Below are 57,671 nucleotides of genomic sequence, written 5' to 3' on the forward strand. Positions count from 1 at the left end.
TCGTCGAGGTATACCTGTCGGGGACCCGCCGTGAATCCGTCCCTGGAGGCTTCTCGTCGGCTCCCTGCCTCCGAGAGTCCCCGACAGGTATACCTCGCCGAGACCCTCAGTGCCAATAGGCGTTTTGTGTTGCGAGCGTGACGGGGTGGAGGGTAGGCCGGTTGGAGACTCTCTGAGGCATGGATGCCGATGAGAAGCCTCCAGGGGCCGCTCTTTGGCTCCTGCCACCGCGGCATTCGTGCATCCATGCACATCATGGATTCACGGCGGGTCTCCAACCGGCCTACCCTCCACCCTCCCCAAAACTCTATGCGAAGCTACAAAACCGTACTCAAAATCAATACAACAATCAGGCCAACCACCCCGAGGATGGTTTCCAGAACCGTCCAGGAAGCCAGAGTCTGGCGCTCGGTCAGCCCCATAAACTGCTTCACCAGCCAGAACCCCGAATCGTTGACGTGGGACAGCACCGTGGCGCCGCAGGCAATGGCAATGACGATGCAGGCCGTTACGCCGTCAGAGTAACCACCGGCGCTGACCAGGGGCGCCACCAGCCCGGCGCTGGTGACCATGGCCACGGTGGCGGAGCCCTGGGAGACGCGGATGACGGTCGCGACCAGGAAGGCGAACAGGACGACCGGGAGGTTTGAGGCGGTCATGGCCTCGACCAGTGCATCGCCCACGCCGGCGGCGATGAGGACTTTGCCGAATACGCCGCCGGCGCCTGTCAGCAGGATGATCATGCCCACCGGCTCCATGGAGCGGGTCGCCACTCGTTGGATTTCGTCTCGGCTGAAGCCCAGGCGGGTGCCCAGGAAGTAGAAGGAGAGCAGGGCGGCGACCAGCAGGGCGGTGAAGGGGTGGCCGACAAAGGCCATAATCTGGGCCGCATCGTGGCTTTCGCCGAGCCAGGTTTTGGTGGCGGTGTTGAGCAGGATCATCGCCAGGGGCACCAGGATAATGCTCAATACCAGGGTGAAGCCTGGCTGTGGGCGATCGTTCTGGTGGTGGCTGTCCATCTGGACCTGAGCGGTGTCTGGTAACTCGGCGTGGATGCGGTTGCCGATAAAGCGCCCGAAGACGATGCCGCCGAGAATCGCGGCGGGAATGCCCGCCAGCAGGCCCACCAGAATGACCCAGCCGAGGTCAGCGCCCAGCAGCGAGGCGACCGCCACGGGGCCGGGGGTCGGGGGGATGAACGAGTGGGCCACGGCAATACCCGCCACCAGTGGCATGCCGTAAAACAGCAAGGATTTGCCCGTGCGCTTGGCCAGGCTGTAGACCAGTGGAATAAAGAGGATCAGCGCCACCTCGAAAAAGACCGGAATGGCGACAATCAGGCCGAGGGTCATCAGGGCCCAAGGGGCTTTGTCTTCGCCGGCTTTGCGGGTGAGGGTGTTGGCAATCTGCTGGGCGCCGCCGGAAACCTGCAGGATTTCCCCGATCATGGTGCCCAGCCCGATCACGATGGCGATATAGCCCAGGGTGCCGCCCATGCCCTGCTGGATGACGTCCGCCACTTCGGGCAGGGGCACGCCGCCGGCGATGGCAACCCCCATGCTCACCAGCAGGAGGGCGACAAAGGCCTGCAGACGCAGGGCCATGATCAGAAACAGTAGAACACCGATGCTGACAACGGTGACCGAGAGCAAGTAGGTGGCTGACATGTTGTTATTATCTCCTGTCGTTTGTGGGCGCCGTTTTAGTCGGAGCGGGCCTTGAGGGATTCTATGTAATCAATGGCCTGGTCCAGCACGCCGGGTACCGGTGGGTGAATGTTCAGGGGGGTGACATCGGGCTCTTTCTGCAGGTCCGGGCGCTCCAGGGCCTCGAACTGGCTGTCCAGCAGCTCCGGGGGCATGAAATGCCCCTGACGGGCGCTGATCCGGTCGGCGATAGTGTCCGCATCGCCGTCCAGAAACAGGAAGTGGGTATCGAGACCGCAGTGCCGGAAGGGTTCACGATGGCTGCGCTTCAGGCCGGAGAAGGCAAGGACAAAGGTGGCATCGCTGTCGGCATGCTCTTTCAGGTAGTCGCACATCCGGGCAATCCACGGCGCGCGCATTTCATCGGTCAGGGGTTTGCCCGCCGCCATGTGCGCTTTGGCCGCGTCACTGTGAAAGTCGTCCGCATCCAGGTAGGTAAAGCCGAAGTGTTCCGACAGCGCTGAGGCCATCGTGGATTTGCCCGCCCCGGAGACGCCCATCATGATCAGCAGAGTTGCCAAGGTGTGTCACCCTCATTCCCAAAAAATACGGATTATAACGCGGGAGGAGGTTAGCGCACTTATTATGTTAGCGCAAACATTTGGGCTGTGATAATCTGCCGGTTTTTGGAAGAGGGAGTTGGACAGTGAGCACCCGGGCGAGAAAAAAGCACTCCCAGGCCGTCACCCTGGCGGATGTGGCGCAATACGCCGGCGTCAGCGGTATCACTGTATCGAGGGTCATTAACCATCCTAATAAAGTGTCGCAGGCAACGCGGCAGGCCGTGCAGGAGGCAATCGATATGCTGGGTTACATTCCCAATCAATCCGCCAGTTCTCTGGCATCAGCGCGCTCACGCGTGATCGGCGTGGCGATTCCGTCGCTGTCGAATATTGTATTCACCGATGTATTGCGCGGCATCTACGATGTCGCGGGCACCTCGGGCTACAAAGTGCTGATGGTGGACACCCACTACTCGGCGCTGGAGGAGGAGCGCATGGTACGCACCCTGCTCAGTCAGTCGCCCGAGGCCATGATTCTCACCGGTGGTGAGCAGACCCAGGCCTGTGAGCGCCTGCTGCTGAAGGCCAAGATCCCGGTGGTCCAGATCATGGACCTGCTGGATGAGCCAATGGATATGAACGTCGGGGTATCGCACTTTGAGGCCGGTGCCGCCGTGGCGGAGCAACTGCTGTCGGCGGGGTACGGTCAGTTGGGCTTTATCGGTGCCCGTATGGACAAGCGGGTTCGGGAGCGTCTGGCGGGCTTCAAGTCGGTGCTGGAAAGCCGGGGGCGGTTCTGGCGGAACTTCGTCCAGGTGACCGATCGGCCCTCATCCATCGAGTTGGGGGGCGAGCTGTTTCGGGCGCTCATGGGGCAAGCCGGCGGCGTAGTGGACGCGGTGTTCTGCTGCAACGACGACCTGGCCCTGGGGGCGTTATTCGAAAGTCAGCGTATGGGCCTGGATGTGCCGGGTGATATTGGCCTGTGCGGCTTCAACGACTTCGAAGTGTCGGCATTTACCAACCCGTCATTGAGCAGCGTGGCCGTGCCCCGATACCAGATGGGGGTGACGGCGGCGGAGATGATCATTACCGCCTTGAACGGCGGTGAGGTCGGGCAGAAGAGGCGCGACCTCGGTTTTGAAGTCGCGCTCCGACAGTCTACCGATCATCTCTAAGAGCGCATCAGGCGCTTTTGCGCAGACCGGTTGACGAGTTCTGGACGATGCTCAGGTATTTCAGCCAGGCCTGTTCCACGGGATTCTTCGGGGCGGCCTGTTTGGCGATGACCTTGAGCAGGTGGCGGTCCTCATCAGTGGGGTCGGTCACCTCGCCTCGGCACAGGGCGTGGATCAGCGCGCCGTGTTTGCGGATCAGGCGGGCCTGGATGCCGGATAACTGGCTGGAGTGGTCAAAACCGGCGGGAAAGTGCTCCCGGTCCTGAAAGGGCTGCTTGAGGTAGTGCTCGCGCGGCAACATGGTTGCTCTCCTTTACCGTAACGTGGGTGGAATTGACACCTCGATCACGTTATACGATGTTTCTGGCAGAAATATGTCAGCGCGGAGTGAATTTTTCAGCAGCCACCTGAGGCCGGATTCCCAGGCACAAAAAAACCGGCACGAGGCCGGTTTTTTCTGGCGCCGCGGTCAGGCCGTGGCGCGGGTCACAGTCGGGTCAGGCTCAGGAAGCCATCGCCTTGATGTGGCCGTTCAGGCGGCTCTTATGACGAGCGGCCTTGTTCTTGTGCATCAGGCCCTTGTCAGCCATGCGGTCGATGACCGGAACAGCGGCGGTGTAAGCGGTTTTGGCCGCTTCCTGGTCGCCGGATTCGATGGCCTTGACCACGTTCTTGATGTAGGTGCGCGTCATGGAGCGCAGGCTGGCGTTGTGCTTGCGAGCCTTTTCGTTCTGGCGAGCGCGCTTCTTGGATTGAGGTGTATTTGCCACCGTGGAGCTCCTGTTACGTATTCAGACTGAAATTCGGTCGTCCGGCAGCCATTCGCACAAGCCGGAATCAAGGACGCGACATTATGCCCATTTGGAGCCGTATGTCAACTGTCCCGGTGCCAATGGCGCGTATCCTTGCGGTAGGGCAGGCGCACATGCAGGGCGGCCTTGGCCACAATATGCGCGCTCACCGGCGCGGTGATAAACAAAAACAGCGCAATCAGCAGCTCGTGCAGGCTCAGGCCGTCGCCGCGAGTGCTGAAAAACACCATGGAGGCGACGATCATGCTGCCCACGCCCAGCGTCGTGGCCTTGGTGGGGCCGTGCAGGCGCATGAAAAAGTCCGGCAGGCGCGCCAGCCCAAAGGAGCCGATCAGCGCAAAGGAGGCGCCAACCAACAACAGAATGGACACCAGCCATTCGATCCAGCTTGTCTCGCTCATGGTCTTGCTCCTATTCAATGATGTCGCCGCGCAACAGGTACTTGGACAGGGCAACGGTGCCCACAAAGGCCATGACGGCAATCAGTAGCGCCGCCTCGAAATACAGCATGGACTCCTTCGAGAGCCCAAACAGCACCAGCAGAGCGATGGAATTGATATACATGGTGTCCAGCGCGAGGATCCGGTCCGGCAGCGACGGGCCCACCGCCAGGCGCCACAGGTTCAGCACCAGGGCCAGGCTCATCATCACCAGGCTGATCTGGATTACGATGTCGAGCATTCGAAAATCTCCTTAAGCGGCGCTTCATAACGCTGTTTGATGGTCGCCACAGCTTCGGCCGGATCATTCACGTGCAGCGTGTGGATGATCAACCGCTTGCCATCGGCACTCAAATCGGCGGACACGGTACCCGGAGTCAGGGAGATGGTGCTTGCCAGAATGGTGATTGCGAAGTCCTGTTCCAGGTCCAGCTCCAGAGTCATGAAGGCCGGCTTGAGGGACTTGGGTGAACCCAGGATCAGGCGCGCTACGGTCCAGTTGGCGATCACAATATCCCAGAGCACCACCACCACAAACTTGAACGCCACACCCGGGCGGCTCAAGGTCATTTCCTGGGGCCAGAAGGACTGGGTGACAAAGGGGATGAACCAGGCGAGCAGGCCCCCCAGAACCAGATGGCCGCCGCTCACGTCATTGGCCAGAAGAAACCACAGAAACAGCATGAACAGGCTGAGTACCGGGTGCGGTAAAAGCCGCCGGCGCCGTCGTCGGGTATTGGTCAGGGTGCTCATGGGTTCCCCCCTACAGTGGTGTGGCGCAGCACGCTGTCAATGTACTGGCCCGGGTTCAATAGCTGCTCGGCCATGGCGTCGGTGTAGGCGATGATCGGCTCGCCCCACAGTGCCAGTGCCGGTGTCGTTGCCAGCAGGCCGAGCGCGGCGGCCAGCGGCAGCAGCGAGGCTTTCTGGGTGTTGGCCACCACCTCCGTGGTGCGCCAGAAAAAAGTACTGCCACTGCGACTCAGGGCGGTAATGGAGGCAAGCCCGCCCAGCAGCACCAGCCCCCAAAGCCAAATGGCGGCGTAGCCGGTACCGGCCGATTGCAACAGCAGTACCTTGCCGACAAAGCCACTCAACGGCGGCATGCCGGCCACACTCAGGGCGGCCACAAAAAACATCAGTCCCAGGGTCGTGCTTTGGGGCAGGGTGGGGCCGGTACGGATGGCGTCGCTGCCGTCCTGACGCTGGCGGCGGATCAGGTCGACAATCAGATACAGTGCGCCGCACACCCAGGTGGAGTGGGCCAGATAGTAAAAGGTCGCACTCAGGGCTTCAGCGGTGTTCAGGGCCAGGCCGGCGAGCAGGGTACCCACCGAGATGATCACCAGGTAGGACACCTGCATACGCAGATTGCGGGCGGCCAGTACACCGATAACCCCCAGTGCCAGGGTGACCAGAGCCAGTGGCCACAGCCAGGGCTGAATCAGGTTGGCCAGTTCGCCGGCGTGATCGCCAAAGATCAATGTGTAGACCCGGGCGATGGAATAGACCCCGATTTTGGTCATGATGGCGAACATGGCCGCGACCGGAGCGCTGGCCGCGCTATAGGCCCGGGGCAGCCAGAAGTACAGCGGCACCATTGCGGCTTTTAGACCAAACACCACCATAAACAGCAGGCCGGCCGCCGCCACAATCGGCGCGTCCTGGGCGGGCAGGTTGGCCACCTTGGCGGCCATGTCCGCCATGTTCAGGGTGCCGGTAATGCCGTACAGGGTGGCCACGGCAATCAGAAACAGGCTGGAACCCGCCAGGTTCAACACCACATAGTGCAGCCCGGCCCTTGCCCGCTCCGGGCCTCCGCCCTGCACCAGCAGCGCGTATGAGGCGAGCAGCAATACCTCAAAACAGACAAACAGGTTGAACAGGTCGCCGGTGAGAAAGGCGCCGTTGACCCCGAGCAGCAACAGGTGCAGCAGGCCGTTCAGGTTGTAGGCCGGGTGGTCCATGGTGCTCGCCGCGTACCAGATGGCAAAGAACGCCAGCACACTGGTCACCAGCACCATGAAGGCACTGAGCCGATCCAGAACCAGAACGATGCCAAACGGCGGCGCCCAGTCCCCCATGGCATAGACCTGAATGACACCACTGCTGGCGGTGTAGAACAGCAGCAGGGAAACGATGACCAACAGACCGGCGCTGATCAGGCTGACCGTGCGGGTCAGCACAAAGCCCTTGCCGGCCAGTAACAGCAGGATCACCCCGGTGATCAGTGGCAACAGCACCGGCAGTGCAATCAGGTGACTCATGCCCGGTCCTCCTGCGCCGCATCGCTCGGCGTACCGTCGACATGGTCATTGCCAAGCTCGGCCCGTGCCCGCAGGGCGAGCACCAGGACAAAGGCGGTCATGGCAAAGCTGATCACGATGGCGGTCAGTACCAGGGCCTGAGGCAGTGGGTCGGCGTAGTGATCGCTGGTGCCGATCACCGGCGGCGCGCCAGCGGTCAGGCGGCCCATGACGAAAATGAACAGGTTGACCGCATAGGTGAACAGAGTCAGCCCGACAATGACCGGAAAAGTCCGGCCGCGCAGCATCAGGTACACGCCGCAGGCGGTCATCACCGCGATCATGATTGAAATCAACAGCTCCATTAAATCTTCTCCCCTTGTTCATTGGTGGCCGGGGCTTCGTGGGTGGTCTGCGCCAGCTTGCCCAGGTGCGCCAGAATCAGCATGGTGGCACCCACGACCGTGACATAGACGCCGACATCGAAGGCCATGGCGGAGGCGAGCTCAAAGTCGCCCACAAATGGCCAGTGCACATGCGTGAAGGTCGAGGTCAGGAAGGGGTAGCCGAACAACCAGCTTGCCAGCCCGGTGAGCGTGGCAATCAACACGCCGGTGGCGGCCACTTTCCGGTAATTCCAGCGCAGGCGCTGCTGCATCCACTCGGTACCGGTGGAAATATATTGAAGGATCAGCGCCACACTGGTGACCAACCCGGCAATGAACCCGCCGCCGGGCATATTGTGACCGCGCAGGAAAATGTACAGGGACACCATGATGGCGAGCGGAAGCAGGATGCGGGTCATCACCGACAGAATCGGCGGATGCGGCTCGCGGGCCCAGCGACGACCGTCGCCATCGGCCTGGGGCAGTGGCAGTTTCAGGCCGTGCAGCATCGCGTAGATACCAACGGCCGCCAGGGCTAGCACGGTGATCTCCCCGAGGGTATCGAAACCGCGGAAATCCACCAGAATCACGTTGACTACGTTGGTGCCACCGCCACCGCTAACGCTGTTTTCCAGGAAGTAGTTGGAAATGGGGGTGAACGGCCGGGTCAGCACCGCCCAGCACAGGGCGCCAATGCCCGCCCCGGCGCTGCCGGCAATGGCAATATCCCGAACCACGCGTCTGGGTGGTGACTCGTTGGGTGTCATCTGGGGCAGGAAGTAGAGCGCGAGCATCAGCAGAACGATGGTGACCACTTCAACCGACAGCTGGGTCAGCGCCAGGTCCGGGGCGGAAAACCGGATGAAGGTCAGCGATACGATCAGGCCCACCACGCTCAGCATCAGCAGGGCCGCAAACCGGTTGTGATGAATCAGCACCGTGCCGAACGCCGCGATCACCAGCAAGGCGGTGGCGACCAGGCTTACAGGGTCCATCGGGGTCAGCGAAGCGGAACCGGTCCACTCGGCCAGAGACCAGAGCCCCGCGGCGCCCACGACCAGGGCTGAACCGAAGAACAGCGCCAGATAGCGCTGGAGCGAGCCGTTCTCAAGCCGGTCGGTAACCCACTGGGCGGCCAGGACGCTGCGTTGTACCCGATGCTCGAACACCAGCTTCTCGTCCTTGCGGAACTTGCGCTCGTAAAACGCAAACAGCCCTTTGCGCTGGGTGTAGAGGAGAATACCGCCGGCCAGGGCGATGGCGCTCATCAACAACGGCAGGTTGAACCCGTGCCAGAGCGCAATGTGGTACTCCGGCATCTCGTGCCCGAGAACCGCCGTGGCAGCCGCGTGGATAAAGGGCTCAATGGTGTAGTGGGGCAAAATACCCACCACCAGACAGAGCACCACCAGAATCTCCACCGGCACTTTCATGTAGCGGGGCGGCTCGTGGGGCGGATACTTGGGCAGATCCTGAGGCTCGCCATTGAAAAAGACATCGTGAATAAAGCGCCATGAGTAGGCCACTGAAAACAGCGCCCCTAGGGTGGCCAGCATCGGCATGATCCACCAGAACTGACCGAGATACTCCAGGTGCAGGCTCTCGGCAAAGAACATCTCCTTGCTCAGGAAGCCGTTCAGGAGCGGTACGCCGGCCATGGCGGCGGACGCGACCATGGCCAGTAGCGCGGTATGCGGCATGTACTTCCACAGGCCGTTGATCTTGCGCATATCCCGGGTGCCGGTCTCGTGGTCGATGATCCCGGCCGCCATGAACAGCGACGCCTTGAAGGTGGCGTGGTTGATGATGTGAAACACCGCCGCCGCTGCCGCCAGCTCGGTGCTGAAACCGAACAGCAGGGTAATCAGGCCCAGGTGGCTGATGGTGGAGTAGGCCAGCAGGCCTTTCAGGTCGTGTTTGAACAGGGCCGTATAGGCAGCGTACACCAGCGTGGCAAGGCCCACGAAGCTGACGATAAAGAACCACAGCTCGGTGCCCGCCAGTGCCGGGTACATCCGGGCAAGCAGAAACACCCCAGCCTTGACCATGGTGGCCGAGTGCAGATAAGCCGACACGGGGGTGGGGGCGGACATGGCGTGAGGCAGCCAGAAATGGAACGGGAACTGGGCGGACTTGGTAAAGGCGCCCAGCAGCACCAGAATCAGGGTGATTGGGTAGAGCGCGTGGGCGCGGATCTGATCCCCGGCGGCGAGAATCTCGGTCAGATTAAAGCTGCCGACAATATGTCCCAGCAGCAGTGCGCCCGCGAGCAGGCAGAGGCCGCCCGCCCCGGTAATCGCCAGCGCCATCCGCGCCCCTTTACGGGCCTCGGACTGGTGGGACCAATAGCCGATCAGAAGGAACGAGCTCAGGCTGGTGAGCTCCCAGAACACCAACATCAGAAGGATGTTGTCCGACAGCACAATGCCGAGCATCGCCAGCATGAATATCTGCAGCAGGGCGTAGAGCTTGCCCAGAGAGTCCCGTGAAGACAGGTAGTAACGGGCGTACAGCATGACCAGCAGGCCGATCCCGGTGATCAGCAAGGCGAACATCAGCCCCAGGCCGTCCAGGCGGAGGCTCAGATCCAGCCCCAACCCGGGCAGCCACGCCTGATGGAAACGAAAGGTCTCGCCGGCCAGCACCGCTGGCGTCAGGTAAAGCAGCAGCCCCAGGGAGATCAAAGGCGCTAACGCCGCCGACCAGGCGCACAGGTTGCGCCCGAAGCGCTCCGTGGCGAGGGGGACCAGCGCGCCCAGGAGCGGCAGGAATACAATCAAAAACAGTGTCATAAGGTCTCTCACACCTTGTGGGTATTATTCATCTCCGCCCGGACAAGTATAACCGGGGATACCTTGAGATTCGTTGTGGGTAACAACAGACGGGGTTACAGCGACGCGGGTGGGTCGGTAAAGAAGGGGTGGCGTTTTAAAGTGAAGCCTTGGGGCTCATGGTGGTGCGGCATCGCGGTCATTCCCGTGTCTTAGGTCGTTGTGGACGTCGTACCAGAAACCGGCAAATGCTTTTATACACTGTAAAGGGGGCCGAGTACCAGTATTGCAGAAGCCTCTTAACCTATGTTAACCCTCGGTGGATGACCCGCAAACGGTCCGACGTATCGGAGCGTTTGCGGGTCATCCACCGATCACTGACCCGCAAACGCCAGATAACCCCGATGCAACTCTTCCACCCGCTTCTCTAAATCGACCAGACTCCCGGTGTTATCCAACAAGTCATCCGCCCGCTTTAGCCGCTCGGCTCGCGACATCTGACTGGCCATGATCCGCTGGATCTGCTCCGGGTCCGCACCGTCCCGGGCACTGGCCCGTGCGAGCTGGAGGGACTCCGGCACATCCACCACCAGAATCCGGTCGACCAGCTTATCCTGCCCGGTCTCAAACAGCAGGGGAGACACCAGTAGGGCGTAGGGACCTCGCGCCGCGGCCAGCCGCGAACGCAACTCCCGGTTGATCAGAGGGTGCAGCAAGGCTTCAAGCCAGGTTTTCGCGTCGGGATCGGTAAAGATGATGGCGCGCAGGGTCGGGCGGTCCAGGGTGCCGTCAGGCGTCAAAATATCCGGGCCAAAGTGTTCGGCAATGGCCTTCAGGGCGGGCTGGCCGGGTTCGACCACCACCCGCGCCATATCGTCCGCATCCACGGCCTCAATGCCTGTCGCCTGGAAGGCCCGCATGACGGAAGACTTGCCGCTGCCGATGCCTCCGGTAACGCCGATAACCCGCTCCGCCATGATTCAGGGAGCCGCGAACTGAAGGTACTGTTGGAGCAGGCTGTCGCCCCAGATAAAGGCAATCCAGCCCGCAATGGCCAGGTAGGGGCCGAAGGGAATGGGAATGTTCTTGTCCCGGCCCAGAATCAGCATCATGCCGATACCGATCACCGCGCCCACCAGGGACGACAGCAGCACCACCAGGGGCAGCATCTGCCAGCCCAGCCAGGCGCCCAGCGCGCCGAGCAGTTTGAAATCGCCGTAGCCCATGCCTTCCTTGCCGGTCAGCAGCTTGAACAGCCAGTAAATCGACCAGAGCGACAGGTAGCCCGCCACCGCGCCCCAGAGGGCGTCCTCCAGTGGCACAAAGCCCCCCAGATGATTGACGATCAGCCCGAGCCAGAGCAGCGGCAGCGTGATGGCATCGGGTAGCAGTTGGGTATCGATGTCGATCATCGTGAGCGCAATCAGCGACCAGGTGAACACCAGTGCCGCCAGGCCGACGCCGGTCACGCCAAACTGGTGAATCACAAACAGGCTCGACAGGCCCGTCACCAGCTCGATGATCGGATAGCGGGCGGAAATCCGGCCTTTACAGGCCGAGCATTTGCCCCGCAGCACCAGATAGCTGATCACCGGCACGTTCTCCCAGGGCTTGATCCCGTGCCCGCAGTGGGGGCAGGTGGAATTGGGGGTGATCAGGTTGAACGTTTTCTGCGGTTCCGGTGGTGACTGCTCCAGCAGCTCGCAGCACTGCGACCGCCACTCCGACTGGAGCATTTTCGGCAGGCGATAGATCACCACATTGAGGAAGCTGCCAACCAGCAGACCTAAAACAGTGGCGCTGATGAGCGCCACTGAGGGGTATAACTCTAATACTTCGTGAATAGATGCCATGAATTAAACGACCTGACCGATTTGGAAGATCGGCATGTACATGGCAATCATAAGGCCACCGACCAGTACGCCAAGTACGGCCATAATCATGGGTTCAAGCAGTGATGTCAGGCTGTCCACCTGGTTGTCGACGGCTTCTTCATAATACACCGCGACTTTCTCGAGCATTTCGTCCAGAGCACCTGATTCCTCGCCGATAGAGGCCATTTGAATCAGTAAGGTTGGGAACATTTTCTGCGCTCGAATTGCTGTGTTTAACTGAATGCCTGTTGATACATCTTCGCGTATTTTAATAATGGCGTCCCGGTAAATTCGGTTGCCTGCTGCACCTGCCACCGATGTCAGTGCGTCGATAAGTGGAACGCCTGCAGCGAAAGTCGTGGAGAGTGTGCGTGCAAATCGTGCCATAATTGAAAGGTACAGAATATTCCCTACCACAGGTACTTTAAGAATATATCTGTCGATAGCATAGCCTACACTTTCAAATCTTTTCTTTGCTTCCTTGAATAAAAATACAAACGCAGCCGCTCCCAGTATAATTTTGAACCAGTGGTTTTGAGCCAACTCTGATAAGTTCAAAACAAAAAGAGTAAATGCAGGGAGGTCTGCACCAAAACTACTAAATGTCTCGGCGAACTGCGGAACCACTTTGACCAGCAGAATACCTGTAACGATGATGGCGACAACTATTACGGCTATCGGGTAAGTCAAAGCTTTTTTGATTTTGGCTTTCAACGCCTCCGTCTTTTCCTTATAAGTGGCGATGCGATCCAGCATGGTTTCAAGGGCGCCAGATTGCTCTCCAGCCTCGACAAGGTTGCAAAACAAGTCATCAAAATACTTTGGATGTTTGCGCAGGGCTTGAGCGAAACCTCCTCCGGCGGCTACATCCTCCCGAATTTCCATCACCAGCTTTCGAACATTAGGGTTGTCCAAACCATCCGCTACAATTTCGAACGATTGAACCAATGGCACCCCGGCCTTCATCATAGTGGCCATTTGTCGGGAAAAGACGGCAATATCGCTGGGCTGTATTCGCTTTCCTCCGCCACTGAATAAAGGCTTCGGTTTTTTCTTGACCTGATTTGCTCGAATACCCTGCTTCAGGAGCTGAGCTTTGACGATTGCCGGGCTTAAGCCTTCTACCTCTCCTTCTATTTTAGAACCCCTTTTGTCAACCCCCTTGTAAACGTATGTTGAAGAAGTCGACGTTCGGGGTTTGGGCTTGTTTTTTGATGTGGCTGGTTTAGCTTGGGCGGTGGTGGCCATAAGCGTTAATCCTTGGTGACTCGGTTGGCTTCTTCAAGGCTGGTCACCCCTTGCGCCGCTTTGCGCAGGGCTGAAATCCGCAGGTTATTAAAGCCCGCTTCGCGGGCCGCTTTGGCAATTTGCAGGGAGTTGCCTCCCTCCATTATAAGACTGGCAATGGTCGGCGTGATGCGAACCACTTCATAGACCCCGACACGACCTTTATAACCATTGGTGCACTGTGCGCAGCCCACCGGGTGGTAAAGTTCCAGTTCGCTGCGGGGAATCCCGATCTCGTCGAAACCCTCTTCACTCAGCACGGCATCCGGGATATCCGTTGCGGGCTTCTTGCAGCTTTTGCACAATCGACGGGCCAGGCGCTGAGCGATAATCAGGCTCACACTGGTGGCCACGTTAAAGGCCGGCACGCCCATATTGAGCAGGCGGGTCAGCGTTTCCGGGGCGCTGTTGGTGTGCAGGGTGGACAGCACCAGGTGGCCAGTCTGGGCCGCCTTGATGGCGATTTCCGCCGTCTCCAGGTCCCGGATTTCCCCCACCATCACCACGTCCGGGTCCTGACGCAGGAAGGAGCGCAGGGATTCGGCAAAAGTCAGCCCTACCCGGGTGTTGACCTGAACCTGGTTGATCCCCTCCAGGTTGATTTCCACCGGGTCTTCGGCGGTGGAGATGTTGCGTTCGCTGGTATTGAGAATATTCAGGCCAGTGTAGAGGGATACCGTTTTCCCGGACCCCGTGGGACCTGTGACCAGAATCATACCCTGAGGCTGGGCCAAGGCATCCATATAGAGTTGCTTCTGGTAATCCTCGTAACCGAGCGCATCAATGCCCATTTTGGCGGAGCTGGGATCGAGAATCCGCAGCACGACCTTCTCCCCAAACAGGGTAGGCAAGGTATTCACCCGGAAGTCGATCGCCCGGCTCTTGGAAATCTTCATCTTGATCCGACCGTCCTGGGGTACCCGGCGTTCGGAAATATCCATCTGGGACATTACCTTCAGGCGTGCCGCCAGGCGGGTCGCCAGGTTGATTGGAGGCTTGGCCACCTCCTGCAGGATGCCGTCTGTGCGAAAACGCACTCGATACGCTTTTTCATAGGGTTCAAAATGGATATCCGAGGCGCCACCCTTGATGGCGTCCAACAGAATCTTGTTGATAAAGCGGACAATCGGAGCCTCATCCTCTTCTTTGCCCCCGTCATCCTTCGGGGCCTCGGGTTCTCCGCCCTCGGTTTCCAGGCTATCCAGAGCGTCGTCGTCCAGTCCGCCCAAGGTGTCACTAATCGACTCTTCTTGAGCGTTGATGTAACGGTCAATAGCGGACGCCAGCTTGTCAGCCTCAACCAGAATCGGGTCTGTGTTCAGGCCGGTATTGAACTTAATTTCGTCCAGCGCATGAAGGTTGGTTGGGTCGGCCACTGCCAGAAACAGCCGATTGCCCCGCTTCATCAAGGGCAGGGTATGGTGCTTCTGGATCAGTTTCTGGTCCACAAGCTTCGCGGGTATTGATATAGCTGAGAGACTATCGAGGTCAAATACCGGGGTGCCGAATTCGTCGGCGGCGACCCGGGCGATAGTGGAAGCATCGAGAATCTGATGAGTGACCACATGCTGCACAAAGGGCACGCGATCGCGTGCCGCCTGGGCCTGAGCCTGGCTCGCCAGTTCGGAATCCAGCAGGCCATCGTGGACCAACCGGCGTGCCAGGCCGCTGAGAGCGGGTGCAGAGGTATTCATAAATGCCTGATTTCCAAGAGCTTTTATTCTGTTCGCTGACCATGTGCCACGGCGGATGAAAGCCGACCTGTGGCGTGAAAGTCAAAGCAGAGTCTTAACTGTATACGATAAGTCCATGGGATATCTACAATTCTAGCGCAGGAATCGTTCTTGGTGCTTTTAAGCCCAATTCCCCGTCCCTCTATAAACTGTGATGCGGTTCACAATATTGAAAATTGAGGGGTGGCTATGCCTGATTCTTTGGCTGGAAAAGACGTCGTCCGGTTGGTGAGGGTGACAAAAAATGTCATTGGCAGGCAGGGTGCGTCCAAGGTTGTCGCATAAATCATTATTATGAAGGGGGTCGGGTTGATTATGGAGTGACCATGGCTCAGGTGGTGGGTTTGGGCGGTTTTGGCACAGCTTATGCAGTCTCTCCTCTGTCTGTAACTATATCCACCAACGGAGTCTCAAACCATGAAACAGATGCAAAAAGGTTTTACTTTGATTGAACTGATGATCGTTGTAGCGATTATCGGTATTTTGGCTGCGGTAGCTCTGCCTGCTTACCAAGACTACACGATTCGAGCCAAAGTTTCTGAGGGGTTAACGTTGTCCTCCGCGTTGAAGACTGCTATTTCAGAAACTTTCCAAAGTCGTGGTCCGGGAACTATGCTTTGTAACGATGCGGCGACTTGTGCCGCTCTTGGCGCCTCTCCGATGACCGCTGCACAGTTGGCACAAAACCAGAATGTTACTTCCATCGAAAGTGATGCTACAGGGATCATTACAATTACCTATGATCCTTCTGTGGTTCCTGCTGGGGCCGAAACTATCTTGATCTCTCCACAAGATAGTGCTGGCGCAGCTCTAGATCTGCAGGCAGCCGGTGCTGGAACGCAAATTACTTGGGATTGCTCTGGTGGTACGGTAGAGGCGAAGTATCGTCCCGCCAACTGCCGTTAATTCAAGCGTTACACGGCTCGTTTCCAGCAAGACCTTCGTTTCGGCGGAGGTTTTGCTTTAAAATATGAAGCTGTTAACGTTAATTGACTTAAAATTATTAAAATCTTGCTATTCCTATTTTATTGAATGATGGCTGTCAGAGCCTTGTTGGTGTCCAACACCAATGCTGGGTGGTTGCTTAGCTGTTCCTTTGCCCCCTTATCTCTACGCTTTTTCATTATCGTTTATAGTCTCGCATACTGGGTACACGCTATGCTCCCGGAAACGGATGATCTTCGGGTGTGATGCAGGATTCTCTCGTGTGAAATCTTTCCCGATGCCAGTAGCTGTTTGCTTGGTGTGATAGGCTGCGGGTCAGATCAAACCTAGTCTGGCGTCGTGGAACCTCATCCCGTTAGCTGGCAGGCTGCCTTCTTAGACTGAAGTGGTCGCATGCCCGAATAACACAGGGCACTCCGATATTGACGGGAGCTTGGCGGAACATATTACCAATGCCCATCGCTTTCGCGAGCTTTATTTAGCGGCCAACCCAGACTCCTAGGACGATGTTCCTGAAATCGATTTTGATGAACGTGCTGTGATTGCCGTATTGGCTGGCCGACAGTCAAATGGTGGTTATTCGGTATATGTCAGTGAAGTCGACGCACGGGACGGCGGTCTTGATGTGGGCTATACGCTGGTGTCTCCGTCCTCGGATTGCGCGGTTACCACCCAAATGACGTATCCTTACTGCTTTGTGTCTCTGCCGAAAGTCCAGGATCAGGTTCATCTTTCCGGCCAAAGCGTATCGGCCTGCGGGCTGGAATTGGAATAGAACGCCAATACGGTACCGTTGCGATTATCGATCGATAAGAACGGAATTGTTGGCGTGCAATACTCTTGTCGATACCGGTTCAGCGGCGCTATATTGCAACCTACACGTCGAGATGCTCGGCACTAAGTTGTTTTCGACGCCAGATCCTTTGGGTTTTTGTGATCTGGCTCTCAAAGCGAAGGCGTGTCAGGTTGGCACAGGGATTTTCAGGGACACCGTAGCTGCTTCATCCAAGTTTCGCTCTTGCGTAATCTTCCTGCTTTAAATCCCCTGCCTTCAATCTTTAAGTGCCGGTAGCCAATACGAACATGGCGATCTTGTTGAGGGCGGTACATTTGAAAGTTCTGATTGTGGTTTTAGTCGGTATTGTGTTTTTTACGTTTGTTGCAAGTGGAGTTGCTATGACATCGCTAATCAGGGGAGAGAAAACCGAGATCGTTGTATTTTCGCCTATGGCAGGGCGCCTTTTGTTTGAAGGTCGGCCTGTTTCGGGGGCTGAACTGAAACTATGGGTTAAATGGAAGGATAAAAAAGGTGAAACCTATCATTATAAGACCGATGAAGACGGTATTTTTTTCATTCCCCAGTTAAACGATACGTATAGGGATAGCCCGCTTGCTCAGCTCGTAATCACCCAGGAGATAACCGTGGAATATCGCGGTGAGAGCTATTTAATATGGACGTTGAGTAAAAGCAAAGGGGAACTGAACGTCGAATTCGGGGGAGAGCCTAAAAATCTGGTCTGCGAGCTAACTGAAGATCTTCGTCCTATTCGTACCGATGATGCACTTTTGGGGGCCCGCTGTACTTGGGAGGTTTGATTTAAAAGGAGTTTTTATGAGTACATTGAGTCCAACGGTTGCGGCGGAACTAGCGACTGATATCTACCGGGTACAAACAGACAATCAGGTGCCTATCTTTCTGTCCCATCCCGCTTTTTCCAGAACGAAGTCTAAACCCTCAACCGCTTTTCGGCACCTAAAAGCCGAGCTGGGTGGCCGGCTGATCCTGAACCGAAAGAATGGTTTTGGAATATGCTCAATGGGCGGAGATTATCATGAGGGCGAAGTGTTTCTGGTGTTCAGAGGTACTACGTCGGCCAATGATCGAGCCGACTTTCTGACCGATGCGAGAATTGGCATCACCAACAACGAAGCTGGTTTACCTGTTCACTGTGGGTTCCATCATTGTTTTGCCAGTATGCTGCCTGCACTCAAAGCGTTTTTCGCCTCCTTGGGAGGCAATATCAAAGTGGTCCACTGTGTGGGCCATAGTCTGGGAGGCGCGGTGGCCTCTCTGGCAGCGGATTGGGTTGCCAGACACCTCAAGTATGCGACGCGGCTCTATACGTTCGGGGCGCCACGGGTTGGTACTGACTGGTTTGTGAAAAGTACCACCTCCGCTGTTCAGGGGGTGAATATGCATCGGATTTATCACAAGACGGATCCGGTGGCCATGGTGCCTTTATATCCGTTTATGCATGCCCCTTATAACTTACCAGGTCACTATATACACTCTCATGAGCCTCTGTTGTCAGGCGACGCTCATCGAATGGATCGCTATGTGAAGTCTGTGAAGGGGAAGTCCTGGGAGTCGATCAAGGGAAACCCCGAGCCACCTTATACGCTTGAGAGTGCTATTGAGTCCTGGTTGGAGTCTAAAACGCCGGTAAACAGTTCATCACCAACATTCTGGAGGTGGGTCGACTCGGCGCTGATCTATGTCATCAAGAAGGTCGCCATGGCGATGTTGGTGACGTTTCAGGGGGGCGTTTATCGGGTTTTTCACGGTGGCGGACAAGATGGCTTACCTGTTGGCGAAGGGCATCAAGATGGCGGAGCATGTCGGTTACTGGGTGGAACGCCTGATGCGAAAGATCATGCAGGCGTTGGGGATGCGCGCCCCAGAGAGCAGGGAATCGCTGACCGAGGGGTTGATTCGCCACGTACTGCGACGGTTGATGGCTCAGTCAAATAAAGATGCTCGAAACGCGATTCAGAAGTCAGATGGTTGATGCAAAGGGGGTAACGCTTCAGCGCGGCATTAGCCAATATCTTCTTTCCGCGTGAGGAAATCCACAATGATCTGGTGGCGACTCTCAACGAGCAATGTTTCAATGATGTGAAAGTCGATATTCAGGTAATCGTGCACAATGCGATTTCTAAGTCCAACGATCGCGTTCCAGCTTGTCAGATCGTTTTTGGAAATAACCTTTGCCTCCGATAAGGCCCGGAACGCATCATAGGCGGATACGGGAACTTGATGCCCCTTGGTTTTCAGGAGGTGTTTGGCCTTGCCTATCGCATTTTCCGTAAGCACCTGGATGGCATGCAGCACTCCATTCTGTTCCAGCTCTGTCAAAGTCTCTCCTGAACGGATACGCTGAACGGCCTGGTTTAGTAGGCGTCCTTGCCGCTCTGCGAGACGGGCGGTTTCCTGTAAATACAGATCAAGCTGCATAGACATCGTTCCAGTAGTGTTCTTCCAGATCGCGCCAGGTTCGGCTTAAAAAATGAAACCAGGGGAGCCGGGTTATCAGGGGGCGCCCCTCTTCGGCAACCGCCGCTCTCATGGCCAGTCCCGCCGTCGGTAGCTCCACCAGATCAATGGCTTCTGCAGGGACGGACAGCCAGTTGGCGAGATCCAGTCGTAATGTTTCCGTTTCGGTAAGTGTGTTCCAGGTATCGTTCAGGGCTTTGGGCCACTGGATGGCAAAATCCCAGTCGCTGTCGGGGTGGGCGTCTCCTCTGGCCCGGCTGCCTATAAGCGCACAAATCTCAAGCTCTGGGAAACGGTTGGCTAGGTGGGCGCTCAAGCGATCAAGGTCTTTGTTTGTCATAGCCGTTGCGGGTCTGGTTCATGAGGTTATGGTTTGATTCTACGGGGCGGAGTGGCGGGCGGCAAGTTGGGTGGGTGTTGTGGGGTTACGGCGGGTGCGCTTTGCTTACCCGCCCTACGCAGAGTTTGAGTGCCACCCATCGAAGGGTTGGGGTTCAGATTGGGCGGATGATGCGGGCGGGGTTACCAGCGGCGAAGTGGTCGGCGGGGATGTCTTTGGTGACCACGGCGCCGGCGCCGATGACGCAGCGGTTGCCGATGGTGACGCCGGGGCAGATGATGGCGCCGCCGCCGATCCAGACGTCTTCACCGATGGTGATCGGTCTGCCGGCTTCCAGCCCGGAGGCGCGCTCTTGGGCATTCATTGGGTGGGTGGCGGTGTACACCTGGGCGGCGGGGCCGAACAGGGTGCGGGCGCCGATGTGCACCTCCGCCACGTCGAGTACCACGCAGTTGAAGTTGAAAAACACCTTTTCGCCCAGGTGGATGTTGTCGCCGTAGTCGCAATAGAAGGGCGGTTGCATCCAGACGGTGTCGCCGCCGTCGGGAATCAGTTCGCGCAGTAGCTGGCGACGCTTTTTCACTTCGTTATCCCGGCTGGCATTGAGGCTTTCGAACAGCAGGCGCGCCCGGCGACGGGCGGCGCAGAGTTCGGCATCCATGGGGTCGTACAGCGCCCCCGACAACATTTTCTCCCGCTCGGTTTGGTGATCGCTCACAGCATCAGGCGCCTCGGGCAATGAAGAAGGGGTTCAGTACCGACTCTTCCTGGTTGTAGCGCAGCGGCTCGCCGCTCTCGGCGACGTTCAACTGCCCGCCGGCGCCCAGCAGTACCGCGTGGGCGGCGCCGGTGTCCCACTCGCTGGTGGGACCCAGGCGAGGGTAGAGGTCGGCTTCGCCCTCGGCAATCAGGCAGATTTTCAGGGAGCTGCCCATGCTTTTGATTTCCGGGGCGTCGAAGTCGTCCAGGAAGGCCTTGAACGCGTCGCTCTGGTGTGAGCGGCTACCCACGATGCGCCAGCCGGTGTTGTTCGCGGGTGCCTTGCTGACGGTGATCGGGGTGTCCTGTCCATTAACGGATTTCCAGGCGCCTTGCGTCGCGGTGCCCCCGTGGTAGGTGCAGCCCAGCGCCGGCGCGTCCACCACGCCCCAGGTGGGTTCGCCGTGCTCGATCAGGGCGATGTTGACGGTGAATTCGTCGTTTTTCTTCACGAACTCCTTGGTGCCGTCCAGGGGGTCCACCAACCAGTAGCGGTCCCAGGTTTTGCGTTCGTCCCAGGGGGCGTTTTCACTCTCCTCGGACAGGATGGGCAGGTCCGGTGTCAGGCGCTGTAGGGCGTCGACGATGACACGGTGGGCGGCTAGATCGGCTTCGGTGAGGGGGCTGTCGTCGTTCTTCTGATAGACCTCGAAGTCCTTCTGGTAGACGGTCATGATGGCGTCGCCGGCGGCTTGGGCGGCCTGAATGATGTCGGAATAGGGGATGGTTGGCATCTTTGGGTAAAGCTCCTTGAGAGGGTGGGTGCCGAACGTGTTTTGGGGGAGTATACCGAAAAGTAGGGTGGGGGCCGAATAGGGGTGGTTTTTGGGGGTGGGGTCACGTTGGTTTACGGCGGATGCGGGCTTCGCCCTTATCCGCCCTACGCGATCCGCCGTGGTTTGCGTAGGGCGGATAAGCGAAGCGCATCCGCCGTAACCCCAGCCCGACATTGTGGGTGATGTTTGCTAGAATGGCGGATTGATTTGGCCGGGCATTGTGACCTCTTTTTATGAATGAATATCAGCGACAGGCTTATCTGGACGCCCTGGGCATGGAACAGTACGTTCCGCGCTGGCTGATGCCGCATGCGCCGATGCCCACGGCCTGCGAGCTGCCTGTGGTCGAGCCGCAGCCAGCCGCGCCTGCGGTGGCTCGGGAACCTGCGAACGAGCGGGCGTCCGCTGAGGCACCGCGGCCGGTGGCGGATTTCCTGAACGATATGCGCGAACCGGCCAAGCCGACGCGTCGGGAAGCGCCTCCGGAACCGGAGAAAGTCGCCGCTGCGGAGCCGCCCGCCGAGCGAATCGAGCCCTTTACCCTCAGCATCTGGCGTTCGCCCTTGCCAATACTGGTGGTCGATGCCCGCCAGCCCCGCGCGGCCATGCCCACGGACCGTCTGCTGCGCAACCTGCTGCAGGCGCTGGCGCCCCACGATACGCAGCGGGTCAGCGAAGAGGTACTGCCCTGGCCGCTGGTCAACCACAAGGCGGTGCGTCTGACCAGCGAGGACGCGCGGGCCGAGCTGGGCACCTGGCTGGAAACCGAGTTGGCCAACCGGCCGGTGCGCCACCTGTTGCTGATGGGGGAGTCGGCCGCGCGCTTCCTGTTGCCGGAAGATAGGCAGTACGATGAAGCCCTCTGGCAGTCGCTGTCCCTGCCGCCGTTCGACATGCCCACGCTGGTCGCACCCAGTCTGTTGGAGATACTGCGCAACCCGGATCTGAAACGGCCGCTCTGGACGGCATTGCAGCCCTGGTTGCCAATGGACGTGACCGCGAGCTGACCGCTTTGACCACCATGACGTCGACTCCCCACCCTTCGCTCTCCATCGTGACTACTGCCACCGGTCTTGAGCTGACTTTCCGACCCTTGGCGTCCGCCGATATCGAGGCGGTCATGGCACTTGAGAAGCAGGTTCAGAGCCATCCCTGGCGACGGTCCAGTTATGACGACTGCCTGACCGGTCGTCATCACTGCTGGCTCGCCGAGCATCAGGGGCAGTTGGTGGGGTTTGTGGTGGTGGCCTGGGCCGCGGGCGATGCCGAGCTGCTCAATATTGCGGTCGCACCGAATCGACAGCGCCAGGGCGTGGGGCAGGCGCTACTGGAGCTGATGCTGGCGCAGGTCAAGCCGTTCGCCAGCATGGTGTTTCTTGAAGTGCGGGTGTCCAATCACTCGGCAATCGCGTTCTATGAGCGGGAGCAGTTTTTCGAGCTGGGGCAACGGCCGAATTATTACCCTACCGCCCGGGGGCGGGAGGATGCGTTGATTCTGGCGCGGCAGCTGTAGGGTGGCATAAGGCCGAAGGCCGTCATCCACCGTTCCCCGATGCCTGGGCGTCTCAGGTATACTGTCCCGCTTTAAATCCGCCTGCCGCCGTGGGGTTTATGTCACGACCGCTTACTGCAACGCTCACCGAAGGTTCCGTGGCCGGCCAGCTGCGGACCCTGGCCATTCCCATGGTCTGGGGGTTGCTGGCCACCATGTCGTTCAATGTGGTGGATACCTTCTACGTGGCGCAGTTGGGCAACCAGCCCCTGGCGGCGATGAGCTTTACTTTCCCGATTGTGATGATCATTACCAGCCTGGGCATCGGTCTGGGGGCGGGGTCTTCGTCGGCCATCTCCCGTGCCATCGGTGAAGGGGACGCCAGCTATGCCCGGCGCCTGGCCACCGACGCGATCAGTCTGACCTTTCTGGTATCGGCCAGCATGTGCCTGCTCGGCTGGCTGTTGATGGACCCGCTGTTCAGCCTTCTGGGCGCCACGCCCGATCTCTTGCCCCTGATTCGCGACTACATGTCCATCTGGTTTATCAGCGCGCCGTTTCTGATGGTGCCCATGGTCTGCCTGTCGGCCCTGCGTGCCCTGGGCATGAGCCACATCCAGGGTTACCTGATGAGCGCGGCGGCGCTGTTCAATGCCGCGCTGGACCCGCTGCTGATTTTCGGACTGTGGGGCTTTCCCGCATTGGAGCTCCAGGGTGCCGCCTTGGCGACGCTCGTCACTCGCATACTGACCTTTCTGGTGGCCTTTTACATTCTCGCCGTGCGGGTTCGGCTGCTGACCTACCCCTGGGTGGCCTGGCAGGCGCTGATGCGCTCCTGGAAAACCATTGTGCATGTCGGTGTTCCCGCCATGGCCACCAATGTGATTGTCCCGTTGGCGAGTGCGGTGGTGACGGTCATGGTCGCCCGCTACGGGACCGATGCGGTGGCCGGGCTGGGAGTGGCCATGCGCATCGAGCCGTTGATGTTGATCGTGTTTTACGCGCTGTCCGGTGTTATCGGTCCGTTCTTCGGGCAGAATTTCGGGGCCGGTCAACACCACCGTCTGAATGAGGCGGTAAAGGTACTCTCGTTATTCTGCCTCGGGTTTGGGCTCTTGATCGCGGTCTTTCTGTGGCTGTTTGGCGGGTTGTTGGCAAGCCTGTTCAGCGAGCATGCTGAGGTCTTGCGGGTGGCTGCTTTCTACCTGGCCGTGGTGCCCTTCAGTTACGGGGCCTACGGTATCGTGATGTCGGTGAATGCCGCTTTTAACGGCTTGGGTCGCCCTCTGCCGGCGATGGCATTGTCCGCGGGACGGGTGGTCTACGTGTTCCTGCCCCTGGCCTTTCTCGGCCAGTGGATCTGGGGACTGGAAGGCATCTTTATGGCCACGGCGCTGGCGAACTGCCTGGTCGGGCTCTGGGCCTGGGAGTGGCTGCGTCGTTACGTCCAGCAGGTTCGGGCTGAAGGTGGGCGTCGTGCGCTGGTCTCGGTGGAGGCGGGCCATGACCCCCACTGAACGCAGCCCGGAGCAGTATCTTCAGTGGGCGCGCTGGCTTCTGATTGCCGTATTGCTGGTGCCCATCGGTCAAGATGTTCTGTCCGGGACGGCGCTGACGGTGGATGGCTGGCTGGGTCTGTGGTGCTTTGCACTGGCGGTCCAGCTCGTCGCTTACTCGCCGTGGCCCCGCGCCGAACATCGGCGGCTCAGCCTCCATCTTCTATGCGATATTGTGCTCTGGAACGGGGTGGTCTGGTTGACCGGGGGCGCCACCAACCCCTTTGCCGCGCTGTTGTTGATTCCCCTGGTGCTGGCGTTTTTATTGCTGCCCTGGCGGTGGGCGGCTCTGCTGTTGATCGCGAGTATTGCGGGGCAGTTGGTGCAACTGGTGGCGGTGTCCGATACGCACCTCGGTCACGACGGCATGGGCGGACACTTTCAGGCCATGGTGGCCGGTTTTGTGATTGCGGCCCTGCTGCTGGCTTTGACCTTACTCTATTTGCGCCGGCAACTGCACCTGCGGGATCTGGATCTGCAGCGGCTGCGGGAAACCCAGTTACGCGATGAACAACTCCTGGCGGTGGGAACCGCCGCCGCCCAGTTGACCCACGAAATGGCGACACCGGTTCAGTCGATCGGTTTGCTGTTGGATGAAATGGAACTCACTCTGGCGCCCGCGGACCGTCAGGAGACGGATGCCGAACGCCAGTTGATCCGCCGGCAGTTGGAGCGTATTCAGGGATTATTGGCTGACTGGCGGCTGATTGCCGAGGATGTCCGCGCGCGGCGTCTGCAAGCGTTGCCACTGGATCAACTGCTGCAGTCGGTACGCCAATTGCTGAGTATCACCCGCCCCGGCGAGCCTGTGGCGTGGGGAGAGATGAAAGGGGTGGCAGGCTCTGGTGTGCGCGCCGATCGCACGCTGATGCCGGCCATCCTGAGCCTGCTCAACAATGCCCTGGATGCGGGCGGTTCGGTGCGGGTGAGTGGTTACTGCTCTGAGGGACTGTGGCGGCTCGACATTGATAACACCGGCCGGCCTCTGACACCGGAGCAGCGGGCGCGTCTGGGGGCCGAATGTCTGCCCAGCGATGACGGGTTTGGCGTGGGCGCGCTGGTCAGCTACGCCACGCTGGAGCGGTTTGGCGGGCGGGTGTACTGGTCCGGTGACGATCGCAGCACTCGAGCCCGGCTGGAATTGCCCATTCAGGAGTGTTCTGACGGTGACTAGGCTGCTACTGATTGACGATGATGCGCTGTTTCGCGACCTGATGACTCGCCGCCTGGGGCGCGAGGGCTTTGAGGTGAGCGCCTGCGCCGATGCGGAGGACGCGCTCGCCTGTGATCCCGAGCCCCTGGATGCGATTCTGCTCGATCTGATGTTGGGCGAGCGGTCCGGGCTGGACCTGATTGCGGAACTCAAACAGCGCTTTCAGCCCCGTGAATTGGTGGTGCTCACCGGTTACGCCAGCATCGCCACCACTGTGGAAGCGATGAAGCGCGGTGCCACCAACTACCTGGCCAAGCCGGTGGACCTGGCCCAGCTCCTCAAGGTGCTGAGAGGCACCGACGTGGCACAAACCGAGCCGCTTTCAGGCCGTCACGTCACCCCCGCCGAGCTGGAATGGGAGCATCTGCAACGGGTACTGCTGGAGCACGATGGCAACATTTCCTCCACCGCCCGGGCCCTGGGCATGCACCGGCGCACTCTGCAGCGCAAGTTGAAAAAGCACTCTCCGTTCTGAGTAGGCACCGTAGTCAGGTCCGAAATGAGCGCTTATTATGTACTCGGGCGTTTTTGAAGTTCCGGAGGTTTAAAAATAATATTTTTAAGGCATTCAAAGTACCGCTCAAAGGAAAAATATAAACAATCTCATTGCTTTTGTTTAAAAATTACGGTATTTTGGTACCATGAATACCGTTAGAGGTTCAAAATTAAACACGCTGTTGAGTACGCAGCCGAAAGGCACCGTGCTGTTATCTGCCTGGTTGACCGAACAGGGCTATAGCCCGGAGCTGCAAAAGCAGTACCGCAAAAGCCAGTGGTTTAACTCCATAGGCACCGGGGCATTGGCGCGCTGTGGAGATCAAGTGGATTACCTGGGCGGAGTTTACGCCCTGCAATCTCAGCTTAAACTGTCTGTTCACCCGGCAGGGAAGACGGCGCTCGCCATGCAGGGGAAATCGCAGTACCTCGAACTTCTGACTAAAAAAGCACTTCTCTTTGGCGGGCCAAACGAAAGTCTGCCTCTTTGGTTTAGAAAGCATGATTGGGGGGTGAGCGTTGACTGCAAATGGAGTGCATTTATGCCGCCGGAGCTAGGGCTGGTGGACCATGAGCACAAGAGTTTCACGGTCAAAATATCATCTCCGGCCCGAGCTGTGATGGAATGCCTATATATGGCACCTAAATCACAACCGCTTGTTGAAGTCTATGAGCTGATGGAAGGGCTTAATAATTTGCGCCCGGCGAGCGTTCAAAAATTGCTGGAAGGTTGCAATTCGATCAAGGTGAAACGCCTGTTCCTCTATATGGCTGAAAAGGCTGGTCATGACTGGTTGAGCTATCTCGACTTGAACAAAATGGACTTGGGGTCGGGTAAACGCGCAATTGTGCCTGATGGTGTTTATATTCCAAAGTACCAAATTACTGTGCCAAGGGAGTTGGCAGCATATATATGAATCAAACTTATAGAAAACAGGTTGGATTATTACTGAGCGTGCTTCCAGAGGTGGCTAAAGAGACGTGCTTTGCCATGCATGGAGGTACAGCGATAAACCTGTTTGTGCGTGATATGCCGAGGCTGTCGGTTGATATTGACTTGACCTATGTGGAAATCAGCCCTCGCGAGCATGCGCTTGCCTCGATCAATAAAGCGCTTATGCGTATCAAGGGTAGAATAGAGAGGCTTCTCCCCAGGGTGAGGGTTCATCACAGCTCTGATGCGTGCAAGCTACAACTTGATGAAGGCGGGATGCTCATCAAAATAGAGGTCAACATGGTTGGCCGGGGGCTGCTGGGTGCACCGGAAGAACGACCATTATGCAATGCGGCACAAGAGACATTTGATGCTTTTTGTGTAATGAGCCTGGTGCCGCGACCTCAGCTTTACGGTGGGAAGTTATGCGCTGCACTCGACCGCCAGCATCCCAGGGATCTTTTTGATATCAAGTTGTTGTTGGAAAATGAAGGGCTTAACGACGAAATTAGACCAGGCCTGGTGTATGGGTTGGTCTGTTCTAACCGTCCCACTCATGAAATGCTTGATCCTAACCTGCTGGATCAGCGTGCAACGTTTGAAAACCAGTTCGAGGGAATGAGCGCGCTAGCATTCACCTATGAAAATTATGAGCAGGTCAGACAAGGCCTAATTAAGAGGGTCAGGGAGGCGCTCGGTGAGAAAGACAGGATTTTCTTAAGTAGTTTTAATCGGTTGGAACCTGAGTGGTCAATTTATAACTTTCAAGATTTTCCATCAGTGAAATGGAAGCTTTTCAATCTGGAGCGATTTAAGCAAACCAGGCCAGGCGCGTATGCAAAACAACTGCGTCTTTTGGAAAAGATATTGGATCGTTGATTTCGAGCGACCCTGATCTCAGATAGAATGGCGGGCTCTCTCATCCCTTGAAAAGGGATGCTGGGTACAAATTTAGGTACAAATTAGGATTTAAAGTGGTATGGCTGATAGCAATTTTTTGAATGAAATCAACAAGCGAAGGACTTTTGCTATCATTTCCCACCCGGACGCCGGTAAAACCACCATCACTGAAAAGCTGTTGCTGTTCGGAAGTGCGATTCAGCAGGCCGGCTCCGTGAAAGGTAAGCGAGGGCCCCATGCCAAGTCGGACTGGATGACCATGGAGCAGGAGCGCGGCATTTCCGTGACCTCCTCGGTGATGCAGTTCCCCTACAAGGAGCGCATCGTCAACCTGCTCGATACCCCGGGGCACGAAGACTTCTCGGAAGACACCTACCGCACCCTCACCGCCGTGGACTCGGTGCTGATGGTGCTGGACGGGGCCAAGGGTGTGGAAGACCGGACCATCAAACTGATGGATGTCTGCCGGTTGCGCGATACCCCGATTCTGTCTTTCGTGAACAAGCTGGACCGGGAAGCCCGGGACCCGGTTGACCTGCTGGATGAAATCGAGTCGGTTCTGAACATCACCGCCGCTCCGGTCAACTGGCCGCTGGGTATGGGGGTTGATTTCAAGGGCGTTTATAACCTGTACACGGACACTATTCACGTGTACGAGAAAGGTCAGGGACACACCATTCCCGCTGACACTCAGATTCAGGGGCTGGACAGCGCCGAAGCCAGTGAGCTGCTGGGTGATGATGCCGAGGATATTCGCGAGCAGATCGAGTTTGTGCGCGGCGCGACCTCGCCCTTTGATGTCGAGGAGTACCTGGCCGGGCGTATGACGCCGGTGTTTTTCGGTACCGCCCTGGGCAACTTTGGTGTTCGCGAAATGCTGGATCACTTTGTGGACTGGGCGCCCAAGCCCATGCCACGCATGACCCATTATCGGGAAGTACAGCCCAACGAAGAAAAACTGTCGGGCTTTGTGTTCAAGATTCAGGCGAACATGGACCCGAAACACCGGGACCGTATTGCGTTTATGCGCATCTGCTCGGGCACCTACCGCCAGGGCATGAAGATGCGTCATGTGCGCCTGGGTAAGGATGTGAAGATTGCCGATGCGGTGACCTTCATGGCTGGCGACCGCAGTGCGGTGGATGAGGCCATTGCCGGTGATATCATCGGGCTTCACAACCACGGTACGATTCAGATTGGCGATACCTTCACGGAGGGTGAACCGCTGAAGTTTACCGGCATCCCGCACTTTGCCCCGGAACTGTTCCGCCGCATCCGCCTGAAAGATCCGCTCAAAACCAAGCAGTTGCAGAAAGGTCTGCAGCAGTTGGCGGAAGAGGGGTCTACCCAGGTGTTTTTCCCGCTGAATAACAACGATATCGTGGTCGGTGCGGTTGGGGTGTTGCAGTTCGAGGTGGTGGCTTACCGGTTGAAAGACGAGTACAAGGTCGAGGCCATCTACGAGCCGGTCAATGTGGCCACCGCGCGTTGGGCGGAGTGTGAGGATCCGAAAAAGCTTGAGGAGTTCAAGCGCAAGTGTGCGGACAACCTCGCCCTGGATGGGGGGGGTTACCTCACCTATCTGGCGCCAACCCGGGTCAACCTGTCCCTGACCGAGGAGCGCTACCCCGAGGTAAACCTGCGGGCGACACGGGAGCACTGATCAACGGGTCATGTTCTGAATACGAAAACGGCGCCTGTAGGCGCCGTTTTCGTATCGGTGCGAAGGTCTCGCTCTGTTACTCCGGGACCACGAAGGTAAAGGGTACCGAGAACTCGTACACGTCTCCGCGAATGACCTCGGGCACGTCCGGGAAGGGTGCTGCTTCCCGGATGGCCCGCTCGGCCTCCCGGTTGAGCAGGGAGTGTTCCGACTCTTCCAGCATATTCATGCTCTGGATGGCGCCCGCCCGATCGATCACCACTGCCACGCGAATCTCCCCTTCCTGTCCGCGCTGAAGGGCGCGTCGAGGGTAGCTNGTGTTTTGCAGGATGCTGCGCATCAGGTTGGAGAAATACAGCTGTTGCGCCCGCAGAGACTCGGCGGTCAGTAGCGGCTCGTCATCCTCTTCCTCTTCTTCGGCGACTACCGCCGGTTCGGGTTCAGGTTCAGGTTCGGGCGCCGGTTCAGGCTGTGGCTCNGGTTCTGGCNCTGGTTCGGGCTCCGGTTCTGGCTCCAGGGACGCCTTCGGCATGTCCAGAGCAGTCACCAGCGGGGCGGTNGCAGCGACCGGTGGCGCGCTGGACTCCGGTTCGGGCGACGGTTCGGGTTCGGGTTCCGGTTCCGGCTGGTTCCACTGGGCCACGGTTTCTATCCGTGCGGCTGAAGGCTCGATGGCTTCAAAGCGCGAACGCAGGTCACCGGGGATCTCGCTCGGAGAGAGCAGGTTGTCCCGGAAGGTCGATGACAGGGGGACATTGCCCACCCAGGCGCGGGCCAGCAGGTTGAAGAAGGGCTCATCCTCAATCACGCCGAGCTCGACGCCATTCAAACCCACCGCAACACCGGTGCCGGGGTTGAGCTCAATGGTGACCACATCGTTCTGGCGCAAACGCCCCCGGAACAGATTGGAGAAGGCCACCATGTTGTCGGCCTGCGCTGTGAGGGCGCTGCCGCTGTTGTTGATGGAGACCCCTTCAATCCACATCCGGCTGAAACGCCGGGACGGGATGCCATTGTCGGCCGTAATACGCAGCTCCATGCGCTTGGCGCCGGGGCTGTTGAGCGCCGTGTCAGCGCTATCAGTTCTGGACTCAAGATAGAGCGCACCAATGAACATTTCATTGCCCAGTTCCTGATGAGACGCCAGGCCGTTCAGGCTTGACGCCGCCATTGCCGNGGGGGCGAGGTACAAGGCAAACGAGAGCAAGACAGACATTACTGAGGCTTTGAACATAAGCGAATCCCAATTCACATCATTATTATGTGCGTCCCGTAATTCCGCACTTCGTCGGGCATCAGCCNGCTATCATACAATAAAATGTTGATTNGATGGGCAGTGTGGGTCGGACGAATTTGGGCGAAAATGGGGCAGGTCTATTCCTTTGNGTCATAACCGTGCAGATTTCTCAACNCGGAGCAGNGCCGGTTGTCAGACGTCAATGGACAAGGCTATGATGCGGAGCAACCCCTGTGGGCGGTGGAGCCGGCCCGGGGGAATAATAAACAATATACTGACCGCTCCGGGGCAGAGAACTTGGCANCTATGGAAATAAAACCCCTCAACAAATTTCCCCGAGATACCGTTGAACGTTGGTTGCTCACNATTCCTTTTTACAAAACCGTCAAACAGCAGGACAACTGGCAGTTCGAAATTCTGCTGGATCGGGCCCATATCGCNTACTACGAACCCGGTGANCAGGTACTGCAGCGNGGNGAGCGGGACCAGTGGCTGTATTTTCTGCTGANAGGGCANNTGGACGTNTACCCNAANGAGCAGGTGGAAGGNCCNTCCATCAATCAGATTACNCCGGGCGAAGTGNTCGGCGACCTGGCCATGCTGATTGGNCATGANCGNACGGCGACCCTCATNGCCTCACCGGGNTGCCGGCAAGTGGTTGTANTGGCCTCGGACTTCAGNGAGTTTGCCAACCTGGAGTCCAANCGGCCGATCACNNTGGCCACCAANNTNGCCTANTACCGGAATACCGTGCACAGCCTGCGCTGGAAGCTNGAGGTGTACCGCGCCCAGAATCCGCAGCACAGCTTTGCTAATCGCCATCGACAGATCCGNTTGTACACTGGCCCCAAAGACACCCNCGAGGAGCTCTCGGCCCTNCACGCCCAGGCGCAATCGCTGGCGCGCCTGTTGCTGGAGTGGAATGGTGAATTTGGNGCAGCGCGTCGTTAGNTGGCCNGTAAATTTGCTATCATGAGGTTTNTTNCGCGCCCGGCGGCCAANGGCCGGGNCCGATTGTANTCTGTTCAGGGCCNCTATGANCTTTGACGATTTGAAACTTCGGCCGGGCTACCCGCTTCAAGTCCAGGTCGAAACCAGTACCGGGATGTCCGAGCGTTATCCGTGCCGCTTTGTGGGGGCCATGCCAGGGCGGGCGCTATTGCTGTCNGTGCCCCGTGTCAATGGTCGTTTTCTGCGCTTGCGTCCNGGGCAGAAGGTNGTGGCCCGGATGATGGTGGCGAACGGGGTCGGGGTTTTTACCTGCTCGGTGGAGAGCCAGGCCACGGATCCCTACCCACTGNTACANCTTGATTACCCCGAGGAAGTCGGCTTTAAAGGCATTCGACAATCCACCCGTGTGGAAATNGNNTTGCCGGTCGTNGTGCTCAATCAGAGNAGCCTCGAGGCCTCTGAAGTAGACGCTCGTGTGGTTGATATCAGCCTGTCGGGTGCGCGCCTGGAGTTGGATCGTATTCTGGGCGATATCGGAGATAAAGTATCCATTACCGCCCAGGTTGAAGTGGCCGGGCTCTATCGCGANCTGCGCCTCGAAGCGGTCATCCGCTCCCGGGTTGAGCGNAGTACCCAGGANCTCAAGCAGAACACCCCGGTAGTGTACGGGCTGGAATTCNTTGAGGCNGATGAAGATCGCCGCTTGCTGTTGGCCGCCTATGTGTATGCGAAAATTGCCCAGGATCAATTACCCACACCTTAGCGCCGGTCTGGCGTTGTGCCTGTGTCTGAGCGCGGCCGCTCCGGTCCAGTCGGTTGANCTGGAGCAGCTGTGGCTGCCCAAATCCTATCTACGACATCTTCCCCGNCTGTANGANGCTGCGCGCCTGGTGGAGGAATCCCCGGGNTGTGAAGAGCTGCTGGAGGGCACCAGTCATCTCGGNCGGAGCACACTCGAGCATCCCGTCTTCACCCTCAAGTGCCGCAATCCATCGGGCCAGACTTTCAGCCTGATGGTCGACGGCCCCAGCCTGATGAAAGTGGATGANACCCGNCCCGGTGGCCTNGTGTCCTTNGAGCAACTGCGGGAAGAGTATGAGCTGGCTCAGCAGCGTGANNGGGAGCGACAAGAGAAGGCCCGAGAGCTCGCCGCACTGGAAGCGCAAAAGCAACAGACCGAGCAGGAGCGCCAACAGTGGTTGCANTGGTGGGANGATGAGTTTGCCCGGCGNGAGACGTTCTGGAAGGANTGTGTCGNNGCNCTGGANCAGCGAGTGGGCGGAATGCAGGCACTGGAATGGCTGACTACCGAGCGNCCTGANCCCGAGTTGGGGCAGGAGCCAAACCTGGAAAGCCATCCGCCGCTCACCTATGTGATCGACTTCAATGCAGAGAGNTATTATGGCGAGGCGCTGTTTTATCGGGCGGCTTGTCGCCAGGACGACCAAGGGGAACTGGAGCTGGATATCANGGCGCGAAGGGACTAGATAAAAATGGTCAGACACAAAAAAGGGTCCCTGAGGACCCTTTTTTGTGGAACCGCCANNAGCGNTTAGGCGCTNGGGGTTGCCTTGGCNGGACGGCCGCGNCGGGCGCCNGCCTTTTTCGCCGCTGCTTTTTTAGCGGTGGTTTTTTTGGCCGCNGTTTTGCGGGTGCCGGTTTTCTTGGTGGCGGCCTTCTTGGCAGTGCTCTTACGCGCAGCGGTTTTCTTGGTNGCTGGCTTTTTGGTCGCCGCTTTTTTCTTGGCGGTGGTCTTTTTGGTGGCTGCCTTNGCTTTGGCNGCGGCCTTTTTGGCTTTTGCCTTGGCCTTGGCGGCNGCTTTCTTGGCCGCTACTTTCTGNCGTGCTGCCAGTTTCTTGGCGGCGGCGCGGGCGCGGGCGGCTTCTTTTTTGGCTTTCGCNTTGGCTTTGGCGGCCGCTTTCTTGGCNGCGGCTTTGGCGCGAGCGGCTTCTTTACGAGCGGCGGCCTGCTGAACCTTGGCCATGGCGGCTTCGGCNTTNGCTACGGCTTTGTCGTGCTCATTGGCCAGTTTGTTGGCGGCCTTGATTTCNGCCAGGGTCTGCTTGGCGGCTGCCAGATCAGCNTTGACCGTATCGTGAGCGGCCTTCGCCGTGTTCACTGCGGCCTTGGCGGCTTCTGCCTGCTTGGCNGCGGCGGGGGTTTTCTTCTTGCGCGCNGTGGCCAGNTTGGCNCGGGCTGACTTNACTTTGGTNGCCGCTTTGGTGGCTTCCTTGGTCAGTGCNGTTACGGTTTTCTGGGCATCGGTTTCCTGTTGAGTGCGGGCTTTGCTCAGTTGNGCTTTGACCTGAGCGAGCTCTTTTTCCAGTTGCGCAACAGCGTCAACGGACGNTTTTTTGCGTGCAGCCATGGTTTGCTTCCCTTATTGTTTTGGAAGAAAAAATGAAGGATGAATAAAAAAGCAAAATACAAACAGGTGATAAGTTAAAACTTTGTGGTGAAAATTCAAGTTTTTTATTGCGAAATCAGGAAAATAAACCGCTTTTTCGTAAAAAAAACCCGTTTTCGGGTTTTTNGAACAGNCGATTGAANTGTTNACCGGTTGGTTTTGAGTTTNNCGGAAAGCTNNCCNCTGATTCGTCAGTGNACTGCGGGCGTTATCCTTGAGTGCGNTTTCTGTATATAATCACAGGTATGATTCAAGGTCGGGACACGCTTTGTGCGTAAAATTATTCACTGTGATGCGGACTGCTTTTTTGCCGCAATCGAGATGCGGGACGATCCGAGTCTCCGTCATCGNCCGATTGCGGTGGGGGGCAGCTCGGATCGGCGCGGCGTNATCTCCACCTGTAATTATGAGGCGCGNCGNTACGGNGTTCGCTCNGCAATGGCNTCGGCTTACGCCAAGCGTTTGTGTCCGGACNTGNTGATTGTGCCGCATCGGATGGATGCCTATCGGGAAGCGTCCCTGCAAATGCGTCATGTGTTCTANGATTTTTCCGAACGAGTGGAACCTTTGTCGCTGGATGAGGCCTATCTGGATGTNACCGACAGNGAACACTGTCAGGGTAGCGCCACCCGGATTGCCGAGGCGATTCGCGAGCGGGTTCATGACGCGCTGGGTATCACCATNTCGGCNGGCGTTGCACCCAATAAATTTCTGGCCAAAGTGGCCAGNGATTGGCGCAANCCCGACGGNTTGTACGTGGTNCCNCCNANNCAGGTAGANGAGTTNGTNCGGGCNNTGCCCGTTGAGCGCGTNCCGGGNGTCGGCCGGGCCACGGCCCAGAAGCTGNCGCAGATGGGTGTGGCNACCTGTGGNGACCTGCAGGCTTTTGATGTGTTNGAGCTCAGTGAGCGCTTCGGGGCCTTCGGCGTNCGTCTGCACCACCTGTGCCACGGGCGTGANGAGCGGGCGGTGACGGTCAGNCGNCGTCGCAANTCCCTCAGTGTGGAGCACACCTTTGCCCAGGACCTGCCNGANCTCGAGCATTGCCTCGGGCAGTTGCCNGGGCTGCTGCAGTCNCTGGCCCTNNGGTTGCGCCGGGTNGATGGCGATTATCGGGTGGTCAAGCGGTTCGTGAAGCTGAAGTTNGAGGANTTCACCTCCACAACCCTTGAGNGGGCCGGTACCGATGTCAANCAGGNNGCNTACCGGGCGNTGTGNGAGGAAGCGTTTGTGCGCGGNGATCGNCCGGTCAGGCTGCTCGGCGTNGGNGTGCGGTTTGTGGATTTNCGGGAAGATCAGGCTTTTTACCAGCTTGATTTATTCTCTTAGCCGCATTTTTAGGGTGTTTTCACACCCATCAAGGTGTAAGAAGGACTGTTGGCGGGCGCTGGTATGGCCACAATGGCAAGAAAGCGATGGTCATACAGCAGTAAAAGCTGTTAGTATTCGGGTCTGTTTCTGAGGGGCTCTAGGGCGCCCAGTGATTTCAGACACCCAGTGATTTCAGATAAGAACGGGAGTAAGTGCGGTGAGAAGAAAGAAGAGCCGTAGCGGTGATGATAGTAACGATATCGATTTGACCCCCATGTTGGACGTGGTGTTCATTATGTTGATCTTCTTTATTGTGACGGCGTCGTTCGTCAAAGAGATCGGCCTCGACACCAATGTTCCCGAAGAGAATGACCAGCCGCCGCCGGAAGATGCGGATCCCAACATCGTGGTCGATATCCGTCAGGATAACCAGGTGTGGATGGAAAACCGTCGCGTGGACACTCGGGCAATTCGTTCCAACATTGAGCGGATGCGGGCGGAACTTCCGGAGGCCACCGTGATCATTCGGACCCACGATCGTGCCGACGCGTCCGTTTATGTCTCAGTAGCGGATGCAGCTCGGGCCGCCAATGCGCCCAGTATTGTTCTTGTGCCCATGCCGGAAGAAATGCGCGCTCGATAAGATCGCCTGTTCTTCGGACATAAAAAAACCACCGACAAAATCGGTGGTTTTTTTATGTCCGCCTGATGGCCCTGAGGGTGTTCGACCAAAACTGCCTGGCGGATCAGGCGCCCTCAGTGGGGCGCCTTCTGCTCAGTCTTCGACTCTTTAGCTGGCGAGTTGCTTGCGCACCGAGGCCAGTTTGACGCAGACCACAAACACCTTCATCGCCCCTTTCACTTCCTCGACGCTGGGCACTGAGGGCGCAATACGGATATTGCGGTCCTCGGGGTCTTGGCCGTAAGGGAAGGTGGCGCCCGCGGGCGTCAGCTTGACTCCGGCCTCGGCCGCCAGACGAACGGTGTCCTGAGCACAGCCGGGACGAGTGTCAAACGACACAAAATAGCCACCTTGAGGTTCCTGCCAGTTGCCCAGATCGCTCTCTGCGAAGGCTTCGTTCAGCGCATCCAGTACCGCCGCAAAGCGGGGCTTGAGCAGTTCGGCATGACCCTGCATGTGCTTCATCAGGGCGTCCCGGTTGGGCAGGAAGCGGCTGTGACGAATCTGGTTGACCTTGTCCGGACCGATGGTGCAGGTTCCCAGAAACTGCTTGAACCCTTTCAGGTTGGCGGGGCTGGCGTTGACGAACGCGACCCCGGCACCGGCGTGGGTGATCTTTGAAGTCGAAGCGAACTGAATGACCGAGTCTTCGGTACCGTGCTGGGCGCAGGCTTTCATCACACAGGCCAGTTCCGGTGGGTTGTCGACCAGGTCGTGAACGGCGTAGGCGTTGTCCCAGAATACCCGGAAGTTCGGGCCCGCGATTTTACCCAGTGCGGCAATACGCTCAACGGTTTCATCGCTGTACACCACACCGGTCGGGTTGGAGTATTTGGGGACACACCACATGCCCTTGATGCGCGGATCGTCTTTGACCAGCGCCTCTACTTTGTCCATATCCGGACCGGCGTCGGTCATGGGCACGGCAATCATGTCAATGCCGAGCTGCTCACAGACCGTATGGTGACGGTCGTAGCCGGGAACCGGGCAAAGGAATTTCACGTTGCCCTCGTTTTTCCAGGCGCTATCCGCGCCGGTCAGGCCGAACTGGTGAGCGGTCAGCATGACCTGGAACATCAGGGTCAGGCTGCTGTTGCCACCGACCAGCACATCGTCGGGATCGACGCCCATCAGGTTGGCGCCCAGTTGTTTGGCTTCGGGCAGGCCGTCCAGGCCACCGTAGTTGCGTGTGTCGGTGCCGTCGGCGGCTTTGTAGTCACCTTTGAGAATGCCATCCAGCGCATCGGACAGGCTCAGCTGCTCCGGAGAGGGCTTGCCTCGGGTCAGATCCAGGTTGAGTTTCTGGTTGACGATGCGTTGATACTCGTCGGCCAGTTCGGTTTCCCACTGGCGCAGTTGTTCCTGTGTCGCTTGATCCAGTTGCAAGGTGTCTACCTCAATGGTTGGTGGGCGAAAGGGNCATTATAACCCTTGGTGGGTGAAGATTTAACCGGGCATGGTCGTTAACCGCGGACGACCGCTGAAGCTCATGCCTCGAGCGGTGGGGTCGGGCAGTCCANNGCGTCCGCCACGGCGCGGTAGAGCTCCGCNTCCCGNGGNGTGACCCNCTGGTCCTGNAGNAGGCATTCGCGCAGCGCNTTGAGTAATTCGGGCTTTTCCANCGGGCGCAGTTGGCGCAATCTGTCCAGGGCGCTGTCGAGGCCNNTGAAGCCGATGTCCTCGGTGGGCATCAGTGTGCTCTCCAGGCCCAGCCGGGAGGCGCCGGCCCGGTAAGCCTGGGCCGGTTGGGTGCGACCGGCCCAGGCNGCGACCGACAGCAGCAGTCGGGCTTCAGCCTGGCAGTACGCCAGCTTGAGGCGCTGGCGTTTGGGGACCGGTGCCACCAGGTGGGTGTGTGCCAGCCGGTAAACGATCCATTCGCTCAGTTGTACTCGACCGTCGGCTTTCGCCAGACCGCTCAAAATGGCGAGAAAGTCCCGACGCTGTTGATCGGAGAATTCATTGAGCGAGGGCAGGGCCAGCTCAATCGCCGGTAGGCGCAAACCGTCCGGCAGTTCCGCGCTCTGAGTCATCACCGAACGCAGCGCGTTCAGCTCGGTTTCCTTCAGTTGTTCCGCGAGGTAGCTCCACTCGGATGCGCGCGAATTCGCATCGGAATTCAACTGGAGTCCCCAAAGTAATCCCCGGGCGCTGAAGGGGTCCCGGGCGGCCTCGCGCAAGGTCTGGGGTAGTGTCTCGAGGGTGGCCTTTGCCTGTTCAATCGCCTTAGGACTGATCTCACCCGTGTGATGCCCCGCGCTGCTGGCCACCGCAACCGCCGCCGCCATGGCTCGGGCCGTCTCTTCTCGCCCGGTGGTCGAAGCGGATTCGGACGTTTGCGCTGCCGCTGTACTGTCGGGCTGACTCAGCGGGGTGAAGTCCCCCTGCCAGCCGGGCAGTACCCGGCGAATCCGGTCTTCCAGCGGTGGGTGGGTGGCCATCAGGCCGCTCAGTCGTGCCTTGACGCCTTCTTCGAAGTACATGTGGCTGAATTCATTGGCGTCACTGGCCGACAGTTGTGAGCCGTCCGGGGAGTGGCCGATTCTGATCAGGGCGCCGCCGATGCCCTCGGGATTGCGGGTGTACTGAACCGCCGAGGCGTCTGCCAGGAACTCCCGCTGACGACTCACCGCCGCCTTGATCCAGTTACCGAAGAAGGTGCCGACAGCGCCGAGGATGATCAGTCCCAGTCCGATCAATGCGACATTGCCCTGATTGGAGCGGCGACGCAGTCCTCGGCGGGCACCGCTGCGCGCCAGAATATGGCCGAGCAGACCGATCAGAAGCAGGCCGTTCAGCACCGCCACCAGGCGCAGGTTCAGGCGCATATCGCCATGCAGGATGTGACTGAACTCGTGCGCAATTACTCCCTGCAATTCATCCCGGGAAAGCTGCTCCATGGCGCCACGGGTGACCCCAATGACCGCGTCGTGAGGGCCGTGGCCCGCAGCGAACGCGTTGATGCCGGCTTCATTCAGCTCGTACACCGGGGGAACCGGTGTGCCGGAGGCAATGGCCATTTCCTCGACAATATTCAGCAGTTGTCGCCGGGGCAGTTCCTGGCTGTTGCCGGGAATCAGTTGGCCGCCCAGGGCCTCGGCCACGGCCTGCCCACCCGCGCGCAACTGCAACCATTTGAAGCCACTGCCGACCAGAACCAGCAAGCCGACCATCAGAGAAATCCAGGCGATGGGTTGCCAACCCACTTGTTCGAGCAGGCGTCGCCAGTAGCCGCCACCGCCGGCCGTTTGCACCGAGGTCAAACCGACGCTGGCGACCACGAATACCAACGTGGTGAGGGCAATGATGCTCAGTACCGCCAGCGTCATTAACACCACCAGGCGACGGGTGTTGCGGCGAGCCAGCTCCTGGTGTTCAAAAAAATCCATACCGGGGCGGCCGGGGCTTATTTGAACGAGACTTTGGGGGCGGCCTGAATGGCTTCGCTGTCGTCAAACTCCAGCAACGCGGCATCCTCACGATGGCCGAGGTGTCTGGCGAGAATGACCGGTGGGAAGCTCTGCTTATAGGTGTTGTAGGTCATGACCGAGTCGTTGAACGCCTGGCGGGCGAACGCGACTTTGTTTTCGGTGCTGGTGAGCTCCTCATTGAGCTGCATCATGTTCTGGGACGCTTTCAGATCGGGGTAGGCTTCCATGACCATGTTCAGGCGGCCCAGTGCCCCCGCCAGACTGTTTTCGGCGCCGCTCAGTTGTGCCATGGCCTGTGGGTCGCCGGGCGCGCTGCGGGCGGCGTTGAGACCGACGAGGGCCTGGTTGCGTGCCTGGGTTACGGCTTCGAGGGTCTCCCGTTCATGGGAGAGGTAGGCCTTGGCGGTTTCGACCAGGTTGGGGATCAGGTCGTAGCGGCGTTTGAGCTGTACTTCAATCTGGGCAAAGGCATTTTGAAATCGGTTTTTCAGTGCGACCAGGCGGTTGTAAACGCTGATCAGGTAGAACACCAGCGCGCCGATCAGTACCAGAACAACGATGGTTGAAACGTCCATAACGCGAATCCTTTTACCGGGGATGAAATTATTATTCAGGCGCCGGGGTGACCGGCGCCTCAGTCAATGTATTCAAATACTCGCACGACTCGCTCCACACCGCCAGTGCGGCTGACAATATCGGTGATTCGATCGGCCTCGGCCCGGGACACCAGACCCATCAGGTACACACTGGCGTTTTCGGTGATCACCTTGACCCGGCCGCCCTCGACATCGCGACTGGCATACAGCTTGGTTTTGACTTTGGTGGTCAGCCAGTTGTCGTGGCTTCGGGTCATGAAGGAGATCGGCGCGTCGACTTCCAGCTCGTTGTGCACCTGCCGGACGCTGTGGATGGCATCCACGGTTTTGCCGGCCAGGCTGCGCAGCTCGGCGTTGGGTACCTGACCCACCAGCAATACCACGGCGTTGTAGCTGTGCACGTCGATAGGGGAATCGTCCAGGCGTTGGTGGGTTTTGTTGATGTTGACGCTGGCAATGGTCTCGATTTGGGAGTCGTCAATGCGCATGCCCAGCGAGCGTTTCCCGGGGTTTAACTGGATGGGCTCGCTGGTAGTGGCATCGACAATGGTAGTGCAGCCTCCGAGCACCGATAGCAGTGCGGTCAACAGAACGGCGGGCAATCCCAAAAAGCGTGGACGAGCCATCAGTGGAATCCTCCGAATAAATGTTGATCGATCAAATCACACAAACAGAAAATCGTCAGCAGGTGCACTTCGTGAATGCGTATCGCCGAGGGCAGGGCCGCGCGCAGTTCGATGTCCCGGTGGTCGAGCAGGGCGGCGGCGTCGCCACCGTCGCCGCCCGTGAGTGCGATTACCCGAATGTTGCGGTCGTGGGCGGCGCTGATGGCCTGCAACAGGCTGCCGGCGTTTCCGGTGCTGGTGATCAGCACCAGTACGTCGCCATCCTGCCCGAGAGCTCGCAGGGGTTTGGCGTAGACGTCATTGCCGCCACCGTCGGCGGCAATGGCGGTCTGGGTGATCATGTCGGCGCCCAGATTCAGCGCCGGCAGGCTGGGCCGCTCCTGCTCGAACCGGTGTACCAGACTGCTGGTGAGAATCTGCGCCTGAGCGGCGGAGACCCCGTTACCGCAGGTGAGGATCTTGTGGCCGTTGAGCAGCGCTTCGACCATCACTTCACTGGCGTGAACAATCTGTGGGGCGAGGCTTTCACCGGTCTGCATGGTGGCCTCAATGCTTTCGTGAAACAGGGTGATGACCCGTTGTTCCATAGGATGTCCCGTTTTCGAGTGACGGGCTCAAATTGCGCTGAACGCGTCTTTGAGCCAGGTTATTGGGGCGCCGGCAGCGCGGCGCGGATCGAACGCCACCACATCGAAACGACAGGCGACCCGATCGGTCAGTCCGGTGCGCTGCAGATAGTGCTGCGCGGCGCGAATCANNTTTTGCTGCTTGCGAAAATCCACGGTTTCGGCNGCNGAGGCAAAGCCNTTATGGCGGCGNAGTCGAACTTCAACAAAGACCAGCGCATTGCCATCGGCCATGACCAGNTCNATCTCTCCGGCTTTGCAGCGGTAGTTTCGGTCCCGGACCGTCAACCCCTGTGCCGNCAGATANCGTTCGGCNTCCTGNTCGGCGGCTTTTCCGGCCTCAGCGCTCGCCGGGCGGTTGTAAGTCATCACGCAATTCCTCCTGAAGCGCGTTGTCNCGTGGGGTNGCGGCGGCCATGGGCCGGGCNTCTCCCCCCTGAAATTGGGCCCAGACCAGCTCCCGCTCAATCCGNCCACCGGCGCGCATGCGCAGCGCGCCGGTGGCGCCGTAGAGTCGGGCATCCTCNATCTGNTCCAACTGGGGCAGGCGCGGGTAGAGCCGGTAGGCGTCCACACCCAGNGCGTGCAGACGGCTGTANATGGCCGCCTCCCGNCTGTGTTCGGCCAGNGTNGCNTTCTCTTCNAACTCGCCGTTGAGCAGCCAGGGCAGGGTGTTGAAACGNACNCCGTTCAGGTCCCGATTNCTNTTGGTGTCCCGNTCGCCGGTGTAGATGTGACTGGTGGCGTACACCGGCAGNTCGCCGGCGTAGTGGAANGCCAGNGTCGGNCGTATCTGACGGCCCTGNTCGGGATCGGCCATCAGGAAAATCATGTCCAGNTCNTNGCGCCGCCGTGGNTCNAATTCCAGNGCGCTGCCGAGCAGGCGGGTCAGGGNCTGTCGGCGGGCCTGNCTCTGNTCAATCANCAGNGCCTGCTGAATGATCCGGGANTANTCACCGCTGCCGGGNAACTGNCTGTCGATCGANACTTCGCCGCCCAGCGCTTGCCACTCCCGGGTGAAGGCCTGGGCGCTGCGNGCACTCCANTTGCGGTCCGGAGCGAGGATCATGGCGTTGCGGTGGCCTTCCTGATAGGCGCGACGGGCCACCTGACGGGCCTCGTCCTCCGAGGCGAGGCCAAACTGATACAGGCCCTCGGGCGCTTCGGGCCGCTCTTCATTCAGAGTGCTGTCAACGTAATTGAGGGTCAGCACGGGAATAGGCAGNAGNTCCTGTTCATGCAGTTGCCGGACCTTGTCCTTATCCAGTGGGCCGATGACCAGATCGGCACCTTCGGCCATGGCCTGTTCGTANAGCGCCAGAATGTCATCGCTGGCGCTNGTGTTGTATNGGCGTANCTGGGGGCGCCGGCTCTGCTCATGTCCGGCTCGATAGTAGGCGCTGAGGAAACCGTCGCGNACGGCATCAGCGGCTCGGGCCAGGGTGCCTTCCTCGGGGAGCAGCAGCGCGACCTGCCGGGGCTGTTGTTCAATCAGTCGGCGTAGCAGNTGCAGATCGTTGGGCAAGTTATTGCTGGCNGGNTGGTTGGGCCAGGCGCTCTGCCATTGATCCACCTGGGCTTGCTGCCGTTCAAGATTGGCCTGATTGTCTTTACTGATCGCGGCCAGTTCGAGCCAACCGCGCAGCGGTGTCTGGCTCTCACCACTGATGGCCTGTTCCAACTCCACCAGAGACAGGGACATCAGGCTCTGCCAGAGCTGTTCCCGGTTCTCGGCGCTCGCCGGTTCCTCGGGGCTGAGGAGTGAGTCCATGAGCATGCGTTCATTGACGCTGGCGATGACATCGCCGGTGCGCTGGTACAAATGGGCGCGCAACTCACGCAGCGCGAGCTCGCGCTCCGGCGCCATGGTCTGCCACTGTTGTTCAAGGCGGGGGTTGGTTAGAATGCGTNCGGCCAGATAGTAAGACCCTTCATTCAGTGCCACTGAGCCCAACAGCTCGGTGTGCAGCAAAAATCCGCGGGTATCCAGTTGGCGGCTATCAATGGAGGTCAGCAGGTTGCGGGCCCAGTCGTACTCCTGTTGTTCGACCAGCAGGTTGGCGGCTTCCAGCAGATAACCTTCGCGTTCGGGCGACTGGCTGGCGCGGGCCTGATCCACTAGTGTTTTGACGCGGGCTTCAATCGCCTCCCGGGACAGGGGGGGCTCATCCGCCGGGGTTTCCATCGGAGGTGTGCTGCTGCAACTGGCCAGAAGCCAGACCAAAAGCGCGAGCAGGGTGCACAAATATCCCCGGTATTGCATGATGATGTTCTCCACTAATACAGCTTACGATGTGAGTGCAACCAGACGATAAGGCACGTTTATGACCTCCAACACGACATCAGATCCGCTGGCATCCAGTGGCAGTTCGAGTACCGCCGCGGCCGGTGTTCTGTATGTTGTCGCCACGCCTATTGGCAATTTGGCCGATATGGTACCCCGTGCGGTGGAAATTCTACAATCAGTGGCGTTGATTGCGGCGGAGGATACTCGCCATAGTGCGCGACTCCTGTCACATTTTTCCATATCCACCCCCTGCATCGCTTACCACGACCACAGTGATAGTGAGCGCACCGAAAAAATTCTGGATCGGGTGGCCGCCGGGGAGTCGGTGGCGCTGATCTCCGATGCCGGTACGCCACTGGTGTCAGATCCCGGCTATCGGCTGGTGCGTTCAGCGCGCGAGCGCGGCCTGAATGTGGTACCGGTACCGGGTGCCTGCGCCATGGTCGCGGCGCTCAGTGCGTCAGGCCTTCCTTCAGATCGCTTTTCCTTCGAAGGGTTCCCGCCGCCCAAGGCGAATGCCCGCCGCCAGTGGCTGGAGGCACTGTCCGCCGAGTCGCGCACCCTGATTTTCTACGAGGCGCCGCATCGGGTGCTGGCCTGCCTGGAAGCCATGGCCGAGGTGATGGGGGGTGACCGTGAGGCGGTGATTGCCCGTGAGCTGACCAAAACCTTTGAGACCATTCGGCTGGCACCCTTGGCGGAGCTGGTGGAGTTCGTTCGGGCGGACAGCAATCAGCAGCGGGGGGAGATTGTGCTGATGGTGGCGGGTGCTTCAAACCGTTCGGACAGTACGCTGGATGCCGAAGCTGAGCGGGTGATGGGCATTCTGCTGGAGGAACTGCCGGTCAAGCAGGCGGCCGCGATGGGGGCGAAGATTACCGGGGTGAAAAAAAACGCCCTGTATCAGTGGGCGCTTGAGCAAAAGTAGTTTGAGTGGGAGAGGGTGGTTACGGCGGATGCGCTTCGCTTATCCGCCCTACGCAGGTTTGTACCGCTGCGCTCGGCCGTAGGGCGGATAAGGCCGAAGGCCGCATCCGCCGTAACGAACCCACGCGCATCCGCCGTAACCCAGCTTGCTTAAAGCATCAAAACCGCAAAGTCCCCTGCAGCGCAACACTCCGCGGCCGTTCATAGAAAGCGTAATAACCGCTGCCGGTCCCAATGCCGTTTTCATTTTCAGTTAGCACCGTTGCTACCGGTAAACCGTTGGCGTAGCTGACAATGGCCTCATCGGTCAGGTTCTTGCCAATCAGCGCCACTTCCCAGCGGTCGTCCTGGCCGCTCAGCGCCACCCGGGCGTTCACTTTCACGTAGCTGCCCTGAACCATGCGCGGGTCCAGGGTGGGTGTTGCCAAGTACTCGTCGCTGTAAATCAGGTCCAGGGTGCTGCTCAGGGTCAGTCCACGGCTCAGCGCCAGGGTGTGATTGGCGCTGATGTTGCCCTGAAATTCGGGGGTGAATTCCCGGGTTTCGCCGCTGGCGTCGCACTGGGTCTGTCCCGGCGCCTGGCCAAAGTAGCACTGGGCGGTGGGGAAATCGTCGTACTCGAAGTCCAGCCAGGCCAGACCACCGGAGATCATCAGTTCGTTGGTGGCCATCCAGCGTCCGTCCAGCTCCAGCCCCTGAATGGCGGCCTCGGCGGCATTGGTGACGTTAAAGCTGAAGGCGCCGTCAAACTGGCTGGTCTGCAGGTCCTGGAAGTCAGTGTAGAACAGGGCCGCGTTCAGCTCGGCCCGGCCGTCGGCGAGGTTGAACTTGCCCCCGAGCTCATAGTTCTTGACCTCTTCATCCTCAAATTCAAAGACCCCCGTGATGCTAGGGCTCAAACCTTGAGCCTGGAGCTTGACGTTAATGGCGTTGTTTAGGTTCGGGTCAGGATGTGCGTTTGATCGAACATCGAATCCGCCGGATTTAAAGCCAGTAGTGTAGCTGGCGTAAATCGTATCTGAGCCATTAAGGTCATGTTGCAACGTGAGTGACGGTGTAAAGTTAGACTCGGACCGGGACTCTGACAAAGTATCGTAAGGCTCTATGTTGAACAGCCCAAACAGCCCGTTTAGCTCGTCCATTGGAGAGCCAATCGGTACCTCCTCCGGAAGGCCGCTCTGTTCATCCAGTGCCGTATGGTATTGTCTTCGGCTTGCGGACTTGTCTTCGTGGGAGTATCGGCCACCAAAGATCAATCTGGTTGCATTCGTAAGTTCATACGTGCCTTGAAAAAATGCGGCAGCAATATCGCTGTCCTGCACAAAAGTTCTTTGGCTTGCTGCACCACTCAGTGCAAAGGGATTCCATGGAGGCGCTGGCTCTGAGCCGGCGAAACTTGCTGCGAGAGCCGTCGGTAGCAGGCTTGTCGTTGGTACGCCGATCTCATCGTCGAATTCCAAATCGCTGCTTTGATAGAACAGGCCACCTAAATAGCTGAAGGGGCCGGATTCCGGTGATGCAATGCGGATTTCCTGGCTGACCTGGCTGTAATCCTCTTTCGACAGAATGTTGAACATCGGGACGCCGACGAAGTCGCAATCGCACAGTTCTTCATAGTCGTAGGTGGTATAACCGGTCACGGCGGTCAGGCTGTGCTCGCCCAGCTCGGTCTCCACCTCCAGCATGGCATTGCGGGTGTTGTTGTAACTGAAATCGCCGTTGGACTGACGGTTGAAGTCCTGGGTGGTATCCAGGGTGTAGGCGCCGCCGGTCAGTTGGCTCAGAACGGCCGAGTAGGGCACTGCGCCCTCTACATTCAGCTCCACCGGGTTGACCACCTCGAGGTTGCGCCCCTCCTGATCGAACGAGCCATCCTCAAGTTTCAGGGTAATATCCCACTGGCTGTTGGGTTGCCAGAGCAGGGTGCCGCGCACCACCTGATCTTCTTCCCGGGTTTCATCCTGACCGGTGGTGGTGTTGTGGAAGTGACCATCGATGCTGCGATCCAGAACGGCCAATCGGCCACTGAGCTGATCGGTCAGTGGACCGGAAACGACCGCGCGCAGGTCCTGCTCGCTGTGTTCGGGCTCGTACAGGCCGGTCACTTTGGCGAAGAACTCATCGGTGGGGCGGGCCGTCGTGATACTGATGGCGCCCGCCGTACTGTTCTTGCCGAACAGGATGCTCTGTGGGCCGCGCAGAACTTCGACCCGCTCTATGTCCAGAAATGGCGCCCGGCTGAGCTGGGCGCGGCCAAAGTGGACCCCGTCCACAAATTGGGCGGCGGACTGCTCGAAGCCCTGGTTGACACCGGAGCTGATGCCCCGGATTGAAATGGTGGTGCCGATGCCGGTCTGGGTCATGTTCAGACTGGGTATGTAATCGGCCATGCGCTCGATGCCGGTGATGCCGGTATCGTCGATTTTCTCGCCCGCCATGGCGTTGACCGAAATGGGGACATCCAGAAGGTTCTGCTCGCGCTTTTGCGCGGTGACCAGAATTTCCTCCAGGGCCGGTGTGCTCTGGGCCTGGGCCGTGACGCTGAAGCTGGCCGCGATGGCCAGTGAAAGTGCGGTAAGTTTATAAGTGTTCACAGACGTCTCCTGTCCTTTTTTATGGTTGAGCTTATTTTAGATCATAACGGGATTAAAAACGAAATCGTCAGTAAATAATCTGGGGTGTGGTGCTTTGTGTTGAAAATGTGCGCTTGCGCACGTTCGCCAAGGTCGCTACTCTATGTCTTCGGAGTCGGCTCGGCAGTCGCTTCGGTGCTTGCACCGGGGAGGAAAGTCCGGGCTCCACAGGGCAGAGCGCCAGGTAACGCCTGGGGGGCGAGAGCCCACGGAAAGTGCAGCAGAAAGTAAACCGCCTAAGCGACCTCGGTCGCCGGTAAGGGTGAAATGGTGCGGTAAGAGCGCACCGCGCGACTGGCAACAGTTCGTGGCGATGGTAAACCCCGCTCGGAGCAAGACCAAATAGGAACCCGATGGTGCGGCCCGTACCGGGTTCGGGTAGGTCGCTCGAGGTGCGTGGCGACACGCATCCCAGATGAATGACTGTCCTCGACAGAACCCGGCTTACAGGCCGACTCCGACTTATTCTGTTTTAGAGCGCTTCCTTCTATCCCCCGTCTTTTTTAATCCTAAAAATTCACAAACTTAATGTAACACTTTAAGTTTGTTCTCTATTGCGCTGATAGTTATAGCTTATTCCCTTTTGGTGGTTTCTGGCGCATCTCTCATTCCTGTCTATACCTACAGTTTTCTCTGCAGATCCCGTGCGGTTCGCCGCATTTTCCTTCTCTATTGCTTGACTTTGCTTTGCCCGGATTTATAGTGTGCCATAAGTGGTAGAAAGTGGTTATTAGTGGTTTTTTGTGGAAATCCGGGTCGCGAAGTGGTGAAAAGTGCCCTCGCCCCATCAAATGACAGGTGAATCGTGCTCACAGGCAGTCACTCCATCAATATGGACGCGAAGGGTCGCATGGCGATCCCGACTCGCATTCGCGAGTCCTTTGTCGCGTCCTGCGAGGGCCGCCTGGTGCTGACCGCTCACACCCAGCAGCGCTGCCTGCTGGTGTACTCCGAGCCGGACTGGCTGGAGCGACTGCCGAAAATTCAGGCGCTGTCGGATAACGACCCGGCGGCGGGCCGGATCAAGCGCCTCTGGATTGGTTATGCGACCCCGATGGAAATGGATGGCAACGGACGAATTCTGGTGCCCCCCACCTTGCGCAGCTTCGCCAGACTGGACAAGAAGCTGATGTTGGTGGGATTGGGCGACAAGATGGAGCTGTGGAACGAAGACAGCTGGCAGGAGCTGATTGAGCAGCCGCTCGATACCGAGCTGTCCCCAGAGCTGCAATCGCTGACACTGTAACCGGATTTCAAGCGGCTCGGCCCGAGCCGAAGTGGCACAACAAACGCGGCATAACAAAAGGTAGCCCATGAGCGATTCGCCCCACCAGACGGTACTGTTGAATGAAGCGGTTGACGCCCTGGTTCAGGATGTCGACGGCTTTTATGTCGACGGCACCTTTGGTCGGGGTGGACACAGTGCCCGGATTCTGGAGCGGCTGTCGGAAAAGGGACGGCTGCTGGGCATTGATAAGGATGCCGATGCCATCGCGGTGGCACATGAGCGGTTTGCCGGGGATGCCCGCTTCGAGATCGCTCAAGGCTCCTTTGCGGCGCTAGCGGAACTGGTGGGTGCGAGAGGCATGACCGGCAAGGTCCAGGGGTTGTTGCTGGATCTGGGTGTGTCGTCGCCGCAGTTGGATGAAGCCGAACGTGGTTTCAGCTTTTTGAACGACGGTCCTCTGGATATGCGGATGGACCGAAGCTCCGGACAAAGCGCGGCCGAGTGGCTTGCCGAGGCCCCGGAGGCCGAAATTGCCCGGGTTCTGAAAGAGTATGGCGAAGAGCGCTTCGGCAAGCGCATGGCGCGAGCGCTGGTCGCTGCCCGGGCGGAACAACCGATCACCCGGACGTCGCAGCTGGCAGAAATCGTCAAGGCGGCCAATCCGGCCTGGGAGAAGGGCAAGCACCCGGCGACCCGGGCGTTTCAGGGGATCCGGATTCACGTCAACAATGAGTTGTCGGATCTCGAGGCCATTCTTGCCCAGGCCTTGACGGTATTGGCGCCGGGCGGACGGCTGGTGGTGATCAGCTTCCACTCGCTGGAAGACCGCCTGGTGAAGCGCTTTATCCGCCGGCAGGAAAAAGGACAGCCGCTACCGGCCGGACTGCCGGTACGCGATGAGCAGCTCGATCGCACCCTCAAGAGTGTGGGCAAGGCGGTTCGGGCCAGTGATATTGAAGTGGGCGCAAACGTGCGTTCACGCAGCGCCATTATGCGCGTTGCAGAAAAGCTCTGACTGATCAGATGACGAGGCGATTTTGACCATGACCCCCAACACATCCAATGCACTGCACTCCCGCCGGGGTATTACCCTGGCGGTGGCCGTGTTGTGGGTGTTGGTGGTGTTGTCGGCGCTGGCGGTCATCGCCTCTACCCATCAGACCCGTCAACGGGTTGACCGTCTGGAGACCCTGCGCCGGGAGGCGGCCGAGCTCCAGGTTGTGTGGGGACAATATATGTTGGAGCAGAGCACCTGGGCCGCCTATGGCCGGGTGGAGCAAATGGCCCGCGATGAGTTGGCCATGCGTCTGCCGGATGACGAAGACATCGTGATGGTGATTCATGAGTAGGGCGCAGACGCTGACAATCGCCCGCTGGCGAGTCTGGCTGGTAGCCCTGGCCGTGCTGGTACTCGGCTCGGCGCTGTTGTGGCGCCTGGCCAGTCTGCAGGTGTTGCCCGATACCGCCCAGGGTTATGAGTTTCTCCAGGGCCAGGGGCAGGCCCGGACCCTGCGCACCGAATCCATCAGTGCCTATCGGGGGGTGATTACCGATCGCAACGGCGAGCCATTGGCCGTCAGCACACCGGTCGAAACCCTCTGGGCAGACCCGACACTCCTGTTGCAGTCGCCCGAGCGCTGGAACGAGTTGGCGCGGGCGCTGGAACTGTCGGAAGCCGAGCTGGAAGCTCGGCTCTCTCGTTATAGCGGCAAGGAGTTTATGTATCTGCGCCGGCATCTGCCCCCCCAGGCCGCTGAAGCGGTTCTGGCGCTGGAGATTCCCGGCGTTTACAGCCAGCGCGAGTACCGCCGCTATTACCCGGCCGGGGAAGTGGCGGCCCATCTGGTGGGCTTTACCGACATCGACGATCGGGGCCAGGAGGGCATGGAGCTGGCTTACGACGCCTGGCTGTCGGGCGAGAGTGGCGCCAAGCAGGTGCTCAAGGATTTGCGGGGTCGTACCGTCAAAGAGCTTCAACTGGTGAAGTCTGCCCGGCCCGGTCGCAACCTGGCGCTCAGCATTGACTTGCGCCTTCAGTATCTGGCGCACCGGGAATTGAAAGCCGCGGTTTTGAAAAACAACGCCAAGGGCGGCTCGCTGGTGATCATGGACGTGCAGACCGGGGAGGTTCTGGCCATGACCAACCAGCCGGCCTACAACCCGAACGATCGCTCCGGCCTGCGCTCCGAGGCGCTGCGCAACCGGGCGCTCACCGATCTGTTTGAGCCTGGCTCCACCATGAAGCCGCTGGCGGTCATGGCGGCACTGGAAACCGGTCGTTTCAGCCCCAGTTCGCTGATCAACACCGCCCCCGGGTATGTTCAGGTGGGGCGCAAAACACTGCTGGACCCGGTGAACTACGGCACCCTGGATCTGAGTGGCGTGATTGCAAAATCCAGCCAGGTGGGGATGACCAAACTGGCGCTGGAGCTTGAGCCCTCAACGGTGCGCAACATGTATCAGCGCCTCGGTCTGGGGCAGGGCGTCGGTACCGGCTTCCCGGGCGAGTCCGTGGGCACCTTGCCCACCTACGAGCGCTGGCGCCCCATTCAGCGGGCAACCTACGCCTTTGGTTACGGTCTGAATCTCACCGCCATGCAGTTGGTAAACGCTTACAGCACGGTTGCCAGTGGCGGGGTCAAACGCACGCCTTCGCTGCTGAGGGTAGACGACGTGGTCGAGGGCGAGCGAGTGGTGGATGAAGAGCTGGCCCGGCAGGTCACGGCCATGCTGCGTCGGGCGGTCAGTACCGAGGGTACGGCCCGCAGGGCTGAAATTCCGGCTTATCCGGTGGCGGGCAAAACCGGCACCGTGCATAAAGTGGGTGAGGGTGGTTATGTTGAGAACCGATACATCGCCTCGTTTGTCGGTATGGCACCGGCAGACAATCCGCGCATTGTCGCGGCGGTAATCATCGATGAGCCCTCGGATGAGCGTTATTTTGGTGGCCAAGTGGCCGCTCCGGTGTTTTCCAGAGTAGCCGAAGGCGCACTGCGTCTTTTGCAGGTGCCGCCCAGAGTGGACGGGGCGAAAGGCATCATGGTTCAGGATGACAAAAAGCGCGGAGAGCCCTGGTCATGACCCGTCGCTACGCCATTAACCTCGCGGACCTGGCACCGGCGCTGAAGCTCGATCCGGCGTCGCTGCCCGACATTCAGGGGCTGACCCTGGACAGCCGCCAGGTTCAGCCCGGTGATGCGTTTGTCGCCCTCAAGGGCGCGGTGCATGATGGGCGAGCTTATATAAAGGATGCCGTCGACAGTGGCGCCGTGGCGGTGCTGGTGGATGTGGACGCACCGGCGGACCTTCAGTCTGTGCCGGTTGTTGCACTGCCCAACCTGGCGGGCCAACTGAGCGAGTTGGCAAATCGGCTGTATCAGTCCCCGAGCGAAGCGGTCAACATCTTTGGCGTGACCGGAACCAACGGCAAAACCACCTGCTCTCTGCTGATGGCCCAGCTGGCGGCCGTCCATTGGGGAACGGCAGGGGTGATCGGCACTCTGGGGTATGGACTGTTGAAAGCCGATGAGCCTGCCGCCAAGCAGATTGCCGGCCTGGAACACACAGGCTTGACCACACCGGACGCGCTGAGTGTGCAGAAAACGCTGCGCTCGCTGGTGGATCAGGGCGCGCAGACGGTGGCCATGGAAGTTTCCTCCCACAGTCTGGTTCAGGGGCGCGTGGCCGCTGTGACGATGACGGCCGCTCTGTTCACCAACCTGAGCCATGACCACCTGGATTTCCACGGAGATCTGATCCGCTATGGCGCCGCCAAGGCACGCTTGCTGGAGCAACCCGGCCTGCAGGTGGCGGTCATCAATCGGGATGATGCCTGGGCCGCGAGCCTCGCCAANCAGGTGCCGGANGGNGTTCAGGTGGTGAGNTATGCCCTGGATGACCCNNAAGCCGATGTCTACGTCACCGANCGGGTCGANCAGCGCGCGGGCATCAGTGCCCTGATCAACACCCCCTGGGGACAGGGCGAGCTCCACAGCCCNCTGTTGGGTGAGTTCAATCTNAGCAACCTGCTGGGCGTGATCGCAACGCTCTGCGCCGCCGGCATGACACTGGAGGACATCTTGGCGGCCGTTCCCGGTCTGGTGCCGGCGCCCGGGCGCATGGAGCCGGTGGTCCTGGATGAACAGCGACAGGATGTGCAGGTGGTGGTGGATTACGCCCACACCCCGGACGCACTGGAGAANACNCTCAANGCGTTGAGNCACCACAANACGGGTCGGCTNTGGTGTGTGTTCGGTTGCGGTGGAGACCGGGACCGNGCCAANCGTCCGAANATGGGNCGGCTNGCCGAGCGGTANAGCGATTACGTGGTAGTGACCAACGACAACCCCCGCTCAGAGGATCCCGCCCAGATNGCGGCGGACATTCTGCGNGGCATGGACAANGACCATCAGTGNCTGGTGATTGCCGATCGCGCNCAGGCTATNGANCTGGCCATTCAGCAGGCCCGCNCCGGCGATACGGTATTGGTCGCGGGTAAGGGCCATGAGGATTATCAGATTTTTGCCCGGGAAACCCTGGCGTTCAGTGANTGCNAGCAGGTGCGCCAATCGNTGCAGCGTCGGCTGGNTAANTTGACNCCCGGGGAGGTGACACCATGATCGGTACGATCNNTTTGTCANAGCTGAACCGTCGTTTTGGGGGTGAGTTGACCCAGGGNGATGNCGAGTTCCGTCGGTTGAGNACCGACACCCGAACCGTGCAGGCCGGGGATCTGTTNCTGGCGCTGCGGGGCGAGCGNTTTGANGGNCATGAGTTTGTGCAGACCGCNGTNGANCGNGGCGCCTGNGGCGTGGTGGTNGACCAGCCNGTGCCGGACCTGNCCGTACCTCAGTGGGTNGTGCCGGATACNCTGACGGCCCTGGGCCAGGTGGCATTGCTCAACCGTGAACGGTTTCGGGGCCCGCTGGTGGCGATCACCGGCAGCAGCGGCAAAACCACCGTNCGGACCATGCTCGCGGGCATTCTGGTGCGCGCCGGNGGNGTTCTGGCAACNCGGGGCAACCTGAATAACCACATNGGNGTGCCNTTGACGCTGTTGGAGCTGGATNAACATCACGAGTANGCGGTGATNGANATGGGCGCGAGTGGCCCGGGCGAAATCGCGTCCTATTGNCAGTGGGCGAAGCCGGANGTGGCGCTGATCAATAACGTCATGCCGGCGCATATCGAAGGTTTTGGTTCGGTCGAAGGNGTCGCCCGCGCCAAGGGNGAAATCTATACCGCGCTGGATGAAAACGGCATTGCCGTGATCAACCGCGACGACGCCTTTGCCTCTTACTGGTTGTCCAGTCTGGGCGGTCGCCGNGTGATCAGTGTGTCACTGGATCAGCANGAGGCGGATTGNCNNGCNCGNGATATCGANTATCGCCCCGACAGCGTTCTGTTCACGCTGATCACGGGCAACGAAGAAGCACGGGTGCAACTGGCGGTGCCAGGTGAACACAGCGTCAGAAACGCGCTGGCCGCGGCCGGTTGTGCGCTGGCGCTGGGGCTGAGTGCTCAGGCCATTGCCCGCGGGCTGGAGAGTTTTGAACCGGTGGCGGGGCGTATGTCCGCCCGGCGCGGTTGGGCCGACGCACTGATCATTGACGACAGTTACAACGCCAACCCCGGCTCGGTCCGGGCGGCGATCGAAGTGCTCGCCGCACATCAGGGCAAACGCATACTGGCGCTGGGCGATATGGGCGAGCTTGGTGAACACAGTGCCGAGCTGCATCGTGAGGTGGGTGATCGGGCGCGCGAACGCGGCCTGGATCGGCTGGTGACGCTGGGGCCCCTGAGCGCCCAGGCCGCTGAGGCCTTCGGCGAGGGCGCCAGCGCCTACCGTACTCACGAGGAAGTGATTGAGGCCCTCAAGGGTGAGCTGGATGAACACACCCGCGTGTTGATAAAAGGTTCTCGCAGCGCCGGTATGGATCGGGTGGTGCGCGGTTTGAGCAAAATCGGAGACCAAGACTGATGCTACTGTGGCTCGCAGAATACTTACAAGAATACCTGCGCGGCATGGCCGTGTTTCAGTACCTGACGCTGCGTGCGATTCTCGGGGTGCTGACGGCTCTGGTGATTTCACTGTTGTTGGGGCCCTGGATGATTCGCCGGCTCAACTACCTGCAGATCGGTCAGGCCGTGCGCAGCGACGGACCGCAAACGCATTTGAGCAAGTCCGGCACACCGACCATGGGCGGCACGCTGATTCTAGCGGCTATTTTCATCAGTACCCTGCTCTGGACCGATCTCAGCAATCGCTATGTCTGGGTGGTGCTGGTGGTGACCGGCATTTTCGGCGCCGTGGGTTGGGTCGACGATTACCGCAAGGTGGTTCAGTCCAACTCCCGTGGTCTGCCCGCGCGCTGGAAGTATTTCTGGCAATCCGTGGCCGGTGTCGGCGCGGCCCTGTTTCTGTATTACACCGCCGTTCTGCCCGCGGAGACCCAGCTGTTTGTACCATTCTTCAAAAACGTGGCGCTGGATCTGGGCGTGTTTTATCTGGTGATCACCTACTTTGTGATTGTCGGTTCGAGCAACGCGGTGAACCTGACCGACGGTCTGGATGGGTTGGCGATCATGCCTTCGGTCATGGTGGGCTCGGCGCTGGGGATCATTGCCTATTTGTCCGGCCACGTGGAGTTTGCCAATTATCTGCACATCGCTCATATCCCCGGCGCCGGTGAGCTGGTGATTTTCTGCGGCGCCCTGGCCGGTGCCGGGCTGGGCTTTCTGTGGTTCAACACTTATCCGGCTCAGGTATTTATGGGTGATGTGGGCGCACTGGCACTGGGTGCCGCGCTGGGGGTGATTGCCGTGATTGTTCGCCACGAGATTGTCCTGTTCATCATGGGCGGCATCTTTGTGATGGAAACGGTGTCGGTCATTCTGCAGGTGGCGTCCTACAAATTGACCGGGCGGCGGATTTTCCGGATGGCGCCGCTGCACCATCACTATGAATTGAAAGGTTGGCCGGAGCCGCGCGTGATCGTGCGCTTCTGGATTATTACCGTCATGTTGGTCTCCTTCGGGCTGGCCACGTTGAAACTGCGTTAACGGAGCGAGTGAAACTGTGCCTCAACTGATTGCGTCAAGCTGTGAAACCGCCATCGTGGGCGCCGGTCTGACCGGCGTCTCCGTCGCGCGTTTTCTGGCGCGTCGGGGGCAGGCGTTCACCTTGCTGGATACCCGTGCGGATCATCCCCAGCGCGAGGCGCTGGAGCAGGAGTTTGGTGCGGAGCGGGTGCAGTTCGGCCCCCTGGATGTGGCGTTGATGAGCCGGGTGGAAGAAGTGGTGGTCAGCCCGGGGATCGCGATGAGCACCCCCGAACTGCAACAGGCGCGCAATGCCGGCGCTCGCCTGGTGGGCGATATCGAACTGTTCGTGCGTTACGCCAAGGCGCCGCTGATTGCGATTACCGGCTCCAACGCCAAAAGCACGGTTACCACCCTGGTGGGTGAAATGGCCAAAGATGCGGGCGTGCGGGTCGCCGTGGGCGGCAACCTCGGGACACCGGCACTGGATCTGCTCGATGACAGCGTTGAGTTGTANGTGTTGGAGCTTTCCAGCTTTCAANTGGANGGTGTNNCNAAACTGAGCGCCAAGGTGGCCACGGTACTGAATGTCAGNGCCGANCATATGGATCGNTACCCGAACATGCCCGCCTACCATCAGGCCAAGTTGCGGGTTTATTTCGGCGCGGAACAGGTGGTGTACAACAGCCAGAGTGTGCTGACCCAGCCGCCGATGAGTGTCAATGCGATACCGGTCACCTTTGGTGGGCGCCCGGAGTTTCACCGGTTTGGCGCGGCCGAGCATGAGGGCGAGTTGTGGCTGTACTGGCAGCTCGACCCTCTGATGCCGGCGAGCGAGCTGAAAATCAAGGGACGGCACAATATCGATAACGCGTTGGCGGCGTTGGCGCTGGGTCACTCGGCGGGCTTGGCCCACGAGTCCATGCTTAACACCCTGCGTCGCTTCCCGGGCTTGGCGCACCGGTGCGAGTGGGTGGCGGAACACGCTGGCGTGACCTACTACAACGACTCCAAGGGTACCAACGTGGGCGCCGCCGTGGCGGCCATTGAAGGGCTGATGCCCCCTCAGGGAAAAGTTGTGTTGATCGCCGGCGGCGATCCCAAAGGCGCGGACTTTGCCGAGTTGCGCAAACCGGTCGAGCGCTGTGTTCGCACCCTGGTGTTGATCGGCACCGCCGCCGATGCCATGGAAGCGACGCTGGGCGACCTGGCGGACGTGATCCGCGCGGACTCCATGGAGGATGCGGTGCGCAAAGCTGCCGCCGCCGCACAGTCAGGCGATGTGGTTCTGTTGTCCCCGGCCTGCGCGAGCTTCGATATGTTCCGCAATTATCAGGACCGGGGCGAGCAGTTCCGCCAGGCAGTGGAGGGCCAGCAATGATGAATTGGCTCAAACAGCACTGGGAAGAATCCGTGGCGATTTTTCGTGGCGGCGTGGATCAATGGCTGATTCTCCTGTGGCTCGGTCTGCTCAGCATTGGCCTGGTGATGATCGCCTCTGCCTCGATCGCGTTTGCGGCGGATACCTACGGTGACCCCTGGTTCTTTACCAAGCGGCACTTTGTGTACCTGATGTTGGGGGTGGCGGTTGCCGCTCTGGTCGTGGCGGTGCCGGTGCGCTATGCCCAGCAATACGCCGGCTGGTTGATGGTGGCGACCCTGGGTTTGCTTTGCCTCGTGTTGGTTCCGGGTATTGGCCGGGAGGTGAACGGCGCCCGTCGCTGGCTGGATCTTGGGGTCATCTCAGTTCAGATTTCGGAAGTGGCCAAAGTGGCTGCGGTTGTGTTCTTTGCCAGCTTCTTCGCCCGTCGGCATCAGGAGTTGTATACCGGCTGGCAGGGCTTCGTGAAGCCGGTGCTGGTGTTGGGGCTGATGTGCTTGCTGCTGTTGTTCCAGCCGGACTTCGGTAGTGCCGTAGTGTTGGCCAGTGTGGTTCTGGCCATGATGTTTATCGCGGGGGTCAAGCTCTGGCACTTCGGATTGTTGGGNGCGGCNGCCATTGCCTGTCTGGCAGCGCTGGCGGTGTATTCGCCCTACCGGATGACCCGTCTGGTGACCTTTCTGGACCCCTGGTCGGCCCAGTTCGGCTCCGGCTATCAATTGACGCAATCCCTGATCGCCTTCGGTCGGGGNGAGTGGTTTGGNCTTGGNCTCGGGAACAGTCTCCAGAAACTGTTTTANCTGCCGGAAGCGCACACNGATTTTATNGCCGCCATNATGGCCGAGGAGTTTGGACTGATCGGTCTGGTGGTNATGCTCGGNGTATTCGCGGCGTTGATCGTGCGGNTTTTTGCGATCGCNCGCGCNAGCCTGACGGCCAACCGGTTGTTTGCCGCGTTCGCCTCTTACGGNGTGGCCATATTGTTNACCTTNCAGGTATTCATCAATGTGGGNGTTGCCGCNGG

Annotated in this window: 54 protein-coding genes and 1 other RNA gene (1 of these 55 running past the window's edge); 28 read left to right on the forward strand and 27 right to left on the reverse strand. The window is 59.2% G+C overall.

Annotated elements, in window-relative coordinates:
• Positions 1-317 precede the first annotated feature (317 nt).
• On the reverse strand, positions 318-1,667 hold the full coding sequence (locus tag CMG77_RS03205; RefSeq protein ID WP_286805608.1) for a GntP family permease: 1,350 nt from the start codon (positions 1,665-1,667) through the stop codon (positions 318-320).
• Positions 1,668-1,702: 35 nt separating this feature from the next.
• Positions 1,703-2,227 carry a gluconokinase gene (locus CMG77_RS03210; protein WP_246004359.1) on the reverse strand — a complete coding sequence of 175 codons (525 nt, stop codon included), beginning with the start codon at positions 2,225-2,227 and terminating at the stop codon, positions 1,703-1,705.
• 125 nt (positions 2,228-2,352) lie between these two features.
• On the opposite strand from CMG77_RS03210, the gene CMG77_RS03215 reads away from it, so the two are divergent.
• Complete coding sequence (locus CMG77_RS03215; RefSeq protein ID WP_123637964.1) at positions 2,353-3,387, forward strand: LacI family DNA-binding transcriptional regulator; 1,035 nt, start codon at positions 2,353-2,355, stop codon at positions 3,385-3,387.
• Between the two features lie 7 nt (positions 3,388-3,394).
• Here the strand turns inward: CMG77_RS03215 and maoP are convergent, their stop codons facing one another.
• The 12 genes from maoP to pilB form a co-directional block, all read right to left on the reverse strand.
• Positions 3,395-3,688 carry a DUF413 domain-containing protein gene (gene maoP, locus CMG77_RS03220; RefSeq protein ID WP_123637963.1) on the reverse strand — a complete coding sequence of 98 codons (294 nt, stop codon included), beginning with the start codon at positions 3,686-3,688 and terminating at the stop codon, positions 3,395-3,397.
• A 202-nt stretch (positions 3,689-3,890) separates the two neighbouring features.
• On the reverse strand, positions 3,891-4,157 hold the full coding sequence (gene rpsT / locus CMG77_RS03225) for a 30S ribosomal protein S20 (RefSeq protein ID WP_024460873.1): 267 nt from the start codon (positions 4,155-4,157) through the stop codon (positions 3,891-3,893).
• Positions 4,158-4,261: 104 nt separating this feature from the next.
• Positions 4,262-4,600: a Na+/H+ antiporter subunit G gene (locus CMG77_RS03230; RefSeq protein WP_286805604.1), complete on the reverse strand. Its 339-nt coding sequence runs from the start codon at positions 4,598-4,600 to the stop codon at positions 4,262-4,264.
• Between the two features lie 10 nt (positions 4,601-4,610).
• Entirely contained in the window at positions 4,611-4,880 is a 270-nt protein-coding gene (locus CMG77_RS03235; protein ID WP_286805602.1) for a K+/H+ antiporter subunit F, read from the reverse strand.
• Positions 4,865-5,392 carry a Na+/H+ antiporter subunit E gene (locus CMG77_RS03240; protein WP_024460870.1) on the reverse strand — a complete coding sequence of 176 codons (528 nt, stop codon included), beginning with the start codon at positions 5,390-5,392 and terminating at the stop codon, positions 4,865-4,867. Before CMG77_RS03240 ends, CMG77_RS03235 begins: the two co-directional genes overlap by 16 nt.
• Positions 5,389-6,906, reverse strand: coding sequence for a monovalent cation/H+ antiporter subunit D (locus CMG77_RS03245; protein ID WP_286876464.1), 1,518 nt, complete (start codon positions 6,904-6,906; stop codon positions 5,389-5,391). Before CMG77_RS03245 ends, CMG77_RS03240 begins: the two co-directional genes overlap by 4 nt.
• Positions 6,903-7,250, reverse strand: a complete 348-nt coding sequence (locus tag CMG77_RS03250; RefSeq protein ID WP_286805597.1) for a Na+/H+ antiporter subunit C — start codon at positions 7,248-7,250, stop codon at positions 6,903-6,905. Before CMG77_RS03250 ends, CMG77_RS03245 begins: the two co-directional genes overlap by 4 nt.
• Positions 7,250-10,063, reverse strand: coding sequence for a monovalent cation/H+ antiporter subunit A (locus CMG77_RS03255; protein WP_286805595.1), 2,814 nt, complete (start codon positions 10,061-10,063; stop codon positions 7,250-7,252). The genes CMG77_RS03250 and CMG77_RS03255 overlap by 1 nt, the downstream gene beginning before the upstream one ends.
• Before the next feature lie 353 nt (positions 10,064-10,416).
• Positions 10,417-11,019: a dephospho-CoA kinase gene (gene coaE / locus CMG77_RS03260; protein WP_286805593.1), complete on the reverse strand. Its 603-nt coding sequence runs from the start codon at positions 11,017-11,019 to the stop codon at positions 10,417-10,419.
• 3 nt (positions 11,020-11,022) lie between these two features.
• Positions 11,023-11,895 (reverse strand): prepilin peptidase, encoded by an 873-nt coding sequence (locus CMG77_RS03265; protein WP_286876463.1) that lies wholly within the window; start codon positions 11,893-11,895, stop codon positions 11,023-11,025.
• 3 nt (positions 11,896-11,898) lie between these two features.
• The gene (locus CMG77_RS03270) at positions 11,899-13,164 is read right to left on the reverse strand and encodes a type II secretion system F family protein (protein WP_286805852.1); all 1,266 of its coding nucleotides are present in this window, start codon (positions 13,162-13,164) and stop codon (positions 11,899-11,901) included.
• A gap of 5 nt (positions 13,165-13,169) precedes the next feature.
• Positions 13,170-14,897 (reverse strand): type IV-A pilus assembly ATPase PilB, encoded by a 1,728-nt coding sequence (gene pilB / locus CMG77_RS03275; RefSeq protein ID WP_286903603.1) that lies wholly within the window; start codon positions 14,895-14,897, stop codon positions 13,170-13,172.
• A gap of 456 nt (positions 14,898-15,353) precedes the next feature.
• On the opposite strand from pilB, the gene CMG77_RS03280 reads away from it, so the two are divergent.
• The 4 genes from CMG77_RS03280 (at position 15,354) to CMG77_RS03290 (ending at position 18,633) form a co-directional block, all read left to right on the forward strand.
• Positions 15,354-15,842, forward strand: coding sequence for a pilin (locus CMG77_RS03280; protein ID WP_286805850.1), 489 nt, complete (start codon positions 15,354-15,356; stop codon positions 15,840-15,842).
• A gap of 577 nt (positions 15,843-16,419) precedes the next feature.
• Positions 16,420-16,656 carry a protease complex subunit PrcB family protein gene (locus tag CMG77_RS15745; RefSeq protein WP_353743445.1) on the forward strand — a complete coding sequence of 79 codons (237 nt, stop codon included), beginning with the start codon at positions 16,420-16,422 and terminating at the stop codon, positions 16,654-16,656.
• Between the two features lie 335 nt (positions 16,657-16,991).
• Positions 16,992-17,477, forward strand: coding sequence for a DUF6795 domain-containing protein (locus tag CMG77_RS03285; RefSeq protein ID WP_286805849.1), 486 nt, complete (start codon positions 16,992-16,994; stop codon positions 17,475-17,477).
• Between the two features lie 16 nt (positions 17,478-17,493).
• Positions 17,494-18,633 carry a lipase family protein gene (locus CMG77_RS03290; RefSeq protein ID WP_286805847.1) on the forward strand — a complete coding sequence of 380 codons (1,140 nt, stop codon included), beginning with the start codon at positions 17,494-17,496 and terminating at the stop codon, positions 18,631-18,633.
• Positions 18,634-18,699: 66 nt separating this feature from the next.
• Here CMG77_RS03290 and hepT read toward each other — a convergent pair whose 3' ends face one another.
• The 4 genes from hepT to cysQ form a co-directional block, all read right to left on the reverse strand.
• Positions 18,700-19,116, reverse strand: a complete 417-nt coding sequence (gene hepT / locus CMG77_RS03295) for a type VII toxin-antitoxin system HepT family RNase toxin (protein ID WP_265368699.1) — start codon at positions 19,114-19,116, stop codon at positions 18,700-18,702.
• A complete protein-coding gene (locus CMG77_RS03300; protein ID WP_265368698.1) occupies positions 19,106-19,495 on the reverse strand; it encodes a nucleotidyltransferase family protein in 390 nt (129 codons plus the stop codon). Before CMG77_RS03300 ends, hepT begins: the two co-directional genes overlap by 11 nt.
• A gap of 154 nt (positions 19,496-19,649) precedes the next feature.
• A complete protein-coding gene (locus tag CMG77_RS03305) occupies positions 19,650-20,213 on the reverse strand; it encodes a sugar O-acetyltransferase (RefSeq protein WP_286805846.1) in 564 nt (187 codons plus the stop codon).
• Between the two features lie 4 nt (positions 20,214-20,217).
• Positions 20,218-20,988 carry a 3'(2'),5'-bisphosphate nucleotidase CysQ gene (gene cysQ / locus CMG77_RS03310; protein ID WP_286876461.1) on the reverse strand — a complete coding sequence of 257 codons (771 nt, stop codon included), beginning with the start codon at positions 20,986-20,988 and terminating at the stop codon, positions 20,218-20,220.
• A gap of 275 nt (positions 20,989-21,263) precedes the next feature.
• On the opposite strand from cysQ, the gene CMG77_RS03315 reads away from it, so the two are divergent.
• From CMG77_RS03315 to CMG77_RS03350, 8 genes are all read left to right on the forward strand, one after another.
• Positions 21,264-22,037: a flagellar biosynthesis protein FlhF gene (locus CMG77_RS03315; protein WP_286805844.1), complete on the forward strand. Its 774-nt coding sequence runs from the start codon at positions 21,264-21,266 to the stop codon at positions 22,035-22,037.
• Positions 22,038-22,051: 14 nt separating this feature from the next.
• Positions 22,052-22,543 carry a ribosomal protein S18-alanine N-acetyltransferase gene (gene rimI / locus CMG77_RS03320; RefSeq protein ID WP_286805843.1) on the forward strand — a complete coding sequence of 164 codons (492 nt, stop codon included), beginning with the start codon at positions 22,052-22,054 and terminating at the stop codon, positions 22,541-22,543.
• 98 nt (positions 22,544-22,641) lie between these two features.
• Positions 22,642-24,039, forward strand: a complete 1,398-nt coding sequence (locus CMG77_RS03325; RefSeq protein WP_286805842.1) for an MATE family efflux transporter — start codon at positions 22,642-22,644, stop codon at positions 24,037-24,039.
• Entirely contained in the window at positions 24,026-25,252 is a 1,227-nt protein-coding gene (locus CMG77_RS03330) for a sensor histidine kinase (RefSeq protein ID WP_286876460.1), read from the forward strand. Before CMG77_RS03325 ends, CMG77_RS03330 begins: the two co-directional genes overlap by 14 nt.
• Complete coding sequence (locus CMG77_RS03335) at positions 25,245-25,766, forward strand: response regulator transcription factor (protein ID WP_238559217.1); 522 nt, start codon at positions 25,245-25,247, stop codon at positions 25,764-25,766. Before CMG77_RS03330 ends, CMG77_RS03335 begins: the two co-directional genes overlap by 8 nt.
• A 166-nt stretch (positions 25,767-25,932) precedes the next feature.
• Positions 25,933-26,703, forward strand: a complete 771-nt coding sequence (locus CMG77_RS03340) for a type IV toxin-antitoxin system AbiEi family antitoxin (RefSeq protein WP_286805840.1) — start codon at positions 25,933-25,935, stop codon at positions 26,701-26,703.
• Positions 26,700-27,599, forward strand: a complete 900-nt coding sequence (locus CMG77_RS03345; protein WP_286805839.1) for a nucleotidyl transferase AbiEii/AbiGii toxin family protein — start codon at positions 26,700-26,702, stop codon at positions 27,597-27,599. The genes CMG77_RS03340 and CMG77_RS03345 overlap by 4 nt, the downstream gene beginning before the upstream one ends.
• Before the next feature lie 100 nt (positions 27,600-27,699).
• Positions 27,700-29,283 (forward strand): peptide chain release factor 3, encoded by a 1,584-nt coding sequence (locus CMG77_RS03350; RefSeq protein WP_286805838.1) that lies wholly within the window; start codon positions 27,700-27,702, stop codon positions 29,281-29,283.
• A 76-nt stretch (positions 29,284-29,359) separates the two neighbouring features.
• Here the strand turns inward: CMG77_RS03350 and CMG77_RS03355 are convergent, their stop codons facing one another.
• Complete coding sequence (locus tag CMG77_RS03355) at positions 29,360-30,517, reverse strand: TonB family protein (RefSeq protein ID WP_286903604.1); 1,158 nt, start codon at positions 30,515-30,517, stop codon at positions 29,360-29,362.
• A gap of 309 nt (positions 30,518-30,826) precedes the next feature.
• Here CMG77_RS03355 and CMG77_RS03360 point away from each other — a divergent pair, with 309 nt between their 5' ends.
• The 4 genes from CMG77_RS03360 to CMG77_RS03380 all read left to right on the forward strand — a co-directional run bounded on the left by CMG77_RS03360 (position 30,827) and on the right by CMG77_RS03380 (position 35,832).
• Positions 30,827-31,471 carry a cyclic nucleotide-binding domain-containing protein gene (locus CMG77_RS03360; protein ID WP_286903605.1) on the forward strand — a complete coding sequence of 215 codons (645 nt, stop codon included), beginning with the start codon at positions 30,827-30,829 and terminating at the stop codon, positions 31,469-31,471.
• Positions 31,472-31,556: 85 nt separating this feature from the next.
• Positions 31,557-32,234, forward strand: coding sequence for a flagellar brake domain-containing protein (locus CMG77_RS03365; protein ID WP_353743446.1), 678 nt, complete (start codon positions 31,557-31,559; stop codon positions 32,232-32,234).
• 1,914 nt (positions 32,235-34,148) lie between these two features.
• Positions 34,149-35,207: a DNA polymerase IV gene (gene dinB, locus CMG77_RS03375; protein WP_286903607.1), complete on the forward strand. Its 1,059-nt coding sequence runs from the start codon at positions 34,149-34,151 to the stop codon at positions 35,205-35,207.
• A gap of 199 nt (positions 35,208-35,406) precedes the next feature.
• The gene (locus CMG77_RS03380) at positions 35,407-35,832 is read left to right on the forward strand and encodes an ExbD/TolR family protein (protein ID WP_286903608.1); all 426 of its coding nucleotides are present in this window, start codon (positions 35,407-35,409) and stop codon (positions 35,830-35,832) included.
• A 147-nt stretch (positions 35,833-35,979) separates the two neighbouring features.
• On the opposite strand, the gene CMG77_RS03385 is transcribed toward CMG77_RS03380, so the two are convergent.
• The 7 genes from CMG77_RS03385 to CMG77_RS03415 form a co-directional block, all read right to left on the reverse strand.
• Positions 35,980-37,257: an aspartate aminotransferase type Ic gene (locus CMG77_RS03385; RefSeq protein ID WP_286805828.1), complete on the reverse strand. Its 1,278-nt coding sequence runs from the start codon at positions 37,255-37,257 to the stop codon at positions 35,980-35,982.
• Between the two features lie 101 nt (positions 37,258-37,358).
• Positions 37,359-39,260 carry a M48 family metallopeptidase gene (locus tag CMG77_RS03390; RefSeq protein WP_286903609.1) on the reverse strand — a complete coding sequence of 634 codons (1,902 nt, stop codon included), beginning with the start codon at positions 39,258-39,260 and terminating at the stop codon, positions 37,359-37,361.
• 17 nt (positions 39,261-39,277) lie between these two features.
• Positions 39,278-39,877: a LemA family protein gene (locus CMG77_RS03395; RefSeq protein ID WP_286805825.1), complete on the reverse strand. Its 600-nt coding sequence runs from the start codon at positions 39,875-39,877 to the stop codon at positions 39,278-39,280.
• A gap of 59 nt (positions 39,878-39,936) precedes the next feature.
• Positions 39,937-40,524 carry a BON domain-containing protein gene (locus CMG77_RS03400; RefSeq protein ID WP_286805823.1) on the reverse strand — a complete coding sequence of 196 codons (588 nt, stop codon included), beginning with the start codon at positions 40,522-40,524 and terminating at the stop codon, positions 39,937-39,939.
• Complete coding sequence (locus CMG77_RS03405) at positions 40,524-41,111, reverse strand: SIS domain-containing protein (protein ID WP_024460839.1); 588 nt, start codon at positions 41,109-41,111, stop codon at positions 40,524-40,526. Before CMG77_RS03405 ends, CMG77_RS03400 begins: the two co-directional genes overlap by 1 nt.
• Before the next feature lie 27 nt (positions 41,112-41,138).
• Positions 41,139-41,519 carry a YraN family protein gene (locus CMG77_RS03410; RefSeq protein WP_286903623.1) on the reverse strand — a complete coding sequence of 127 codons (381 nt, stop codon included), beginning with the start codon at positions 41,517-41,519 and terminating at the stop codon, positions 41,139-41,141.
• Entirely contained in the window at positions 41,491-43,413 is a 1,923-nt protein-coding gene (locus CMG77_RS03415) for a penicillin-binding protein activator (protein WP_286903610.1), read from the reverse strand. The genes CMG77_RS03410 and CMG77_RS03415 overlap by 29 nt, the downstream gene beginning before the upstream one ends.
• Positions 43,414-43,474: 61 nt before the next feature.
• Between CMG77_RS03415 and rsmI the strand changes: the two genes are divergently transcribed.
• The gene (gene rsmI, locus CMG77_RS03420) at positions 43,475-44,365 is read left to right on the forward strand and encodes a 16S rRNA (cytidine(1402)-2'-O)-methyltransferase (protein ID WP_286805820.1); all 891 of its coding nucleotides are present in this window, start codon (positions 43,475-43,477) and stop codon (positions 44,363-44,365) included.
• A gap of 157 nt (positions 44,366-44,522) precedes the next feature.
• On the opposite strand, the gene CMG77_RS03425 is transcribed toward rsmI, so the two are convergent.
• On the reverse strand, positions 44,523-46,958 hold the full coding sequence (locus CMG77_RS03425) for a TonB-dependent receptor (protein WP_286876453.1): 2,436 nt from the start codon (positions 46,956-46,958) through the stop codon (positions 44,523-44,525).
• Between the two features lie 150 nt (positions 46,959-47,108).
• On the opposite strand from CMG77_RS03425, the gene rnpB reads away from it, so the two are divergent.
• From rnpB to ftsW, 10 genes are all read left to right on the forward strand, one after another.
• An RNA gene (gene rnpB, locus CMG77_RS03430) (RNase P RNA component class A) lies at positions 47,109-47,460 on the forward strand.
• Between the two features lie 342 nt (positions 47,461-47,802).
• A complete protein-coding gene (gene mraZ / locus CMG77_RS03435; RefSeq protein WP_286805405.1) occupies positions 47,803-48,243 on the forward strand; it encodes a division/cell wall cluster transcriptional repressor MraZ in 441 nt (146 codons plus the stop codon).
• A 67-nt stretch (positions 48,244-48,310) separates the two neighbouring features.
• Positions 48,311-49,240: a 16S rRNA (cytosine(1402)-N(4))-methyltransferase RsmH gene (gene rsmH, locus CMG77_RS03440; RefSeq protein WP_286805407.1), complete on the forward strand. Its 930-nt coding sequence runs from the start codon at positions 48,311-48,313 to the stop codon at positions 49,238-49,240.
• 28 nt (positions 49,241-49,268) lie between these two features.
• Positions 49,269-49,574, forward strand: coding sequence for a cell division protein FtsL (gene ftsL, locus CMG77_RS03445; RefSeq protein ID WP_286805408.1), 306 nt, complete (start codon positions 49,269-49,271; stop codon positions 49,572-49,574).
• Complete coding sequence (locus CMG77_RS03450; RefSeq protein WP_286876452.1) at positions 49,567-51,306, forward strand: peptidoglycan D,D-transpeptidase FtsI family protein; 1,740 nt, start codon at positions 49,567-49,569, stop codon at positions 51,304-51,306. The genes ftsL and CMG77_RS03450 overlap by 8 nt, the downstream gene beginning before the upstream one ends.
• Positions 51,303-52,844, forward strand: a complete 1,542-nt coding sequence (locus tag CMG77_RS03455) for a UDP-N-acetylmuramoyl-L-alanyl-D-glutamate--2,6-diaminopimelate ligase (protein WP_286903611.1) — start codon at positions 51,303-51,305, stop codon at positions 52,842-52,844. Before CMG77_RS03450 ends, CMG77_RS03455 begins: the two co-directional genes overlap by 4 nt.
• Positions 52,841-54,205 (forward strand): UDP-N-acetylmuramoyl-tripeptide--D-alanyl-D-alanine ligase, encoded by a 1,365-nt coding sequence (locus CMG77_RS03460; RefSeq protein WP_286903612.1) that lies wholly within the window; start codon positions 52,841-52,843, stop codon positions 54,203-54,205. The genes CMG77_RS03455 and CMG77_RS03460 overlap by 4 nt, the downstream gene beginning before the upstream one ends.
• Positions 54,205-55,287: a phospho-N-acetylmuramoyl-pentapeptide-transferase gene (mraY, locus tag CMG77_RS03465; RefSeq protein WP_024460828.1), complete on the forward strand. Its 1,083-nt coding sequence runs from the start codon at positions 54,205-54,207 to the stop codon at positions 55,285-55,287. Before CMG77_RS03460 ends, mraY begins: the two co-directional genes overlap by 1 nt.
• 55 nt (positions 55,288-55,342) lie before the next feature.
• Entirely contained in the window at positions 55,343-56,647 is a 1,305-nt protein-coding gene (gene murD, locus CMG77_RS03470; protein WP_502691739.1) for a UDP-N-acetylmuramoyl-L-alanine--D-glutamate ligase, read from the forward strand.
• Positions 56,647-57,671 carry the 5' portion of a putative lipid II flippase FtsW gene (ftsW, locus tag CMG77_RS03475; RefSeq protein WP_502691740.1) on the forward strand. It continues 190 nt past the right edge of the window, so 1,025 of the gene's 1,215 nt are visible here — the first part of the coding sequence; the start codon lies at positions 56,647-56,649; its stop codon lies off the right edge, out of view. The genes murD and ftsW overlap by 1 nt, the downstream gene beginning before the upstream one ends.

Source organism: Marinimicrobium sp. (genome assembly GCF_002695945.1).
GTDB lineage: Bacteria > Pseudomonadota > Gammaproteobacteria > Pseudomonadales > Cellvibrionaceae > Marinimicrobium > Marinimicrobium koreense.

Excerpts from the sequence above, each read along its gene's own strand:
- CMG77_RS03205 (WP_286805608.1), bottom strand. The coding sequence starts at position 1,667 with ATGTCAGCCACCTACTTGCTCTCGGTCACCGTTGTCAGCATCGGTGTT.
- maoP (WP_123637963.1), bottom strand. The coding sequence starts at position 3,688 with ATGTTGCCGCGCGAGCACTACCTCAAGCAGCCCTTTCAGGACCGGGAG.
- CMG77_RS03230 (WP_286805604.1), bottom strand. The coding sequence starts at position 4,600 with ATGAGCGAGACAAGCTGGATCGAATGGCTGGTGTCCATTCTGTTGTTG.
- CMG77_RS03235 (WP_286805602.1), bottom strand. The coding sequence starts at position 4,880 with ATGCTCGACATCGTAATCCAGATCAGCCTGGTGATGATGAGCCTGGCC.
- CMG77_RS03240 (WP_024460870.1), bottom strand. The coding sequence starts at position 5,392 with ATGAGCACCCTGACCAATACCCGACGACGGCGCCGGCGGCTTTTACCG.
- CMG77_RS03245 (WP_286876464.1), bottom strand. The coding sequence starts at position 6,906 with ATGAGTCACCTGATTGCACTGCCGGTGCTGTTGCCACTGATCACCGGG.
- CMG77_RS03250 (WP_286805597.1), bottom strand. The coding sequence starts at position 7,250 with ATGGAGCTGTTGATTTCAATCATGATCGCGGTGATGACCGCCTGCGGC.
- CMG77_RS03255 (WP_286805595.1), bottom strand. The coding sequence starts at position 10,063 with ATGACACTGTTTTTGATTGTATTCCTGCCGCTCCTGGGCGCGCTGGTC.
- coaE (WP_286805593.1), bottom strand. The coding sequence starts at position 11,019 with ATGGCGGAGCGGGTTATCGGCGTTACCGGAGGCATCGGCAGCGGCAAG.
- CMG77_RS03265 (WP_286876463.1), bottom strand. The coding sequence starts at position 11,895 with ATGGCATCTATTCACGAAGTATTAGAGTTATACCCCTCAGTGGCGCTC.
- CMG77_RS03270 (WP_286805852.1), bottom strand. The coding sequence starts at position 13,164 with ATGGCCACCACCGCCCAAGCTAAACCAGCCACATCAAAAAACAAGCCC.
- pilB (WP_286903603.1), bottom strand. The coding sequence starts at position 14,897 with ATGAATACCTCTGCACCCGCTCTCAGCGGCCTGGCACGCCGGTTGGTC.
- CMG77_RS03280 (WP_286805850.1), top strand. The coding sequence starts at position 15,354 with ATGAAACAGATGCAAAAAGGTTTTACTTTGATTGAACTGATGATCGTT.
- CMG77_RS03290 (WP_286805847.1), top strand. The coding sequence starts at position 17,494 with ATGAGTACATTGAGTCCAACGGTTGCGGCGGAACTAGCGACTGATATC.
- hepT (WP_265368699.1), bottom strand. The coding sequence starts at position 19,116 with ATGCAGCTTGATCTGTATTTACAGGAAACCGCCCGTCTCGCAGAGCGG.
- CMG77_RS03300 (WP_265368698.1), bottom strand. The coding sequence starts at position 19,495 with ATGACAAACAAAGACCTTGATCGCTTGAGCGCCCACCTAGCCAACCGT.
- cysQ (WP_286876461.1), bottom strand. The coding sequence starts at position 20,988 with ATGCCAACCATCCCCTATTCCGACATCATTCAGGCCGCCCAAGCCGCC.
- CMG77_RS03315 (WP_286805844.1), top strand. The coding sequence starts at position 21,264 with ATGAATGAATATCAGCGACAGGCTTATCTGGACGCCCTGGGCATGGAA.
- rimI (WP_286805843.1), top strand. The coding sequence starts at position 22,052 with ATGACGTCGACTCCCCACCCTTCGCTCTCCATCGTGACTACTGCCACC.
- CMG77_RS03325 (WP_286805842.1), top strand. The coding sequence starts at position 22,642 with ATGTCACGACCGCTTACTGCAACGCTCACCGAAGGTTCCGTGGCCGGC.
- CMG77_RS03330 (WP_286876460.1), top strand. The coding sequence starts at position 24,026 with ATGACCCCCACTGAACGCAGCCCGGAGCAGTATCTTCAGTGGGCGCGC.
- CMG77_RS03340 (WP_286805840.1), top strand. The coding sequence starts at position 25,933 with ATGAATACCGTTAGAGGTTCAAAATTAAACACGCTGTTGAGTACGCAG.
- CMG77_RS03345 (WP_286805839.1), top strand. The coding sequence starts at position 26,700 with ATGAATCAAACTTATAGAAAACAGGTTGGATTATTACTGAGCGTGCTT.
- CMG77_RS03350 (WP_286805838.1), top strand. The coding sequence starts at position 27,700 with ATGGCTGATAGCAATTTTTTGAATGAAATCAACAAGCGAAGGACTTTT.
- CMG77_RS03395 (WP_286805825.1), bottom strand. The coding sequence starts at position 39,877 with ATGGACGTTTCAACCATCGTTGTTCTGGTACTGATCGGCGCGCTGGTG.
- CMG77_RS03400 (WP_286805823.1), bottom strand. The coding sequence starts at position 40,524 with ATGGCTCGTCCACGCTTTTTGGGATTGCCCGCCGTTCTGTTGACCGCA.
- CMG77_RS03405 (WP_024460839.1), bottom strand. The coding sequence starts at position 41,111 with ATGGAACAACGGGTCATCACCCTGTTTCACGAAAGCATTGAGGCCACC.
- rsmI (WP_286805820.1), top strand. The coding sequence starts at position 43,475 with ATGACCTCCAACACGACATCAGATCCGCTGGCATCCAGTGGCAGTTCG.
- rsmH (WP_286805407.1), top strand. The coding sequence starts at position 48,311 with ATGAGCGATTCGCCCCACCAGACGGTACTGTTGAATGAAGCGGTTGAC.
- ftsL (WP_286805408.1), top strand. The coding sequence starts at position 49,269 with ATGACCCCCAACACATCCAATGCACTGCACTCCCGCCGGGGTATTACC.
- CMG77_RS03450 (WP_286876452.1), top strand. The coding sequence starts at position 49,567 with ATGAGTAGGGCGCAGACGCTGACAATCGCCCGCTGGCGAGTCTGGCTG.
- mraY (WP_024460828.1), top strand. The coding sequence starts at position 54,205 with ATGCTACTGTGGCTCGCAGAATACTTACAAGAATACCTGCGCGGCATG.